General features: G+C 64.2%; 60 protein-coding genes and 5 pseudogenes (2 of these 65 only partly in view). 16 read left to right on the plus strand and 49 right to left on the minus strand.

From position 1 onward, the window contains the following. Positions 1-266 carry the 5' end (the start) of an IS21 family transposase gene (gene istA, locus JOF57_RS23040; RefSeq protein WP_209915645.1) on the minus strand. It extends 1,276 nt beyond the left edge of the window, so 266 of the gene's 1,542 nt are visible here — the first part of the coding sequence; its start codon is at positions 264-266; its stop codon lies beyond the left edge, outside the window. A gap of 428 nt (positions 267-694) precedes the next feature. Here istA and JOF57_RS23045 point away from each other — a divergent pair, with 428 nt between their 5' ends. Beyond that, positions 695-1,300: a TetR/AcrR family transcriptional regulator gene (locus JOF57_RS23045; protein WP_307870084.1), complete on the plus strand. Its 606-nt coding sequence runs from the start codon at positions 695-697 to the stop codon at positions 1,298-1,300. Positions 1,301-1,326: 26 nt separating this feature from the next. Next, positions 1,327-2,538: an acyl-CoA dehydrogenase family protein gene (locus tag JOF57_RS23050; protein ID WP_209920440.1), complete on the plus strand. Its 1,212-nt coding sequence runs from the start codon at positions 1,327-1,329 to the stop codon at positions 2,536-2,538. A 9-nt stretch (positions 2,539-2,547) separates the two neighbouring features. Here JOF57_RS23050 and JOF57_RS23055 read toward each other — a convergent pair whose 3' ends face one another. The 3 genes from JOF57_RS23055 to JOF57_RS23065 are packed head-to-tail and all read right to left on the minus strand — an operon-like array spanning position 2,548 to position 4,815. Further along, positions 2,548-2,814, minus strand: coding sequence for a YdeI/OmpD-associated family protein (locus JOF57_RS23055; protein WP_209920442.1), 267 nt, complete (start codon positions 2,812-2,814; stop codon positions 2,548-2,550). 17 nt (positions 2,815-2,831) lie between these two features. Then, a complete protein-coding gene (locus JOF57_RS23060; protein ID WP_307870085.1) occupies positions 2,832-4,574 on the minus strand; it encodes a zinc ribbon domain-containing protein in 1,743 nt (580 codons plus the stop codon). Between the two features lie 4 nt (positions 4,575-4,578). Continuing rightward, positions 4,579-4,815 carry a recombinase family protein gene (locus JOF57_RS23065; RefSeq protein WP_307870086.1) on the minus strand — a complete coding sequence of 79 codons (237 nt, stop codon included), beginning with the start codon at positions 4,813-4,815 and terminating at the stop codon, positions 4,579-4,581. Between the two features lie 153 nt (positions 4,816-4,968). Between JOF57_RS23065 and JOF57_RS23070 the strand changes: the two genes are divergently transcribed. Beyond that, a complete protein-coding gene (locus JOF57_RS23070) occupies positions 4,969-5,637 on the plus strand; it encodes an SDR family oxidoreductase (RefSeq protein ID WP_209920449.1) in 669 nt (222 codons plus the stop codon). Positions 5,638-5,701: 64 nt separating this feature from the next. Here JOF57_RS23070 and JOF57_RS23075 read toward each other — a convergent pair whose 3' ends face one another. Next, entirely contained in the window at positions 5,702-6,406 is a 705-nt protein-coding gene (locus JOF57_RS23075) for a MerR family transcriptional regulator (protein ID WP_234938222.1), read from the minus strand. A 74-nt stretch (positions 6,407-6,480) separates the two neighbouring features. Here JOF57_RS23075 and JOF57_RS23080 point away from each other — a divergent pair, with 74 nt between their 5' ends. Together JOF57_RS23080 and JOF57_RS23085 are read left to right on the plus strand one after the other, a co-directional pair. Continuing rightward, positions 6,481-6,969, plus strand: a complete 489-nt coding sequence (locus tag JOF57_RS23080) for a DUF6194 family protein (RefSeq protein ID WP_234938223.1) — start codon at positions 6,481-6,483, stop codon at positions 6,967-6,969. Between the two features lie 60 nt (positions 6,970-7,029). After that, complete coding sequence (locus JOF57_RS23085; protein ID WP_209920454.1) at positions 7,030-7,581, plus strand: VOC family protein; 552 nt, start codon at positions 7,030-7,032, stop codon at positions 7,579-7,581. Positions 7,582-7,584: 3 nt separating this feature from the next. Here the strand turns inward: JOF57_RS23085 and JOF57_RS23090 are convergent, their stop codons facing one another. Continuing rightward, positions 7,585-8,748, minus strand: a complete 1,164-nt coding sequence (locus tag JOF57_RS23090) for an aromatic ring-hydroxylating oxygenase subunit alpha (protein WP_209920457.1) — start codon at positions 8,746-8,748, stop codon at positions 7,585-7,587. 69 nt (positions 8,749-8,817) lie between these two features. On the opposite strand from JOF57_RS23090, the gene JOF57_RS23095 reads away from it, so the two are divergent. Both JOF57_RS23095 and thiD read left to right on the plus strand, forming a co-directional pair. Next, positions 8,818-9,438 (plus strand): TetR/AcrR family transcriptional regulator, encoded by a 621-nt coding sequence (locus JOF57_RS23095; RefSeq protein WP_209920462.1) that lies wholly within the window; start codon positions 8,818-8,820, stop codon positions 9,436-9,438. Between the two features lie 609 nt (positions 9,439-10,047). Further along, complete coding sequence (thiD, locus tag JOF57_RS23100) at positions 10,048-10,845, plus strand: bifunctional hydroxymethylpyrimidine kinase/phosphomethylpyrimidine kinase (RefSeq protein WP_209920465.1); 798 nt, start codon at positions 10,048-10,050, stop codon at positions 10,843-10,845. 3 nt (positions 10,846-10,848) lie between these two features. Here thiD and JOF57_RS23105 read toward each other — a convergent pair whose 3' ends face one another. Beyond that, positions 10,849-11,331 (minus strand): VOC family protein, encoded by a 483-nt coding sequence (locus tag JOF57_RS23105; protein WP_209920468.1) that lies wholly within the window; start codon positions 11,329-11,331, stop codon positions 10,849-10,851. Between the two features lie 79 nt (positions 11,332-11,410). Between JOF57_RS23105 and JOF57_RS23110 the strand changes: the two genes are divergently transcribed. After that, a complete protein-coding gene (locus JOF57_RS23110; RefSeq protein WP_209920470.1) occupies positions 11,411-12,190 on the plus strand; it encodes an SDR family NAD(P)-dependent oxidoreductase in 780 nt (259 codons plus the stop codon). An 85-nt stretch (positions 12,191-12,275) separates the two neighbouring features. Further along, on the plus strand, positions 12,276-12,902 hold the full coding sequence (locus tag JOF57_RS23115; RefSeq protein ID WP_209920473.1) for a hypothetical protein: 627 nt from the start codon (positions 12,276-12,278) through the stop codon (positions 12,900-12,902). Between the two features lie 12 nt (positions 12,903-12,914). On the opposite strand, the gene JOF57_RS23120 is transcribed toward JOF57_RS23115, so the two are convergent. From JOF57_RS23120 to JOF57_RS23160, 9 genes and pseudogenes are all read right to left on the minus strand, one after another. Further along, the gene (locus JOF57_RS23120) at positions 12,915-13,892 is read right to left on the minus strand and encodes a glycoside hydrolase family 6 protein (protein WP_209920476.1); all 978 of its coding nucleotides are present in this window, start codon (positions 13,890-13,892) and stop codon (positions 12,915-12,917) included. Positions 13,893-13,896: 4 nt separating this feature from the next. Beyond that, entirely contained in the window at positions 13,897-15,159 is a 1,263-nt protein-coding gene (locus JOF57_RS23125; RefSeq protein WP_209920479.1) for a sulfotransferase family protein, read from the minus strand. Next, entirely contained in the window at positions 15,156-16,250 is a 1,095-nt protein-coding gene (locus JOF57_RS23130; protein ID WP_307870087.1) for a hypothetical protein, read from the minus strand. Before JOF57_RS23130 ends, JOF57_RS23125 begins: the two co-directional genes overlap by 4 nt. Positions 16,251-16,309: 59 nt before the next feature. Then, a complete protein-coding gene (locus JOF57_RS23135) occupies positions 16,310-16,558 on the minus strand; it encodes a hypothetical protein (RefSeq protein WP_209920486.1) in 249 nt (82 codons plus the stop codon). Between the two features lie 86 nt (positions 16,559-16,644). After that, a pseudogene (locus tag JOF57_RS23140) lies at positions 16,645-17,626 on the minus strand (lipase family protein); the annotation flags it as partial. Between the two features lie 44 nt (positions 17,627-17,670). After that, a pseudogene (tnpB, locus tag JOF57_RS23145) lies at positions 17,671-18,870 on the minus strand (IS607 family element RNA-guided endonuclease TnpB); the annotation flags it as partial. A 33-nt stretch (positions 18,871-18,903) separates the two neighbouring features. Continuing rightward, a protein-coding gene (locus JOF57_RS23150) for an IS3 family transposase (RefSeq protein WP_110777903.1) occupies positions 18,904-20,066 on the minus strand; the annotation gives its coding sequence in 2 pieces (ribosomal slippage) (positions 18,904-19,779 and positions 19,782-20,066; 1,161 coding nt in all). A 69-nt stretch (positions 20,067-20,135) separates the two neighbouring features. Continuing rightward, a pseudogene (locus tag JOF57_RS23155) lies at positions 20,136-20,318 on the minus strand (helix-turn-helix domain-containing protein); the annotation flags it as partial. 26 nt (positions 20,319-20,344) lie between these two features. Next, positions 20,345-20,527: pseudogene (locus tag JOF57_RS23160) on the minus strand (IS607 family transposase); the annotation flags it as partial. 151 nt (positions 20,528-20,678) lie between these two features. Between JOF57_RS23160 and JOF57_RS23165 the strand changes: the two are divergent. The 3 genes from JOF57_RS23165 to JOF57_RS23175 are packed head-to-tail and all read left to right on the plus strand — an operon-like array spanning position 20,679 to position 21,958. Continuing rightward, positions 20,679-21,302, plus strand: coding sequence for a DsbA family protein (locus JOF57_RS23165; RefSeq protein ID WP_234938847.1), 624 nt, complete (start codon positions 20,679-20,681; stop codon positions 21,300-21,302). A gap of 45 nt (positions 21,303-21,347) precedes the next feature. Further along, positions 21,348-21,578, plus strand: coding sequence for a type II toxin-antitoxin system Phd/YefM family antitoxin (locus JOF57_RS23170; RefSeq protein WP_209920493.1), 231 nt, complete (start codon positions 21,348-21,350; stop codon positions 21,576-21,578). Then, positions 21,575-21,958 (plus strand): type II toxin-antitoxin system VapC family toxin, encoded by a 384-nt coding sequence (locus tag JOF57_RS23175; RefSeq protein WP_209920496.1) that lies wholly within the window; start codon positions 21,575-21,577, stop codon positions 21,956-21,958. The genes JOF57_RS23170 and JOF57_RS23175 overlap by 4 nt, the downstream gene beginning before the upstream one ends. Before the next feature lie 14 nt (positions 21,959-21,972). On the opposite strand, the gene JOF57_RS23180 is transcribed toward JOF57_RS23175, so the two are convergent. From JOF57_RS23180 to JOF57_RS23195, 4 genes are read right to left on the minus strand one after another with little or no spacing between them, the layout of a single operon-like run. After that, positions 21,973-22,911: a M56 family metallopeptidase gene (locus tag JOF57_RS23180; RefSeq protein WP_209920499.1), complete on the minus strand. Its 939-nt coding sequence runs from the start codon at positions 22,909-22,911 to the stop codon at positions 21,973-21,975. Then, on the minus strand, positions 22,908-23,282 hold the full coding sequence (locus JOF57_RS23185) for a BlaI/MecI/CopY family transcriptional regulator (protein ID WP_209920501.1): 375 nt from the start codon (positions 23,280-23,282) through the stop codon (positions 22,908-22,910). Before JOF57_RS23185 ends, JOF57_RS23180 begins: the two co-directional genes overlap by 4 nt. A 57-nt stretch (positions 23,283-23,339) precedes the next feature. Continuing rightward, positions 23,340-24,170, minus strand: a complete 831-nt coding sequence (locus tag JOF57_RS23190) for a cytochrome c biogenesis CcdA family protein (RefSeq protein WP_209920503.1) — start codon at positions 24,168-24,170, stop codon at positions 23,340-23,342. Then, positions 24,167-24,907, minus strand: a complete 741-nt coding sequence (locus JOF57_RS23195; protein ID WP_307870088.1) for a DsbA family protein — start codon at positions 24,905-24,907, stop codon at positions 24,167-24,169. Before JOF57_RS23195 ends, JOF57_RS23190 begins: the two co-directional genes overlap by 4 nt. Positions 24,908-25,107: 200 nt before the next feature. Between JOF57_RS23195 and JOF57_RS23200 the strand changes: the two are divergent. Further along, positions 25,108-25,929, plus strand: a pseudogene (locus JOF57_RS23200) (L,D-transpeptidase); the annotation flags it as partial. Here JOF57_RS23200 and JOF57_RS23205 read toward each other — a convergent pair. Further along, positions 25,921-27,525, minus strand: a complete 1,605-nt coding sequence (locus JOF57_RS23205) for an FAD-binding protein (protein ID WP_209920510.1) — start codon at positions 27,523-27,525, stop codon at positions 25,921-25,923. The pseudogene JOF57_RS23200 and the gene JOF57_RS23205 sit on opposite strands and share 9 nt — an antisense overlap. 194 nt (positions 27,526-27,719) lie before the next feature. Here JOF57_RS23205 and JOF57_RS23210 point away from each other — a divergent pair, with 194 nt between their 5' ends. After that, positions 27,720-29,153, plus strand: a complete 1,434-nt coding sequence (locus JOF57_RS23210; RefSeq protein WP_209920513.1) for a glyceraldehyde-3-phosphate dehydrogenase — start codon at positions 27,720-27,722, stop codon at positions 29,151-29,153. 234 nt (positions 29,154-29,387) lie between these two features. Here JOF57_RS23210 and JOF57_RS23215 read toward each other — a convergent pair whose 3' ends face one another. Beyond that, the gene (locus JOF57_RS23215; RefSeq protein WP_209920516.1) at positions 29,388-29,684 is read right to left on the minus strand and encodes a DUF732 domain-containing protein; all 297 of its coding nucleotides are present in this window, start codon (positions 29,682-29,684) and stop codon (positions 29,388-29,390) included. A 57-nt stretch (positions 29,685-29,741) separates the two neighbouring features. Beyond that, positions 29,742-31,571 carry a flavin-containing monooxygenase gene (locus JOF57_RS23220; protein WP_209920519.1) on the minus strand — a complete coding sequence of 610 codons (1,830 nt, stop codon included), beginning with the start codon at positions 31,569-31,571 and terminating at the stop codon, positions 29,742-29,744. Between the two features lie 326 nt (positions 31,572-31,897). Here JOF57_RS23220 and JOF57_RS23225 point away from each other — a divergent pair, with 326 nt between their 5' ends. Then, the gene (locus JOF57_RS23225; protein ID WP_209920522.1) at positions 31,898-32,554 is read left to right on the plus strand and encodes a TetR/AcrR family transcriptional regulator; all 657 of its coding nucleotides are present in this window, start codon (positions 31,898-31,900) and stop codon (positions 32,552-32,554) included. Positions 32,555-32,565: 11 nt separating this feature from the next. On the opposite strand, the gene JOF57_RS23230 is transcribed toward JOF57_RS23225, so the two are convergent. The 14 genes from JOF57_RS23230 to JOF57_RS23295 form a co-directional block, all read right to left on the minus strand. After that, a complete protein-coding gene (locus JOF57_RS23230; protein WP_209920525.1) occupies positions 32,566-33,126 on the minus strand; it encodes a hypothetical protein in 561 nt (186 codons plus the stop codon). Further along, a complete protein-coding gene (locus JOF57_RS23235; protein WP_234938226.1) occupies positions 33,123-33,521 on the minus strand; it encodes a hypothetical protein in 399 nt (132 codons plus the stop codon). Before JOF57_RS23235 ends, JOF57_RS23230 begins: the two co-directional genes overlap by 4 nt. 54 nt (positions 33,522-33,575) lie before the next feature. Next, on the minus strand, positions 33,576-34,073 hold the full coding sequence (locus JOF57_RS23240; RefSeq protein ID WP_234938227.1) for a hypothetical protein: 498 nt from the start codon (positions 34,071-34,073) through the stop codon (positions 33,576-33,578). Positions 34,074-34,101: 28 nt separating this feature from the next. Continuing rightward, positions 34,102-34,710: a hypothetical protein gene (locus JOF57_RS23245; protein ID WP_407666645.1), complete on the minus strand. Its 609-nt coding sequence runs from the start codon at positions 34,708-34,710 to the stop codon at positions 34,102-34,104. A gap of 15 nt (positions 34,711-34,725) precedes the next feature. Further along, on the minus strand, positions 34,726-35,358 hold the full coding sequence (locus tag JOF57_RS23250) for a hypothetical protein (protein ID WP_209920528.1): 633 nt from the start codon (positions 35,356-35,358) through the stop codon (positions 34,726-34,728). A gap of 18 nt (positions 35,359-35,376) precedes the next feature. Continuing rightward, positions 35,377-36,315, minus strand: a complete 939-nt coding sequence (locus JOF57_RS23255; protein WP_407666596.1) for an MlaD family protein — start codon at positions 36,313-36,315, stop codon at positions 35,377-35,379. A gap of 11 nt (positions 36,316-36,326) precedes the next feature. Continuing rightward, positions 36,327-37,322 (minus strand): MlaD family protein, encoded by a 996-nt coding sequence (locus JOF57_RS23260; protein WP_209920533.1) that lies wholly within the window; start codon positions 37,320-37,322, stop codon positions 36,327-36,329. Next, positions 37,319-38,428 (minus strand): MlaD family protein, encoded by a 1,110-nt coding sequence (locus JOF57_RS23265; RefSeq protein WP_209920535.1) that lies wholly within the window; start codon positions 38,426-38,428, stop codon positions 37,319-37,321. Before JOF57_RS23265 ends, JOF57_RS23260 begins: the two co-directional genes overlap by 4 nt. Next, positions 38,428-39,387 (minus strand): MlaD family protein, encoded by a 960-nt coding sequence (locus tag JOF57_RS23270; protein ID WP_209920538.1) that lies wholly within the window; start codon positions 39,385-39,387, stop codon positions 38,428-38,430. Before JOF57_RS23270 ends, JOF57_RS23265 begins: the two co-directional genes overlap by 1 nt. After that, positions 39,384-40,436: an MlaD family protein gene (locus JOF57_RS23275; RefSeq protein WP_209920541.1), complete on the minus strand. Its 1,053-nt coding sequence runs from the start codon at positions 40,434-40,436 to the stop codon at positions 39,384-39,386. The genes JOF57_RS23270 and JOF57_RS23275 overlap by 4 nt, the downstream gene beginning before the upstream one ends. After that, positions 40,437-41,507 (minus strand): MlaD family protein, encoded by a 1,071-nt coding sequence (locus JOF57_RS23280; protein WP_407666646.1) that lies wholly within the window; start codon positions 41,505-41,507, stop codon positions 40,437-40,439. 6 nt (positions 41,508-41,513) lie between these two features. After that, the gene (locus JOF57_RS23285; protein WP_209920543.1) at positions 41,514-42,380 is read right to left on the minus strand and encodes an MlaE family ABC transporter permease; all 867 of its coding nucleotides are present in this window, start codon (positions 42,378-42,380) and stop codon (positions 41,514-41,516) included. Further along, positions 42,380-43,237 carry an MlaE family ABC transporter permease gene (locus JOF57_RS23290; protein ID WP_234938230.1) on the minus strand — a complete coding sequence of 286 codons (858 nt, stop codon included), beginning with the start codon at positions 43,235-43,237 and terminating at the stop codon, positions 42,380-42,382. The genes JOF57_RS23285 and JOF57_RS23290 overlap by 1 nt, the downstream gene beginning before the upstream one ends. Before the next feature lie 184 nt (positions 43,238-43,421). Continuing rightward, positions 43,422-44,909 (minus strand): flavin-containing monooxygenase, encoded by a 1,488-nt coding sequence (locus JOF57_RS23295; RefSeq protein ID WP_209920546.1) that lies wholly within the window; start codon positions 44,907-44,909, stop codon positions 43,422-43,424. 141 nt (positions 44,910-45,050) lie between these two features. On the opposite strand from JOF57_RS23295, the gene JOF57_RS23300 reads away from it, so the two are divergent. Beyond that, positions 45,051-45,932: an alpha/beta hydrolase gene (locus JOF57_RS23300; RefSeq protein ID WP_209920549.1), complete on the plus strand. Its 882-nt coding sequence runs from the start codon at positions 45,051-45,053 to the stop codon at positions 45,930-45,932. Positions 45,933-46,030: 98 nt separating this feature from the next. Here JOF57_RS23300 and JOF57_RS23305 read toward each other — a convergent pair whose 3' ends face one another. From JOF57_RS23305 to JOF57_RS23360, 12 genes are all read right to left on the minus strand, one after another. Then, entirely contained in the window at positions 46,031-46,474 is a 444-nt protein-coding gene (locus JOF57_RS23305) for a hypothetical protein (protein ID WP_209920552.1), read from the minus strand. Between the two features lie 32 nt (positions 46,475-46,506). Beyond that, the gene (locus tag JOF57_RS23310; protein ID WP_209920556.1) at positions 46,507-47,307 is read right to left on the minus strand and encodes an enoyl-CoA hydratase/isomerase family protein; all 801 of its coding nucleotides are present in this window, start codon (positions 47,305-47,307) and stop codon (positions 46,507-46,509) included. 57 nt (positions 47,308-47,364) lie between these two features. After that, on the minus strand, positions 47,365-48,522 hold the full coding sequence (locus JOF57_RS23315; protein WP_209920557.1) for an acyl-CoA dehydrogenase family protein: 1,158 nt from the start codon (positions 48,520-48,522) through the stop codon (positions 47,365-47,367). A 358-nt stretch (positions 48,523-48,880) separates the two neighbouring features. Further along, positions 48,881-49,528, minus strand: a complete 648-nt coding sequence (locus JOF57_RS23320; RefSeq protein ID WP_209920560.1) for a zf-HC2 domain-containing protein — start codon at positions 49,526-49,528, stop codon at positions 48,881-48,883. Next, positions 49,525-50,070, minus strand: coding sequence for a sigma-70 family RNA polymerase sigma factor (locus tag JOF57_RS23325; RefSeq protein WP_307870089.1), 546 nt, complete (start codon positions 50,068-50,070; stop codon positions 49,525-49,527). Before JOF57_RS23325 ends, JOF57_RS23320 begins: the two co-directional genes overlap by 4 nt. 3 nt (positions 50,071-50,073) lie before the next feature. Further along, on the minus strand, positions 50,074-50,526 hold the full coding sequence (locus JOF57_RS23330; protein WP_209920566.1) for a COG4315 family predicted lipoprotein: 453 nt from the start codon (positions 50,524-50,526) through the stop codon (positions 50,074-50,076). Between the two features lie 19 nt (positions 50,527-50,545). Next, entirely contained in the window at positions 50,546-51,118 is a 573-nt protein-coding gene (locus JOF57_RS23335) for a cytochrome b (RefSeq protein WP_209920569.1), read from the minus strand. Further along, positions 51,115-52,215: a catalase family peroxidase gene (locus tag JOF57_RS23340; RefSeq protein WP_209920572.1), complete on the minus strand. Its 1,101-nt coding sequence runs from the start codon at positions 52,213-52,215 to the stop codon at positions 51,115-51,117. The genes JOF57_RS23335 and JOF57_RS23340 overlap by 4 nt, the downstream gene beginning before the upstream one ends. Before the next feature lie 141 nt (positions 52,216-52,356). Then, the gene (locus JOF57_RS23345) at positions 52,357-53,214 is read right to left on the minus strand and encodes a formate/nitrite transporter family protein (protein WP_209920575.1); all 858 of its coding nucleotides are present in this window, start codon (positions 53,212-53,214) and stop codon (positions 52,357-52,359) included. A 274-nt stretch (positions 53,215-53,488) separates the two neighbouring features. Beyond that, positions 53,489-54,343, minus strand: a complete 855-nt coding sequence (locus JOF57_RS23350) for an SDR family NAD(P)-dependent oxidoreductase (protein WP_209920578.1) — start codon at positions 54,341-54,343, stop codon at positions 53,489-53,491. 33 nt (positions 54,344-54,376) lie between these two features. Then, entirely contained in the window at positions 54,377-54,565 is a 189-nt protein-coding gene (locus tag JOF57_RS23355) for a ferredoxin (protein ID WP_209920581.1), read from the minus strand. Further along, positions 54,562-55,658: the 3' portion of a cytochrome P450 gene (locus JOF57_RS23360; protein WP_209920584.1), read on the minus strand. The gene runs 241 nt beyond the window's last position; the window shows 1,097 of its 1,338 coding nt (coding positions 242-1,338); the start codon falls outside the window, past its right edge; it ends in the stop codon at positions 54,562-54,564. The genes JOF57_RS23355 and JOF57_RS23360 overlap by 4 nt, the downstream gene beginning before the upstream one ends.

The following is a 55,658-nucleotide window of genomic DNA, read 5'->3' on the forward strand; positions in this document are numbered from 1 at the left end:
CAGTCACGGATCCGGTCGCGGTGCACCTCGATCCCGGGCCAGGTCGTGGCCCGCAGGCCGGGGTCGGCGATCTCGGGGAACCACCGGCCGACATGGGCCGCCCACGCCGTCTCGGTGATCGGCACTCCGCCGGGGGTCAGTGACTCCGCGATCGCCGGCGCCAGATACTTTGCGATGGTCTTGCGGTCGATGCCCAAACTCTCCGCGAGCTGGCGCTGGGACCGACCCGCATGCCAATGGGTCAACAACTCGATCAGGTCGAACACGTCGAAACTTCTCCTCGCCATCGGCGCCCTTCCTCACGAGTCGAACCGTGAGTCGAGCGAACCTGCCTACGAGGCCCACGAGCGGCTGCCACACCGCCCGGGTGGCGGAATTACGTGACAGACGGGGTGGGGGAATTCCGTGACGGACGACCCTCAAGCTGGGGGAATTACGTGACCGCTGACACTGGAAGAAGTCGATCAGGCTCGTGCTTTCGGTAGTGACGTAGCGGATGTTGTTCCACCAGGTACCGATCAGCGCGATCACCGCCAGCACGGCGTAGGTGCCGCACAAGATCTTGTCGTTTCGTGTCAGCATTGCCATCGTCACGCCTCCCCGTCACATCGACCCGTACCAGGTGAACGTATCTATCCGGCGGCGTCCTCGGGGCCATTTGTTCGACCAGACGGTGAGTGAGTACTCTCTCACCGTGTCATCCGGACGGGACCGACTGTTAGCGACAGCGCTGAAGCTGTTCGCCGCGAAGGGGTACGCCGCGACCTCGGTGGCCCACATCCAGCAGGCCGCCGGCCTGGCACCGGGGTCAGGAGCGCTCTACAAGCACTTCGGCTCCAAACGGGAACTGCTCGAGTCCGCAGTTGCGCACCGCATCGACGCGATCGTGACCGCGCGTGAGCAGTACGACGCCGGCCATCCCAAGACCACCGAAGAAGCGGTACGCAGCGCGGGGCAATTGATCTGGGCCAACCTGACCGAGAGCGAGGAACTGCTCCGGGTCATGCTGCGGGAACCCGACGAGCTCGGCGAGCTCGACGAGAAGACGTGGCAGGTCATCACCGACAACGCCTATCAACGGTTCGCCGACGAACTGGCCGCCGCCAATCGCAGCGGCCGCTTCCAGATTCCCGACCCCGAGGCCACCGCGGCGGTCGCGATCGCCGGACTGTCCTATGCCGCGACGCTGCAGGCCCTCACCGGGCGCTTGCCGGGCAACGTCGACAACGACCGCTTCTTCGAGGCCTGGGTCACCCAGACCGTCAGCACGATCAAACAACACCGCTCGCAAAATAACTGACCGCCAACATATTTCAGGAGCAAACTGTGACATTCTCCATGCAACTGAGTGACGACGTGATCGAGGTCCGCGACTGGGTGCACCAGTTCGCGGCTGAGGTGGTGCGTCCGGCCGCCGCGGAGTGGGACGAGCGGGAGGAAACCCCGTGGCCGGTGATCCAGGAGGCCGCCAAGGTCGGGCTGTATTCCCCCGAACTGTTCGCCCAGCAGACCACCGAACCCACCGGGCTCGGCATGCTGACCGTGTTCGAGGAACTGTTCTGGGGTGATGCAGGCATCGCGCTGTCGATCCTGGGCACCGGACTGGCCGCAGCAGCGTTGGCGGGCAACGGAACTCCCGAGCAGATCGGCCAGTGGCTGCTCCCCATGTTCGGCACTGCCGACGAGCCCCAACTGGGCGCTTTCTGTTCTTCTGAACCCGACGCCGGTTCCGACGTCGGCGCCATCCGCACCCGTGCCCGCTTCGACGAGGCGACCCGCGAGTGGGTCCTCAACGGCACCAAGACCTGGGCCACCAACGGCGGCATCGCCAACGTCCACATCGTGGTCGCCTCGGTGTACCCCGAACTGGGGTCGCGCGGCCAGGCCACGTTCATCGTCCCGCCGGGCACCCACGGCCTGACGCAGGGACAGAAGTTCAAGAAGCACGGCATCCGCGCCTCGCACACCGCCGAGGTCGTGCTCGACAACGTGCGCCTGTCCGAGGACCTCATCCTCGGCGGGCGCGAGAAGTTCGAGGACCGCATCGCGAGGGTGAAGTCCGGTGCGTCGGCCGGCGGCCAGGCCGCGATGAAGACCTTCGAACGCACGCGCCCCTCGGTCGGCGCCATGGCGGTCGGCGTGGCCCGCGCCGCCTACGAATACGCACTCGACTATGCCTGCCAGCGTGAGCAGTTCGGCCGCAAGATCGGGGAATTCCAGGCCGTCGCGTTCAAGCTCGCCGACATGAAGAGCCGTATCGACGCCGCCCGGTTGCTGGTCTGGCGGGCCGGCTGGATGGCCCGCAACAACCAGGCCTTCGACAACGCCGAGGGCTCCATGGCCAAGCTGGTGGCCAGTGAGACCGCGGTCTACGTGACCGATGAGGCCATCCAGATCCTCGGCGGCAACGGCTACACCCGCGACTACCCGGTTGAGCGGATGCACCGCGACGCCAAGATCTTCACCATCTTCGAGGGCACCAGCGAGATCCAGCGCCTGGTGATCTCCCGGGCGATCACCGGCCTGTCGATCCGGTAGCGGCGGCGGCTACGTGCCGTTGCGCTCGCGGTGCTTGCACCCGGGCCAGCAGCACGGTCGCCGCTGACCTTCCTCCAACTCCTCTTGAGTCCGGCGGATCCGTCGCTCGCGCGTCACCTGCTGCTTGGCGTCCTCGACCCAGCAGATGAACTCGTTGCGCGCGAGCGGCGTGATGTCGCGCCACGCATCCAGCGCGGTGGTGTTGCCGATGAGGGCGTCGCGCAGGTCCGCCGGCAGCTTGTGCACCACTCCACCGGGCACGGATTGGCCAGTCACCAGGCCAGGTTAAGCGTCTATCGGTCGCTGACACTTGCTGACACGTGGGTGTCGCTGGTGTCGGGGAACGGTTGTGCAGAGGTGCTTGCCGCCGGGGCGGGTTGCTGGTCTCTGTCCCACACAGACGCTGTGCGTGCAGGAAGGCTTGGTGGGCGCTGAGCGCGGGCTGGCGCGACCGCGATGCTGTGTCGGGTTCGTTTGTGCCGCCGCTGTTTGGGTGTGGCGGTGGTCTTCTGCCGGGTCTTGCGCACCGGCTGATGTTCTGCGATGGTGACCCGCTTCGGTTTTCCTTTGGGCCGCTTGATCTTTGCCTTGCCGAGTAGGACGCGTTTGGCGATGTTCTGCCCCGCGATCTGATCACGGTTCGCTCGGTGAATCGCGCACGGTTCACAGGTCGCGGTGTGATACCCGCCAGGCCGGGTCAGTTCCTTATCGCAGCTAGGGCAGAGCGCGGAGGTGCCGCGTGGCGGGCACATCACCACTTCCAAGCCAGCCCGGGCGGCGGTATGCTCCAACGCCGAGACTGCGCGTCGTCGGGCGGATTGGGCAGCCCGATTGTTGTTCCCGCGGCCATGGCCGCGGGATTCGAGATCGCGTAGGTCTTCCACGGCGATCACCCCGGCCCCCGATCCGGTAGCCATCGCGGTCATGGTGGCGGCGAAGTCGAACGCCATGTCCCGGTTGATCCGTTGCCGTTTTGCGCCCAATGCCCTTCGGGTGTTGTGCAGGATCGCGATTTTGGCGGTCAAATGCGCGCGCGTGAGTTCAGGCGCGTTGACGGCGAGATTCGTCAGCCGGGCAATCTTGCCGGTCAACGCCTGGCCCTCGGCCTGCAGTCGGGCCAGCTTGATACCCAGACCGCGATCGTCATAGACGTGGGTTGCCGCGTCGGTGACCAACCGTCCGTCGCGGTCGGCGACCATGGTGGCCGCGCCCAGCGAGGCCGGCGACCAGTCGATGCCCAGCGCCGCGGTCGCAGTGACTGTGCCCGGTTCGGGGACGGTTTCGGTGATCGTGAACCGCAACAGCGGTTTGCCGCGCTGCACACACAGCGTGGGCAGGTGCCAGCAGGCGATGTCACGTTCTTTCACATGCGGCGGTATCAAGCACCACAGCCGACACCACGCCCATTCACCACGTCCGGTCGGCGCGGCGCTAGTGGGCAGTTTGATGCGTAGCCACAGCCCGGCTGAATCCGGCGCACCCAGCTCGACCAGTTGGCGGTCGGCGGCCCCCAACCGCGCGATCCGCGCCACCGTGGGCGGTGCCTGGATCTCGGTAATCGACGATACTGTCTGACCGCCAGCGGCACGCAGTTGACGACAGAGGTTGCGCAGAAACGCCGTAGTCACATAGCCGGCCTGGTTCTCACCGAGGAGCTGGCGGTCCAGCCGGCCGTCCTCATCGAGGGCGGCGATCAGCGCATCCCGAAATGCCATGGTCTTGAGCACCGGCACCACGTTCGCTTGTGCCAGCCGCACCACCCGCGACGGTACGTACACCTCATCCGGGGGCGCCGGCACCCAACCCAACCGCGCGGCGACCGCTGCCGCTGTCGACGGCAACCGGCGGCCCCACGTGTCGACCCCGGCATGCAGCGCGGCGAACGCGGCTGGCTGCCAACATGACTGCATCAACTCGGAGCTGAGCTGCTCGATCAAGTCCAGTAGCCAGCCGATCCGGGCATCGACCTCGATCACCTCGCCGGTGGTCTCGTCGACCGCCGCGGTGATCCGCAGTGCCACTGCTGACTGAATCACCACATCACCGGCGCTCTAACCGTTGAGCGCTCGCATCCAGCAGACGTTGTTGGTTCTGCCGGGACCGCAGCTGGTAGAAGCGGCCGGAGAACGACGCCAGCAGCGCCATGAAATCGTCCATCAGCTCCTCCAGCAACGATTTGTCTTCACGCTCATGCAGCGCCTCGACGCTAACCCCACACACTGACAAGTACCGCTCGATCCAGCCCACCATCACGGCTCGGCAACCCAGTTGCGACACGACATTGCCCTTACCGTGACCTTAGAAGGACCTTATTTTTCTTAGAGTTGGTGTACGGTGGGTGCTCAGGGCGGTTGTGGGCACGAGCACACCATTGTGTTATCGCAGGTCAAACCCGGACCTACCGCCTCGGTCGCGACGGAAGGACCCGACATGCAGCCTGCAGCAACCACCCGGATCGCCCTTGTCACCGGCGCATCGCGGGGTATCGGCGCCGACGTCGCACAGCAGCTCGCCGGCCCGGACACCCACGTAGTCGTCAACTACCGCGAGAAGGCCAAGCGCGCCAACACGGTCGTCGACGCCATCCGCCGCGCGGGCGGTCGCGCCTCCACACTGGGTGCCGACATCTCCGACGAGGCTGCCTCCGCCGCCATGATCGAGCGGGTGGGCCGCGAGTTCGGCCGGCTCGACGTCCTGGTGCTCAATGCATCGACCGGGCTGAACCTGGGAACCGATCCCGGCTACGCGATGCGGCTGAACCGCGATGCGCAGCGCCGGCTGGCCACATTGGCGCTGCCGCTGATGCCGGCGGGCGGTCAGATCGTGTTCGTCACGAGCCATCAGGCCCACTTCTTCCCGAACAAGGCCGTGCCGAAGGGCTATGCAGCGATCGCCGCGAGCAAGCGCGCCGGCGAGACCGCGCTCTATGCGATGCGTTCCGAATTCGACCGGCGGGGAATAGATTTCACCGTGGTGTCCGGTGAGGTGATGTCGGATCGCGAGTTGGCGACGACTATCGCCCATGCCGCATCCGCGCCGTACCCCTCCGGGATCGTCTATGCCGGTGGGCATGACTTTCTGTGCCAGATGTCGGCCTGACGTATAGCCGAACCCCGAGACCTACTGGAAGCAACGCCATTTGCCTGGGGTGCGACAACGCCCGCTAGGCGGATTGGATGATCTCAGCCAGTGTCACCGCCGCCCGGATGAGCGAAAGAGTGCGGTCGGTGATGGAGTTCAACCGCGTGTCGAGCGCCTCTAACGAGCGATTCACATCATCGAGCTCCCGGATCGCCGCGACGGCTCGCTGAACATCGGGGATGCGGTAGCCCGCGGCGCGTAGCGCTGCCGTGATGCGCGCCTCGCGGATAGCCTCAACCTGATAGCGCCGGGCCGATCCCGTCCGATTGGCGATCCGCTCCGGCTTCACCAAACCCTCCGTCTCCCAGTAGCGGAGCGTGGAGGCACGAACCCCGAGCGCTCGTGACAGTTCGGTGATCGTCATCGCGTCCGCTGCCGCCGGGGCGGCTTCGATCTTGGCCTCGCCTTGGATGGCCTCCAGCGCTAGGCGCGCTACGAGGGCCTGCTCGCGTTCCTGGTTGATGCGGATGTGCAAGGAGCTCACCAGGGCTACCGCCTCCGCGGGTGGCAAGGTGCGGATTTCGCGCATTGTCCGGCGGGCCTCGACGGGGCCCGCAGCATGGGCCAGATCTCGATACGCGTGTAGCTCACGAATCACCGTCGTGGAGAACTGCCGGTACCCGTTGCCGGCCCGGACCGCTGATGCGACGACGCCGAGACGCTCCAAGTCGCGAATCTGCTGGACCGAGTACCCGGTCTCCGCGGCCACCGCCGAGACAGTCAGCATGTCCGCCGCATAACAGTCACGACCATGCCCTTTTTTACAACCCTCCATAAGCACTTCAACTTCACACTTCAACCATGAGTATGGACCAGCTACTGGAAACGATCCGACGCTTCGACGGGGTCCTTGAACTGGCGCCCATAGCGGGCAGCCCGTTCCCGGAGATCGCGTGGGGCGACCACTTCTTCTACTACGCACCCAACGGCCTAGTGCCACAACGAGAACAGCCCTACGCCACCATCGTCACAAAGAACTATCCCGACGATACTTCCGGCGATCTCGATGCACCTGGCCGATGGCGGCTGAACATTCACGTCGGCCGGGCCACCTACATCGAACTCCTCGGCGCAGATCCTCGGGTCGACGCGACAGCCGGCATCGACTTCACCGCCGTCGACACCGTCCTCCCCCACCCGGTGTATCGCGCACAAGGCTGGATCTCGATCATCAACCCGGGGACGCACACTCAGGCGTTGGCGGCGAGCCTGCTCCGCGAGGCACACGAGGCGGCGAGCAGGCGGGCAATCCGCCGCGCGGCGACCCGGCCCAGCCCGCATCAGAACTGAGTCTTCACAACCCTGTCCATCAGTACTACATTCGGTAGTAGTCAACTCCCAGGGGGCAGGATGAGGTGGCGCGGAGTAAGTCATGTCGAGTTCGCGGTCTTGGACTACGACGAATCGATCGCGTTCTACGACGCGATGCTCGGTTGGCTCGGGTATCACAGCTTCTCGTCGCTGAACATGGAGTACCAGTCGATCTATTACATGACGCGATTCATCAACCCGCACAGCTACATCGGCATCCAACCGGCTCACACCGGGGAGAAACTCACCCACCCCGACCAGGCCGTCGGGATCAACCACATCGCGCTGTGGGCCCGAAACCGGGAGGAAGTGGACCGCTTTCATCGGGACTTCCTGGTCGCGCGGGGTATCCCGGTCACCGACGAGCCCAAGGACTACCCCCAGTACACGCCGGGTTACCACGCGGTGTTCTTCGACGACCCGATCAACGGCATCCACTGGGAGCTGGCCTGGGTGCCGAAAGTCCCCAGCCCGCGCCAGTTGTGGTCGTTCTATCGGACGCTGCGGGCCTTCGGTAAGCAGCGTCCTGATCTGGCGCGCACAGTGCCGGGCATCACCCTGCAGGCGCGGCGGCCGTTGCCGGGCAAGTGACGGCTAGGCCAGCGCCACACCCAACTCCTGGGCGAACACCTTGATCATGTGCTGAACCGCGATTTCGTTGCGGCCGATGATCATATGGTCGTGTTGGCCGTGGCGGACGCCTTGACCGCACTGCGGGAGCATGGCGAAGTCCTCGTCGCGCACCGCGGCGTGAACGCTTTCGTAGATCGCGTCATACCCGGCCCGCATGTCGTCGGTCGTGGCGGGAACCCGCCCCATCCAACTGTGCCGCACGGTGCAGCGGGTGGGTTCCCCCTCGGGCAGCATGTCGATGATCTCCACTCCCACCGGGCTGTTCGCCAGGATGAGGTTGGGATACACCCAGTAGATGACGCCCATGTTGGCCGACGGGTCGAACGAGGCGCTCGGATCATCGGTGAGATTCTTGATCCAGGTGAACGGGAAGCCGATGCGGTGATGCTTGCCGAATTCGTCGTAGATCCCGGTGTTGGGCAACGTGTTCTGCCCGATCAGGCTCTCGCCGTGGACGAACGGAAAGTGATAGCCCTCCGCGAACGCCTCGAGCGCACCCTTCCACGACACCTCCGAGGAGAACTCACGGTCGGTGTGGTAGCCGTAGGAATCGTAATTCCACTGCGCCAGTTCAGGTCCGAGCGCTCCGAGGTGAGCGTCGAGATCGATCGTCGCGTCCGCGGTCAGGACGGCCCAGACGAAGCCGTGACGTTCCTCGGACGGCAGTTCCACCAGGCCGTATTCGGCGGGATTCATCGTGTCGAAGCCGGCCTTGCCCGGCACCATGAACAACTCGCCGGTATTGCGGTATGTCCACGCGTGATACGGGCAGACGAAGCGCGACGCGTTGCCGGAGCCGCAGGCCGGCATGGCGCCGCGGTGGCGGCAGTAGTTGAGGAACACGTGGCTGGCTCCGGTGCGGTCCCGGGTGACCAGCAGGGAATCCCCGAGCACCGAGCGGACGACGAAGTCGTTCTTCGCCGCGATCTGGGCCGAGGGCACAATGGCCAGCGGGACCCGTCGCAGAATCTGGGATTCCTCGATCTCGGTGATCTTTGGATCCCGGTAGTAGTGCAACGGCACCTTCAGCACCCGGTCGGCCATGTCCGTCGTCCCCGCGACGGCATGCCGCAACGCACGGCGGGTCAGTTCCTCATCGGTGCAGCTCACTGGACTGGCGGTCATAATCTGACCATACAATGACTATTGACTGTATTGTCAAGATCGAATCGTCCCCCATGCGACGATCAACGGATGCGCAGGCACGGCTGGTCGGGAGACATTCCCGCCGACGACGACGAAGCCGTCGGCCGCATCATCGACGCGGCACGGGAAGCGATCGATTCCCGCGGCACGGTGAGCGTGTCCGAGGTGGCCCAGGCCCTCGGGATAACGCGGCAAACGGTGTACCGGTACTTCCCCACGCTGGAGAGCCTCATGGTGGCCACCGCCGTGTCCTCGGTGGAGGGCTTCCTCGATCGACTGGCCGCGGAACTCGGCTCGATCAGCAACCCCAGTGAAGCCGTCGTGGAAGGCATTGCCTACACCGCCGAACAGATCCCGCACGACCGCTACCTGAGCCTGGTCCTGCAGCCCGGCAAGGCCAGTGCGTTCACCGCGGGAGTGACGTCTGACCTCGCCATCGAATTCGGTAAGTCGATCCTGCGACGTTTCGACATCGATTGGTCTGCAGCCGGTTTCGACGGCGATGCGCTCGATCAGCTGGTCGAGTTCATGCTGAGGACACTGCAGTCGTTCATCATCGACCCCGGCGGGCCGTCGCGCCGGGACACCGGACTCCGTACGTACCTACGAGACTGGGTGGCGCCGGCGGTGTCGGCGCGCACGACCTACCCGTCGTCGCCGGCCCCGTGATTCGGATTAGTGCAGATCGTGCCCTCGCACGGCACATCTGAGCCATCACCATTCGGGTTGGGCATCACTGCCCCGCCGTTCTCATCCGGGTTGTCACCGGCCCCGTGGTTCGGATTGGTGCAGATGGTGCCCTCGCACGGCACCATCGAACCGTCACCGTTCGGGTTGGGCATCATCTGCTGAGTGGTTTGGCCAGGCCTGGCCGGTGCCGGTGCAGTTTCCGGAGATTTGACCGGACCATGGTGACCGGAAGGCGACTCGGCCGGGACGGTGCTGGTGGTCGGGGCTTTGTCAGTCGTCTCGCTACTGCATGCGGCCGCGCTGCAGACCGCTATCGCGGCAAAGACCGTGACTACACTCTGCACGAACTTCATGGGCCCGACGCTAACAGCAAAGGCAATATCGCACTGGGGATTGCGACCGTTATCCACATTTACGCCAGCGCATATTCGCTGAATATCCCGGCGCCCCTGAACCATTCAGGCGCTGAATCGCTTCACGCACTATGCCGCAATATATTTGGCCCGCCGTTTTCCGTGGCCCAGCCGCACATTCAGCCGCTTCTGGCATTTGCCCGACAGAACACCTGTTGTCGGTAGTCTCATAGTCGTGGTCGACCTCTCGTACGTCATTGCCGGATCAGAAGCCACCGGCGGCGCCGGCCTGCAAGCTGACCTGCGCACTTTTCAGGAGTTCGGCACCTACGGCGTCGGCACGGTGACCTGCATTGTGTCCTTCGACCCCAAAGCGAACTGGGGCCACCGGTTCGTCCCCGTCGACCCACAGGTCATCGCCGATCAGATCGAGGCGGCGACGTCGGCCTATGACCTCGATGTCGTCAAGATCGGCATGCTCGGCACTCCCGCAACCATCGACGTGGTCGCAGAGGCTCTCACCCGCCAACCTTGGCGGCACATCGTCGTCGACCCCGTCCTGATCTGCAAAGGCCAGGAGCCGGGCGCTGCGCTCAATACCGACACCGCACTGCGCAGCCAGATCCTGCCGCTGGCCACCGTGACCACGCCAAACCTGTTCGAGGCCCGCACCCTCGCCGGGATGGACGACATCTCCTCGGTCGACGATCTCGTCGAAGCCGCCCGACGCATTGCCGCTCTCGGACCCGCCTACGTCCTGGTGAAGGGCGGTGTCGAGTTTCCCGGTGACGACGCAGTCGACGTCCTCTTCGACGGTAAGGACGCCGAGATCCTGCGGGCGCCGAAGGTGGGACAGGCCCGGGTGGCCGGTGCGGGATGCACGCTGGCCGCGGCCATCACCGCGGCGCTCGCCAAGGGGGCCGGTGTCCCGGAGGCGGTGCGCCTGGCCAAGGACTTCACCACCGCCGGCATCGTCGATCGGATCGGCGGCAACGCACCCTTTGACACCGTCTGGCAGGGTGCGCGGCGGTGACAGTTACGTCTCTGCCCTGATGTCGGTGCCCCGATGCATCTCGTAGCTGCTGCGGGCACCACCGGGGAACTCGACGAACTCCACCGCGGTGCCGTCGGGATCGTTGACGAAGAACATCCGGACCCGATCGATCGGGAACGGCTCTTGAACAGGCTGGAAGCCCGCATCGATCACGGCGCGGTAGGTGGCGTCGAGATCGGTGACCGACAACGCGATGTTCTGGTTGCCCACGATGCCGCGTTTTGACGATCCGGGTGTGGTCGAGGGGCCGAAGCTGAGCAGTTCCAGCATCATTCCGCCGACCGATCCCCCGACGACACGGCCCTCCTGCTGCCGGGACGAATGAAGGACCGCGTCGAAAGGTTCACCGGAAATGAACTGGTCGAACACCACATCCATGCCCAGCAGGCCGCGGTAGAAGTCCAGTGCCCGGTCCATGTCGGTCACGCCGACGACCAGATGGCAAAAACGTAGATCACTCAACATGGTGTTCCTCGACTTCCTCGTCAGCGCTTGATCATATGAGTTAGCGTGCCAAATCTGGCCGAATCCGAAAGGCAGCTCCATGTCCTCCTACAGCCATCCACACTCACTGGACGGACACGTCGCAATCGTCACCGGAGCCGCCCGCGGGGTGGGCAAAGGCATCGCCACTGCGTTGCTGTCCCGTGGCGCCCGCGTCCTGGTGACCGACATCCTCGATGAGGTATTGGCAAACACCACAGCCGAATTCACCGACGCCGGGTACGAGGTGGCATCGGTGGTGGCCGACCTACGGGAGGCCGACAGCGCACGGCACATCGTCGACGCCGCGCTGGAGACGTTCGGCACGGTGAACGGATTGGTCAACAACGCCGTGGCCAGCGCCGGACCCATACCGTTCGTCGACATCCCCGCACAGGAGTACGAGCGGGTTCACGACACCGGGCCACGGGCGACGTTCCGGCTCATGCAGGCGGTCCACCCGGTCATGGTCAAAGGCGGCGGCGGATCCATCGTCAATCTCGGCTCGGCCGCGGGCACGGTTGGCACCCACTCTTTCGGTGCGTACGCCGGCGCCAAGGAGGCGATTCGCGGCATGTCCAAGGTGGCCGCCCTGGAATGGGGCGTCGACAGGATCCGCGTCAACGTGGTCTGCCCGCTCGCCGAGACGGACGGCTTGAAAGTGTTGCGGGACATGGCGCCCAAACAGTACGAGGCGGTCGTCAGGAGCACCTCGCTCAAACGAATCGGCGACCCCACCGACGACATCGGGGCCGTCGTCGCCTTCCTGATCGGCGACGATTCCACCTATCTCACCGGGCAAACCCTGCTCGTCGACGGCGGGGCCGGTTCCTTCCGCTAGTTGCCGAACCCGGCCAATTCGTGGGGTCACCCTTGTAGCTTCGGAATTGGAGACCGAAAGCACGCGCGAACAAGGAGGAAGACCAATGACGATTCGTTCAGGAAGTGCGTTCTCCCGACGCACGTTCATCCGCGGCGCCGCGGTCACGGTGCCCATCATCGGAGCCGCGATCGCTGCGCCCGTTGCCCTGGCGGCACCGCAGGAGTGCGGTGATCCAGCCGGCAAGGTCGGCAATTGCGCCGCTCAACTGCCGCAGGAATTCACCTCGACCAGCTTCAGCACGACTGCCATCGCCGGCGGCACGAACTACTCAATTCTGTTCAGCACGAACATCAGACGCGGTCCGCTCATCCCGTCGGGCACCACCGGCTATCGCATCAGAAGTGTCAGTGTGTCCGGCACCAAGCTCGACGGGGCGCCGTTCTATCTGACGCCGGGGATCGGTGAGGTCGGCCCACGGTTGCTCAATGCCCTCTCCGGATCATCGCTGGGCTTCGCCCTCGACGTGCCGTGGGACGCGAACCAGCTGGTGCGTTCGTTCCTTTACACCTACGACGTCGAATTCCTCACCGGGCTGACCGTCAACCAGACCTGCCGCTACACGACGACGATGACGCTCGCCGACAACGGGATGACGCTCGGCGGCGTCGGGTCGGTCACCTTCTCCACGCCGACGCTCGCCGAATGCGAAGGGGCTCCACCGCCCCAGTAGGTCGCCGGTCGGTTAGCCGTGTGCCTTACGGACCAGGTCGATGGCGTACTGGTTGACGAAGGTTCCTGCGGATGCCTCGCCGGTGCCACACGCGCCGTCGGACTCACCGGGACGCTTCACCCACAGGAAGGCGTCGACGTTTCCGTTTCCGGTCGCCGTGGTCGGCGCCGCACCGAGGGCCCGGCCACTCGGGTTGCACCAGTACATCTCACCTTCGGCCGGTCCGGCACCGTTGCGCGACGTGTCGATGACGTAGGGCTTGCCACCCGTCATGCCCGAAATCGCGTCGCCATAACCGATTTCCTCTTCGGTGGTGAAGAAGTTGGCGGTGTTGAGGCTGAAACCGCGTGCCTTGGCGACGCCGACCCGGTTGAGCCGGTTGGCCATCTCGTCGGCCGCCGTCCACCGGGAGTGCCCCGCATCGACGTACACCGCGGTGCCCGGATTGCGGGTCAGGGTGTCGACGGCGTAGCTCATCAGGTTGTAGCGTTCCTCGCGCTGATCAGCCGACAGGCAGTCGGCCATGGCGAGTGCGTCGGGTTCGAGGATGACCGCGGCCGGCCCACCGCCGATGGCGGCGGCGACCCCGTCGATCCAGCCCTTGTAGGCACCGGCCGACCCGAATCCACCCGCGGCGTAGCTGCCGCAGTCGCGGTGCGGGATGCCGTACAGCGCCAGGATCGGCATGGTGCCGGCGGCCTGCGCCGTGGCGATGTACTTGGCGTCCACCGAGGGGCTGGAGATGTGGTCCATCCAGTAGGCGGTGGGGGTGTTGGCGATCGCCTGGAGTTCGGGGCTCGGGTCGCTTTTCGCGGCACGCATGGACTTCGACGAGGGGTTGACGTAGAACGAATGGCCCTCGAGCGGGTTCCCGTCGCTGGCCAGACGCACCGTCGGCGCGGGAGCGGTAGCAAGGCCCGCGGCGACCACCGAGGCGACTGTCAGGAAGGGAGCGATCGACCGCGCGACTGCGCAGGCAGCTGAGGACATCACCTCAGGGAACGTAATGGTGCGACGCCGGAAGCGCCAGTCGCTCGGTGTAGAACCGCATGCGTTCGCGCAACTCGGCGGGGTCGATGCCGAACTCGGCGGGCTCGTACCGGTGCTTCCCCTTGCCGTCGCGCGGCTGGGCGCGGTGATGCTCTGCGAGCATTCCGGCGATGTCCGGCGGTTCCATCTGCGCCGCGGCATAGATGCGCTGCACCGTCGCCTCGGGGTCGGCCACCAGGTCGCGGTACTGGACGTCGTGCCAGGTCACGGCCGACGCCGTGGCCCGAGCGTCGAGGGCGCGCCGCAGCCACAGCTCGGTCTGTTCGGTTTGGAACCGGCCCACGTCCACCCCGTCGACGTGGTCACTGTAGGTGGACCGGTACGTCGCGAACAGGCTCGCGCCGGAGGTGACGGTCTCCACGATGTCGCGGTGCAACTGCACGATGCACGCGCCCGGATACGTCGCGATGACGTGGCTGAGCTCAGCGGTGTGTGCCGGTGCTTTCACGACCCAGCGTCGACCATCCCTCGCGTCGAGAATCTGCAGCATCCGCCGATGCTGCGCATACTCGGGCGCCAGATCCTGTCCGGCGAGCCAGGACGCGTAGCTGTCCAGTCGGGTGGTGGCGGCGAAGCCCCAGTTGCGCAGGGTGGTGCCCATCCCGAGCACACACTCCTCGGGCAGGTGCGGCCCGGAATCATGCACGGCCGCCATCGCCGGGTTGAGAACGTGCAGCATGTACTGACCCGCAGCGGCCGCCTCAAGACGACGGTCGCGTTCCTCGCTGTCGAGGTCGCCGGGTAGCCGCCATGGCGCACCGAGTTCGGCGGGCAGCGGTGCCCGCAATCGGGGATCGCGGTCGAGGAGCCGAAACAGGAAGGTCGTCCCGGTGCGCCAGCCGCCGGTGATGATGATCGGCGGCAGCACCGGCCGGTTCTCGGTCTCGGGGTGTTCCTGCAGATACCGCGTCATCATGGCCCGGGCCGCCAGCCGACCTGCCGCTGTTCGTTGGGCTGTCAACGCGCCGAGGGCGTTGAGCCGACCGTCCGCCTCGGCCGATGCCAGGTACTGCGCCAAGCCCGGACGCCACTCGTCGGGGTCGCCCAGAATGGCGGCACCGGCGCCGCGGGTGCCGCGGCCGATGACGATGTCGATGGCGTCGGCACCGAGTTGGTAGCGGTCCGGACGGGCGGTCCGGTCCTGCTCGGCCGCCGCGTAGGCCTTGAGCGCTTCCGGTGTGCGGAGGGGTGCCACCCAGCCGGTCACGAGTGCTCAGCCAGGCCAGTGAGGCGGACGACGCGTGTCGTGGGCAGTGAGGGCTGCTGTTCGGGTTGCAGGAATCGCATGACGATGATGCCGAAGGAGCGGCCCTCGCTGTCGATCCAGTCTCCGGCGGCCGGACCCGGATCGGTGGCCGAGACCACGAATCGGTAGCGTCCGCCGTCGAGCGTCGCGGTGGCACCGGTGTAGGCGACCCGCCGATGCCGGTAGTCGAGTGAGTTCAGAAACCTGCTGTACGCCAAGATGTTCCAGTACCGGCATGCCGCCAGCTCACCGTCGATGAGTAGTGCTTCGTCGCGGCCCAATTGCCAGCCGCCGCGCAGATAGTGGATAGCCGGTTCGGTGTACACCGCTCCACCGGTCATCTCGGTCCAATGGCGCATCTGGTTCGGTTCACCGCGATCAGCCGCCTCGGCAGCAGCCCAGATCCGAGGCAGGTGCGTGATCACCGTCGACGCCTTGGCCAGCTGCTTGCCGAATCGTGCCGGATCGATCGGTGCCGGGGCCACAGGCGGATCCACCGGTTCGATGACACACCGTCCGATCCGATCGGTCTGCGCGTCATCGTGGAAGTGCCGTACCCAGATCACCGTGGCGCGATCGGGCAGTTCCAGCCAATCGCTCGCCTGATGGTCTCCGCCCACGGCCACCTGGTAATCGCCGTTGGCGTCGAACGTGATGGCATCGCTGTCGATCCGGGAGTTGGCCTGGGCCGCGGCACCGCCGGCGTAGACGGTGATCGAAACGTACGACGCGTCACCGCGGTTACCGCGGATCCGGTATCGGCCGTCCGGGCGGACATCAGCGACCCAGTACTGGAAGTCGGGGTTGTCCATCATGAATTTCTGACGCCAGCCGTTGAACGCGACGAACTCAGGTTTGTCCCGATCGACTTCCAAACGGCCCAGCTGATTCGACACGGCCCGCAGCAGCGCGCGGAACCCGTCGGCACGTTCGGATTCCGGTAGTTCCGCGGTATCGACCGCGAGTTGTTCACCGGCCGTGCGCAATCCGTCGACGAATGCAGCCCAGGCCGCGACTTCGGCGCGAGGTTCGCCTGCACTGGGTGCGGCCACGGGCATCCTTCCCCAATCCGGAGGCGGATGCTTCCAGAATTGGATCGTGCTCGTTATGCTCACGGAATGTCAAGGCCGTCTGCCGAATCCTCTTGGTAGAGCCCATCGCCGACCTGAGCCTGCGTCATATTGTCCGCGGCACCGTCGGTGCGATGAGTGGCCTCACGGCCCCGACCGACGGTTCGGACACCGCTGCGACGGCGCGGGTCAAGATGCAGTACGCCACCGTTTTCGGCGCCATCATCTCGCTGTTCATCGAATGGACCGAAGGCAACCTCGGCTCCGACCGCGAGGCATTCGTCGACCACGTGAGCACCATGCTGTTGTCGTCGCCGTTGTTCGACAACGGCGTTCAGGTAGTGCCATCGACCGGCCAGCCCGCCAGAACTCCGCGATCGAACAGGCTGCTGAACGGCTCTTCGTGGACGAGCTTTCTGATGTCCTCGTTGAAGTAGGGCTGCAGATGCCGGAAGGCGAAGTCGACGATCGTCTGCCCCACGCACTGGCGCGACACCGACTCGAGCATGTCCTTGCCGCGTTGGGTGAGCTTCGACTGGATCGCGTCGGCGGCTTCCGGGTAGGCGGCGATGACGCCGTTGAGCGCATAGCCGACGACGCCCACGAGCGCGCTGCCGTCGGCATACGGCAGCAGTTCCTTGAGGTCGGCCGGCGGTGCGCCGGCGTAGGTGCCGACGATATTCAGTTCGGGCGCGTAGGCCGAGGCCAGCTCGGCCGCCGACGCTGTTGCGCCACCGCCCTGCGAGTATCCCCAGAATGCCACGGGCCCATGGGGATCCAGCGAGGTATCGGGTAGCTTCATGGCCGCCCGGCCGGCGTCGAGGACGGCCTGACCTTCGGCCAGACGGTTGACGTAGGTGTGCATCGAGTCCGTGCCGAGGCCTTGATAGTCGGTCATCACGATGGCGAAGCCGCGGGCCACCAAGGTCGCGACGAACGCTTCCTCGTAGTTGACATGATGTCCCAACCACCCGAGTAATGGATGCCCTGGTTGAACTGGCGCGACGGTGCGCACTGGTTGCCCTGCCCCTGGGTACCCGGCGCATAGACGATCAGCGGACGCGGACCCTTTCCGGTCCAGTCGTTGTACGGCTCGAAGTAGGTGCCGGTGACGGCGATCGGATTCCCACGAGAATCGGTGCTGCGGTGCATGATCCGCGTTCCGGTGGCCATGATGGCGCCCAACTGGCCGGACGGCTCGAGTACCAACCGGCTCGGTTCGGTTCGGATCACATCACCGGGCACACCGGCCGGCAACGGGTCCGGTGGGAGGTAGAACTCTTGGTACTGCAAAACTCATCGCCGGTGTCGGCGAAGGCCGACGTGGTAGATGCGACGAGCGACCCGATCATCAGCATGAGGACGACGACAATCCCGTTGCAAGTGAGTGATCTTTAGTTGGTCACGCGACTTGCACCCCGTCTCGGGGTTGTTCGGCAGCCGGGTGGCTGCCTCCCTTCCGCGCTTCACGGCCACCGGCCGGACGAGGTCCGGTCTTACGGTCGGCTCCACGCTTAACGGCGGCCCCAACTGGGCCGACGACGCTAATGGGTTCCTCGTAGCGTGCGAGGTTGACAGCGGCGTTGTCGTCACGCTGATGGGTGACCGAACAACGGTCGCATTGCCAGCGCTCGGCCCAGCCGATGCCCTGCACATGCCGACACAGGTGACAGGTTTTCGACGACGGGAACCAGCGATCAGCAACCACCAGCTGCGATCCGTACCAACCTGTCTTGTAGGACAGGTGCCGGCGCGGTGTGCCCAGGGCGGCATCGGAGAGCCCGCGCCGTCTGGCGCGGGCACCTGGCAACCCTTTTTGCCGCAGCATCCCGGCAGCGTCCAATCCTTCAACCACGATGAGGCCGTGGGTTTTGGCCAACCGTGTTGTCAGGACGTGCAGGTGATGGGTGCGGACATCATTGACCCGGCGATGCAACCGGGACATCTGCGTGGTGCGCTCACGATATTGGCGTGAGCCTTTCGTGCAGCGCGACCGGGCACGGCTGAGGTGGCGTAACTGCTTCAACGCGGCATCAAGCGGGCGTGGATTGGGCACCTGTTCGATCACGGTGCCGCTCCCATTAGCGACTGTGGCGAGCCGCCGCACCCCTACATCCATACCGACCCGTGAATCAGGCAGCCTCACACGGGGCTGCTGCGGACGCGCCACCAGCACCCGCACACTCGCATCCAACCGGGTGCCGTTGCGCCGCACCGAAATCGCCAGAATCCGCGCCCGGCCCTTGGCGATGAGCCGTTCAACACGGCGGGTGTTCTCGTGCGTGCGGACACAGCCGACCACGGGCAGTGTGAGGTGTCGCCGGTCGGGCTCGACGCGCATCGCCCCGGTCGTGAACGTCAGACGGTCGCAGTCGCGGCCCTTTTTCTTGAACCTCGGGAAACCCACGCGCTTGCCGGCACGCGTACCAGCTCGGCTCTGCTGCCAGTTCCAGTACGCCCTGACCGCACCATCGATACCGTCGGCATACGCCTCTTTCGAGCAGTCCGGCCACCACACCGCGCCGGTGTCGAGGTTGACACACACCTCGTTCTTGACGGTGTTCCACCGTTTCCGCAATACCCGCAGCGACGGTTCCTCGGTCGGGTCTGCTGCACGATCAGGTGACAGTTTCGGTCACGCGGCCTGACTGGCCGGTGCGGTCATAATCGCTTCGAATTCGATCGGGGTCAACCGCCCGAGTCCGGCTTGGCGCCGGCGCCGATGGTAGGTCCGTTCGATCCAAGTGACGATCGCGATCCTCAACTCTTCTCGTGTGCTCCACCGGCGGCGATCGAGCACGTTCTTCTGGAGCAGGGCGAAGAAGCTCTCCATGGCCGCATTGTCGCCGGCCGCCCCGACGCGGCCCATCGATCCGACCATCTCGTAGCGGCCGAGGGCGTGCACGAATTTCCTTGACCTGAACTGAGATCCGCGATCGGAATGCAGAATGCAACCGGCCACATCACCGCGGCGTGCCACCGCACTACTGAGCGCTGCGGTGGCCAGCCGGGACTTCATCCGAGAGTCGATCGAGTACCCGACGATGCGGTTGGAGTACACGTCCTTGATCGCACAGAGATAGAGCTTGCCCTCATCGGTGCGATGCTCAGTGATATCTGTGAGCCACAGCTGATTTGAACCACCAGCGGTGAAGTCGCGCTCGACAAGATCATCGTGCACCGGCGGACCCACTTTTCCGTTCTTACCGCGCTTTTTGCCGAAGACGCTCCACCACTTATTGTCCGCGCAGATCCGCCAGGCGGTGCGCTCGGCCATCGGCTCACCGGCATCACGGGCCTCCTCGACCAGGTAGCGGTACCCGAACTCTGGATCCTCGCCGTGGGCGTCGAACAGCGCGTTGGCGCGGTAGGCCTCGACGACCTCCGCGTCGGTGATGGGATTGGCCCGCCAGCGGTAATAGGGCTGGCGGGCGAGCTTGAGTACCCGGCACGTCACCGCCACGGGAATCCCGTCAGCGGCGAGCTCACCTACGAGCGGGTAGAGCCTTTTCCCGGCAGATTGGCCTGCGACAGGTACGCCGCGGCCCGGCGCAAGACCTCATTTTCCTGCTCCAACAACTTAATCCGACGCCGCGCATCCCGTAGCTCACCGGACTCGCCGGTGCTCTTACCAGGCTTGGTGCCCTCGTCGATGTCGGCTTGGCGCATCCACTTGTGCAGGGTCATCGGGTGGACTCCGAAATCGGTGGCGATCTGCTCGATCGTCACACCGTCGTCGCGGTTGCGGGCAACGCGGACGACGTCGTCGCGGAACTCACGGGGATAGGGCCTGGGCACAAGGACATCCTTCCAGCTCGCCCAGCACGGGCAAGCCAACTCAGATGTCACCTATTCGTGCAGCAGACCCGTCTCCACGCCGGTGGCGTGCCAGGCTTCGATATCGGCTTTGAGGGTGGCCACTGTCCAGTTGTATGACTTACGGCGCGCGCCGAAATGCCTTGCCAGCGACTTTGACTGGCCCTCAGTCGGGTCCAACGTGAACCGGAACGCCTGGACCGTCCAGCCTTGCCGAACCTCGAACCTGGGCATCAGGCGGCCTTGGTGTCCTCGTCAGCGGCAGCCGACACCCGTGCATACACCGCGGTCCGCGATCGCATGCCAGCATCCCCAGCCGGTTCGTCGACCAGAATCAATCGACCCACGCGCCGAGCGGATACCGGCAACAACCCCGCGCGAAACCAGCGACACGCAGTCACCCGCGCAACACCGTTACGCTCAGCCCACGCCACCAGCTTCATACACGCGTTCCTACAGCACGCCACCGACAACTACCGACCACTCGGACCGCAACAGCTGGCAGCCTCCGAGAGAATGGAGACCATGAGCCTGCAACCAACGCGTACCGACGCCGTGAACCGGCCGCCCTACCGCGCGCTCCACCTGATCCTGATGGTTGGCCTGCTCGCGGCGGCGCTGGTGTGGGGTCCCGGTACCGGTCGCGCGGACGCGGCCGAGGCTGTGCTTGCCGGGGATGCCCTCTCCATCGGCGACCCCGCGGCGCCCGGTCAGATCGACCTCTACCTGGATCCGCTGTGCCCGTACAGCGGGAAGATGGTGCAAGAGCAAGGTGCCGAGATCGGCCGCCGCGTCGAGGACGGCAAGCTCCACATCAACCTGCGGTTGGTCAATTTCCTCGAAAAGTACTCGGCCAGCGGCACTTACGACAGTCGTGCGATCTATGCGGCGTTCATCGTCGCCGATCACTCACGGTCGAGCGACGTCACCTGGCGGTTCATCGAGCAGATCTTCTCCGCCGACCAACAGCCGGAAGAAGAAGGCGCGGCAGACCTGAGCAACGATCAGCTCGCCGGGCTGGCCGACCGCGCCGGCGCGCCGCCGTCGGCCCAGGACATGATCAAGCTGGGGCTTCCGATCCCCTTTGACGGCCACGCCATCGGCGCGAACAACCTTCCGCTGCTGCGCGGTTTCCCAGAGCCCGGGGTGCCCCTGGTGGCCATCGACGGCAAGGCCGTCGACGGAAACTCCGACTGGCTCGCGCAGCTGCCACACTGACCGGCACGCCTAGTCCAACTAGACTAAGTCCAGTATTGTGATTACATGTCGACCGTCAATATCCACGATGCGAAGACGCACCTGTCGCAACTGCTCGCCCGGGTCGAAAGCGGTGAGAGGATCACGATCGCGAGGGCAGGCAGGCCTGTTGCCGACCTCGTTCCTCACACCCGTGTTGACATCGTGTTCGGCGGTCTGACGGGTCGAGTCGGTTACGACACCGAGCATTTCGACGACGCCGATAGCAATCTCAACGCCCTGTTCGGAATCGAATGAGCGGGCTGCTGCTGGATACCCACGTCCTGCTCTGGCTACTCGAAGACAACCCGCGGCTGGGAACCACCGCACGCGAACGCATCACCGAAAGCGCCACAGTGTTCGTCTCCGCGGCCAGCACCTGGGAGCTCGCCATCAAGGCGGCGATCGGCAAGCTCACTCTGCCTGGCGACTTCGACGAAGCGATCGGGCGTTCCGGCGTGCAGGATTTGCCCATCACGCGTCGCCACACTCTGGCCTCGGATATCACGGCGCTGCCGCACAAGGATCCCTTGGACGCGATCCTGGTCGCCCAGTCCACCGTGGAACGGCTCACCCTGCTCACCGCGGACGCGAAACTGCTCACCTCGGTGCCCGACGCGGTGGACGCCAGAATCTGAGCTGACTTGCACGTCTACTGCTGCAGCGTGCACAACGTCAGCGCGAAGGCCGGTGCCACCGCAATCGCGACGACGATGAGCGACATCGCGACAGAGTGTGGGCGCCACCAACTCTCCTGTTGTGGATGCATGAGTCGGGTAACCCGGTCGGTCACTGCCGTCCCGGCCGCGGCCAGCACGCCGTCGGGCACGCGGTGCCGGGTACTCAACGCGACGAGGCTCGCCAACAGCGGCTCACGACCGTACCTGCGCGTGGCCGCGTCGTCGGCGCACATCTCCAACAACGCCGGTACCGACTGCGCCGCTGCCCGCATCAGGGGTAACCGCGGCAGTGCCGCGGCGAGAGTGTTGAGCATCGCGATGACGTGATGGTGGCGGCCCCGCAGGTGCGCCCGCTCGTGGGCCAGAACCGCGGCGAGCGCGGGTGGCTTCAACAGTTCCAGAGCAGCCGTCGTGACGACAATGGCGCTGCGCCGGCCGCCGGACACGCAGTAGGCGGTCGGTTGGTCAGCCGTGATGGCGACGACGCCGTCGTGACCGGTGGGCCTGCCGATGATCCGGACCGCCTCTGTGTGCCGGCGATTGGCGCGGCGCGTCCGACACAATGCGACGATCACCCGGCGCGTGGTGTTGGTCGCCACTGCGGCAGTGGCTGCGAGCAGGGCGACGACCAAGACCGTCGCCACGGTGGGCGGCAACGTCACCGCGCTGGCGATCCCCAGTGTTTCGACGCAGAACGTCGGTGCGCTGCGGACGATCAGGCTGTGGGCGGCACCCGCAATCAGGATCACCAGCGCCGCGACCCAGGCGAAGGACGCGGTTGCGACGACCACCAACCAGCCTGCCACCGACAGTCTGGGATGAATGCGAGCCGAGATCGGGCCGGTGAACAGTACCGGCGCCAGCCAGCTCAAAGCCATCGCGTAGCCGAGGAGAAACGTGACCGCGTTCATCGCGGCTGCTCCTCGGTGAACCGCTTGAGGGCCTGTCGAAGCTCCTTGGAGTCGTCGTCGACGATCTGCTCGAGGAAGAAGTTGAGGATCAGCTCGCTGTCGCCACCGGATTCGAACACCGTGCGCATCAGCTGCGCAGAGTGCTCCTCACGGGTCATCACCGGCCGATAGCTGTACGCCAGACCGACCTTCTCCCGTTCCAGCCAGCCTTTTCGGAACAGATTGTCCATCGTCGACATGACCGTGGTGTAGGCAATCTGACGCTTGGTGACGAGCTCGTCGTGCACGCTGCGCACCGTCGAGGGCTCCGCGCGTGACCACAGCACTTCCATCACCACAGCTTCGAGATCGCCAAATCCTTTTATGCCCATATCCGTTACCGCCCGCGTGGGTGCGCCGTCACCGTTTCGTTGTCTCGCACGTCAAACCTATGTAGCGCGATAGTAGCTTCTCCGCCACAACCGAATTGACCTCCACACGAGGAGTGCGACCACGACGCCCAGAATCAGCCAAGGATCACTCACGCCCGACGCCAGTCGCCCCAGCCAGACTTGCAGGTCGTACTGCGCATCGACGGACAGCGGGCCGCCGAGATCCGTCGTGCCGTCGGTGAACAGGAACAGCCCACCGAGCGCGATGAAGACCACCCCGGTGAGCAACGAGGTGGTGTGGGTCTCCAGCGGCCCCAGGCGCACCGGGCGCCCCCGCAACCAGGTGCGTTCAGACAGGTTGAAGCGGTCCCACAGCCAGGCGATCAAAAACAACGGCGCCGCCATGCCGAGGGCGTAGACCGCCATCAGTAGCGCTCCGTAGGCCGGGTCGGCACCCATCGCCGACATGGTCAGGACCGCGCCCAACAGCGGACCTGCGCAGAAGCCGGCCAGTCCGTACACAGCACCCAATGCGAGCACCGAGACGGTACCGGAGATGTCGATCCGGGCCGTCATCCGTTGCATAGCGGACAGACCGAACCCCTTGCCCAACAACGTCATCAAGCCGAACCCGATCAATACCAGGCCACCGACCATCGTGACTTCACTGCGATAGCGCGTGACGACGCTACCCAGCGCCCCGACACCGGCACCCAACGGCACCAGCACGACACAGAGACCCACCCAGAACGCCAGTGTGCGCCGGACCAACAGGCGGGTCCGGTCAAAGGCGTAGGCGAAAAACGACGGCAGGAGCAGGGCTGAACACGGGCTGAGCAGCGAAGCCAAACCGCCGAGGAAGGCGCCGAGCAGACCGATGCCGTTCATCGACCGGCCAGCGCCCCGTCGATGGCGCGCACGAAATCTTCCGTGGGCTGCGCGCCGAGCATGGGCACGTCGTTGAGCAGAAACGCCGGAGTGCTGGGGACGCCAATCCCGGCGCCCTGCGCCAGATCAGCATTGATGGCGGCGTCGAAGGTGTCTCCCCGCATTTCGGCGGTAAATCTGTCGATGTCGGGGACACCGGCCTGCCGGGCGAAACCGATCAGATCCTCATCCGTCAGGTCCGCCTTCGACCGCTCCGGTGCGGCCGCGTAGACGGCTCGGTTGAACTCCCAGAACCTGCCCTGCGCGGCTGCCGCGCGTCCGGCGCGTGCTGCTGCCATCGATCGCGGACCGAAGATCGCATAGTCACGCCACTCGATGCGCAGTTGGCCGGCGTCGACGTAGCGCTTGATGAGTTCCGGTTCGGTGTCCCGGCTGAACTTGGCGCAGAACGGGCAGCGGTAGTCGGAGAACACCACCAACGCCACGGGCGCGTCGGGATCCCCCAAAGCCAGCGGGTCACCGGGCCGGCGGCGCTCCACCTGAGAATGACTCCCGCCGGCGCCTCCGGTGGCTGCGCCGGGTGCCTGCGCCGTCGCCGACGGCCCTGTGGCGGGCGCGGCCGAGGCGGCGTCGGTGTCGGGACGGATCAGCAGGTAGGCGATCAGAACGGCGCCGACGACAATCAGGCCTCCAATGAAGATCAGGTCCTTCTTGGCACTTTCTCGCCGTCCACTCACCGCGTACCTCCATGCTAGCCTCGCCTACGTAGCTACGCCGTAGCTACGTATTCCGTTTTAGCACACCGCGCCGCCGGGACGCGGCCGACGAGATTGGAGGCGCCGGGATGTCGGTGGGTTCACCGCGGAGGCGGCCAGTGCCAATCCTGTCGCTGGTCTTCATCGCCACCATCAGCGCGGCTGTCTGGCTGGCCGAGCCGACGTCGATGATCACCAAACTCACCGCCGGTGAGCAGACGCAGGTCAAGTTCACCGCGACGTCGGGCGCCGCGTTGGTCGACGGTGGGACGTACGGCGTCGGCACCGTCATCGTGGCCAACTTCGACGGACCGGTCACCGACCGCGCGGCCGCAGAACGGCGGCTGTCGGTCAAAACCACTCCGCCCGTTGATGGTTCCTGGTACTGGATGGACAACCGGCACGCCCACTGGCGGCCGCAAAGCTACTACCGTCCCGGCACCGAGGTTGTTGCAGCCGCCGGCGACCAAGCAGCCCGGCAGGTTTCCTTCCGGATCGGAGAGTCGCACGTATCCATCGCCGACGATGCCACCAAGCAGATCCGCGTTTACCGCAATGACGAGCTGGTCCGCACGATCCCGACCTCTATGGGCATGGGCGGATCAGAAACCGTTGCCGGCAAGACTATTTCGTTCTGGACGCAGCCCGGTGTCTATACGGTGATGGACAAGGCCAGCACCGTGGTCATGGATTCCTCCACCTACGGACTGCCCGTGGACTCACGCCTGGGCTACAAGCTGACCGTCAGCAATGCGGTACGGCTCACCAACAACGGGATCTACGTCCACCAACTCGACAGCACGATCTGGGCGCAAGGCAAGACCAACACTTCGCACGGATGCCTGAACGTCAACGCCGACAACGGGCGCTGGTTCTACGAATTCTCCCAACCCGGAGACGTATTCGAAGTGCACAACACCGGCGGCGAGCCACTGCCCATCTGGCAGAACGGCGACTGGGGTGTGCCGTGGGACACGTGGCTCGGAGGCAGCGCGCTACGGTGACGGCGCGGGTTGCATCGCGACGGCATGCTCTGCGGCGCGACGGCCGGAGAAGACGCAGTCGGCGATCGACAATCCACTGACGTAGGAGTTGACGCACAGTCCGATCGCCGTGCGTCCGGCCGCATAGAGACCCGGAATCGACTCGCCTGCAGGCGTTGTCACCGCACCGGTGAGTTCATCGACGATCAGCCCGCCGAGGGTGAACATCGGGCACGGGTTGAGCAGGCTGGGTTTGATCGATATCGAGATCAGTGAGAACGGTCCCTGTTCAACAGGATTGACGAACTCGGCAGGCTTGCCCATCGGATCGGGCAGCCCGGCCGCGGCGGCGTCGTTGTGGTCCGCGACGGTGGTCAGCAATCCCGCCGGGTCGACGCCGGCCTTGGCAGCCACCTCTTCCAGGGTTTCCGCCACGACCCGGTCGGTGCGCAGCATGGCTTCCATCTGCAGGCGTTGGAACCAGATGGCCTGCTCGGGAAGCTGGGCTCGGGCCTGTTTGAGCAGCCGATGATCGGCCAGGATCCAGCCGCGGCCGTCGTGGTCGGCAACCATGGCGTGGCCGACCGCGGCGCCATAGCGGGTCTCGTCGATGAATCGTTGTCCGTGTTCGTCGACCACGAGTGCACCCAGGAACGCGCTGGGCGGCGTGATGAAGCGCCACGCCGATACGTTGTCGAGGCGATCGACCGCGGCGCCGACCTCGGCAGCCAGAGCGATTCCACTGCCGTCATCTCCGGTGGTGCCCAGTTGAAGCCCCTCGCGGTATGCCGGTGCGTGCTCGGCGATCAGCTCTCGATTGGCGATGTATCCGCCCGCGCTGAGAATGACCGCCTGGCGTGCATGGATGTCGACGGTCCGGGCATACCGAGTTTCCAAGCGGTTCAACCGCTTTTCCATCGCGGATCGCAGCGGCGGGTAGTAGATACCCGGTTTCACCGCCAGCTCGGCGTACGCGCGGTAGCGCCGCCGAACCCACGCCGGTGCGTGGGCGAGTGTGCTCGTGCGCACGCCGACCACCCGGCCGCTGGGATCGGTCAGCAGCGCGACGGCGCGGGTGAGGAACTGTGTGCGCACGCCGAGGCGAGCCGCCGATTCCGCGAGGGGCTGATAGATCTTCTTGCCCGAAGCCCCCGGCCCTTTGGCCCGGTGACCGCGCTGCGCCGGCGGCGTGATCGCGCGGAAACGCCCGGAGTTCTCGCTACCCGAGTAGTAGAGGTAGTACTTGTTGTTCGGGTAGGACGTCTTGTACGGGCACACCGACCCCTCGAACGGGACTCCGTGTTCGGTGAGCCAGTCGATCATCGCGGGGCTGGTGTCGACGAAGCGTCGCAGCGTCTCGGGACGCACGGCGTCGCCGATCTCGGCCTGCAGGTAGGCGTACATCGCGTCGGCGTCGTCCTCGACTCCGGCCTGGCGCTGAACCCAGGTGCCACCGCCTGCGTAGATGATCCCGCCGGACACCTGCGTCGCGCCGCCGCCGTTGAATCGGTCGATGGCCAGCACATCAGCGCCCCTGGCCCGCGCCTCCAGAGCAGCGCAAACGCCTGCGGCTCCGTATCCGACCACGACGACATCGGCTGTCTGCACCTCTGACATAGCTCTCCCCGAAAGTCATCGACCACCGAACTAAATGTCTAGTTTGTACTCCACAACCACCCTTTACCCCTGTGACCTGGGCCACTGCCAGCCACACTGCCGAACCACGCCGCATTGTGAGATCGGGCAATCGCTACGATACGAAGCGGTACTCATCCGAGGGGCCAGCCCATACGACCCACAGGACGATTGATTTGAACTCGCCAGAACTCGCCCATTGGAATGCTCAGGAAGCACTCGCCGAGGCGATGATCCCGATCATCGGCGCCCTGTACCGGGCGAAGGGCGTGACGGTCCTGCTGCACAGCCGGTCGCTGGTGAACAAATCCGTCATCAGCATCCTGCGCACCCACCGGTTCGCGCGACAGGTCGGCGGTGACGAGCTGTCGGTCGAAGAGACCTTCCCCTTCCTGCAGGCGCTGGCCAACCTGGACCTGGGCCCGTCGAAGATCGACCTCGGTCTGCTGATCATGGCCTACCGCGCCAGCGATGCCGGACTGTCCGTACCCGAGTTCACCGCACAGGCGCTCAGCGCCGTGACCGGGGAAAACAAGAGCGCACCGCAGGGCCCGCGGGACGTGGTGCTCTACGGGTTCGGCCGCATCGGACGGCTCGTCGCACGCCTGCTCATCGAGAAGGCCGGCTCCGGGAACGGCCTGAACCTGCGCGCTGTGGTGATCCGCAGCAACGGGGCCGGCGACCTGGCCAAGCGGGCGTCGCTGCTGCGCCGCGACTCGGTCCACGGCCAGTTCAACGGCACGATCAAGGTCGATACCGAAACCAACAGCCTGATCGCCAACGGCAACGTCATCAAGTTCATCCACAGCGACGACCCGGCGAACGTCGATTACACCGAGTACGGCATCGACAACGCGATCCTGATCGACAACACCGGCAAGTGGCGTGACCGCGACGGTCTGGCCAACCACCTGCGCCCCGGGATCGCGAAGGTTCTACTGACCGCACCGGGCAAGGGCGACGTGCCGAACATCGTGCACGGGGTCAACCACCTCGCACTCGATCTCGATCAGCAGATCTTCTCGTGTGCGTCGTGCACGACCAACGCGATCGTGCCGCCACTCAAGGCGATGGACGACGAGTACGGCATCGCACGCTGCCACGTCGAGACCGTGCACTCGTTCACCAACGACCAGAACCTGCTGGACAACTATCACCACGCCGACCGCCGCGGCCGGTCCGCGCCGTTCAACCTGGTCCTCACCGAAACCGGTGCGGCCTCCGCAGTCTCCAAGGCCATGCCGGACCTGAAGGCCAAGATCAGCGGCAGCTCGATCCGCGTCCCCACGCCCGATGTTTCGGTGGCGATCCTGAACATGCAGCTGCATCGCCCGACCACCAAAGAAGAGACCCTGGAGTACCTGCGCCAGGCGTCCCTGTCGGGACCGTTGAGCCGCAACCTCGACTACACCGCGGCAACAGACGCCGTGTCGAGCGACTTCATCGGCTCCCGTGCGGCGAGCATCATCGATGCGAACGCGACGATCGTCGACGAAGACAACGTCATCCTCTATGTCTGGTACGACAACGAGTTCGGCTACTCATCCCAGGTGGTGCGCACCGTGCAGTACCTGTCGGGAATCGAGTACCCGACGTACCCGCAGATCTGATCTGGGAGTAGTCGGGGATCGACGGCACGGTGATCCGGTCCCGGCACCTGGTGTACGCAACCAATCGTCTTCGCGCTCGAGCGGTTGCGCGATCTCGTCGTTGAAGTACTGCCCGACGGTGGGCCGCTGGGGGTCCACCCGACGGATCAATTCGGATTCGTACCAGCCCAGGGTCAGCCCGTGTGCTCGCCGACGTTGTCAGGCTCGCGATGTGATCCTAGGCATGCAATTCACTCAATGAAGCGTGTCTGGGCAGAGTTCAGCTTGTGCGGTCGCGATCATCTGCGGCATTCCGACCTTCGGGAAGTAGCGGGCTTTTTCTTTGTCGTCGGGCCTGACCCCGCGGCGGAGGTTGTCGCAGATGAGGTGCCCGTCCTGGAGCAAGGCCCCAGGCGGCAGTGGTATGCGGACTCCACTTTCACGCAGCTTGGCCAGGTAGTTGTAGTCCTCGGCGGTCAGGTATCCGTTGAAAACCCAACCGTTTTCATCGGCTTGTGCCGGCGCCGCCCAGGAAAGGCACGCGATCCCCACGGCTGCCGCAACGACGCATCCTGACCATGTTCTACACCGCATCGCCTTTCCCTTCCCTCAGCGCAATGTCAGCCCCTCGAAGGTTCCCGCGGATCTCCATTGCTTCTCCAATTTGAAGAACGCCATGGAACCCGCCGGGTAGCCGACGTCCAACCGGTCCTTGCGAGTAGGTTCTCTGCCTTCGTTGTTGTAGTAGCCCGGCGTGCAGTCCTGCGTACCGACCGGTCGGCCGTTTGCCAGGAGCATCTCCACCCATTGGTCCTCCCCGCTCGCCGTCACCTCTACCTCGGCGTTGCCATTCTCGGTCGCGTGCTTCACAAGCCGAGCAATTGTCTTGGCCTGCTCCACATAGTTGTGCGGGACATTCGCCCCCATGAAGGCCCCCTGAAACATCTGCAGGAGAAACATGTTCGGGAATCCGTGGACGTGCATGCCATGCAGCGTGCGCATTCCGTCGGCCCAGTGATCGGAAAGCAGCCGTCCATCGCGGCCGACCGGGTCGTAACCGAGCCGGTCAATGTGCTTGCCGCCCAGGAACTCGAAGCCGGTTGCGTAGACGATCACGTCGACGTCGTATTGCTTGCCATTGACCACCACGCCCGATTCGGTGATCCGCTCGACACCCTTACCCTCGGTGTCGATCAGGTGCACGTTCGGGCGGTTGAAAGCCTGGAGGTACTCATCGTGGAAGCACGGTCGCTTACACATCCGCCGGTACCAGGCCTTGAGTTTCTCTGCGGTTTCCGGATCGGAGACCACGTCGTCGACCCGGGCGCGGATCCTTTCCATCGTCGCGTTGTCGGTGCCCTCCAGCGCCAACATGATGTTCTCGAGTGTGCGTTCCTGCATGGGGACGGCGTGAATGGCTGCTTTCATCTCTTGAGCCAGCTCGGTCCAACCGTCTTGCACCAAGTCCACGGGATCGGAGTCCGCATCCATCTCATCGGGCTCGCTCAACACGCCGTCCCAGATGGTGGTGAAGTTCTCCATCCAGCGTTGCTGCCACCCGGGTCCGGTTTCCTCGACCATCTGCTCGAACCACTGTGGGTCGATCGGGTGGTTCTTGCGTTCGGCCACGGCCGAAGGTGTGCGCTGAAAGACGAACAGTTCCTTGCAGTCTTTGGCCAGTTGGGGGACGCACTGTACGGCGGTCGCGCCGGTGCCTATTACGGCCACGCGCTTGTCGGCCAGTTTCTCCAGCGGTGCACCCGAAGCGTCACCGCCGGAGTAGCTGTAATCCCACCGACTGGTGTGAAACGAGTGACCCTGGAATGTTTCGATGCCGGGAATGCCGGGGAGTTGCGCAACAGACAACGGGCCGGTTCCCATGGCGATGAACTGTGCGGTGAAGCTGTCGCCACGGTTGGTGCTGACCAGCCAACGTGATTGAGCCTCTTGCCATTCGAGATCGGTGATCTCGGTGTGGAACAAGACGTCCGAGTAGAGGCCGTAGAGTTTGCCGATCCGCTGAGCCTGCGCGTAGATCTCCGGGCCGTGCGCATACTTCTCGGTGGGAACATGGCCGGTCTCTTCAAGCAGCGGCATGTACACCATCGACGCCGTGTCACACTGCGCACCGGGATAGCGGTTCCAGTACCAGACGCCACCGAAATCCCCTGCCTTATCGAGGATCCGGACACTGTCGATGCCTGCCTCTTTGAGACGGGCGCCGGTCAGCAGACCGGAGAAGCCACCGCCGATGACCGCAACCGTCACGTGATCGGTTTTCGGCTCCCGCGCCTCGACAGGCAGGAATGGATCCTCGCTCTGCCCGGGCAAGTCGGCCAGGCGGACATACTGGCCGGTGCCGTCCGATCGGAGCCGCTTGTCACGCTCCTGCGCGTACTTCTGACGAAGCGCGTCGGTGTCGATCTGGCTGCTTGCCATCGATGTTCCCCAATCCTTGCGTGGACAGATCACAGGTGGTGATCGCGTGGCACCACACCTGAAGTAGGTGCTTACTTAGTGTTGAATGTAACCGTGCCGCGTGGATGTGTCAACGGTCACGTCCACCCCGACATCGGGAATGCGCGCCGGCCGCAGTGGGCCGTCATCGAATCGTGGTGTCAACGCCGAAAGCTGCCGAAAGGCTTCGCAGTCAGCCCATTTGTCAAACGAATCTCCGCGGGAATCATCCGAGCGCAACGGGGTTTTCGTGAGCGTCAAACCCTATACTGGACAAGTGAAGTATCTACTTACCAGGCTGCAGTTCGATGGCGGCTAAATCGGCTCGCGACCGCGCCCCCCACACGAACCCACAGCCCCGGCTCTCCGCAGACGAGCGCAGGGAACAGATCATCGACGCTGCGCGTCGCGTCTTCGAGCAGACCGGGTTCGAGGGTGCCCGCACGCGAGATCTAGCGGCCGCGGCCGGCGTCAACGAGGCGTTGCTCTACCGCCATTTCGGGTCCAAAGAGGACCTGTTCGAAGCCGCGGTGGCGACTCCGCTCGAAGAAGCCGTCAGCAAGGTCGTCGAGTTCTCGGGCTCCCCTCCAAAAGATTTCGACGCAACCGGCACGGTGATGTACGACCGCACCTACCAGTTCATTTACGACCTTCTCGGTGTCATGGACGAAATCGGACCACTCCTGGGAGTGATGCTGTTCGGGCAGGCCGACCGGGCCGCAGAGTATTTCCGCGATCGTATCGACCCCTCGCTGAGCGAAGTCGAGCGTGTCGTCGAAGCCAACCTTTCGGCATGGCAGCACACGGAATTCGATGTCGGATTGTTGGTGCGGTTGACGGTCGGAATGGCGTGGTTCATCGGTACCGCAGACCGGCTGTGTGAGCGCAAGCGTGATCGAGCCGAGACGGCAGCGGCAATCACCTCGATGCTCATCCATGGTTTGGGAAACCCGCCGAGTAGCTGAACCTCCAGCTTTTACCAGTCCGGAAGACACGATCCATAGGCATTGCAGACTTGAGATCGCCTGTCGTTCCAGGCTTTGAACCAGGTGCCTTGCGGCGTAATAAAGAATTTGTTCGCACCGTGTTCGCAGTAGATGTTGCCATCCGGTGTCGTCGCACACGTCGTTGACTCGTAGGTCACGTAACTCCGGGGAGGCAGCGGGCGCACCGCTTGCCCAGCGGGGAACTGAATGGCGGCCGTCCAGCCGTGGTGCACGGCGCGATTTCCGTTGTACCAAGCGATGTGGTTGTCACCGGGGGGTGCACCAGGGATATCGCCGGTGCAACCAAAGCTTCCCCAAACCCAAATGCCGCAGTTGAGTCCCGAAGGTGCCACGAACCAGACACCCGGACGGTCGGGCAGGAAGAACTGGTCGGGCTCCAGCCGGTCGTACCACGCAGTGACGTCGCCCATATCTGGAAAAGGGCTGGGCGGCGGTGCTGCCTGCACTGGTACCGCCCCGGCAATCATCACCCCCAACACACCCGCGATCGACGCCAACCACCGACGGGCCGGGAATCTCACCGCGGTCATGATTGAAATCCCGTGCTGCCGTAGCATGCCGCGTTGCCGACATCGAGCGTGTTCTGGCATCTGAGCGTGTCTCCGATGTAGATCCGGACCGTCACCCACTTGCCCGTCTGCCACACCGGGGCAGCGATACTGCTTCGCCAGTCGGCGCGCACCTCGGCGCCGTCGGTGGACAGGCTGCGCGGGTTGGCGATGGCCACCGTGGTTCGCCAGGGCAGCGGCACATTCTCCAGAAGTCGACGCGCGGCACCATCGAAATACTCGATATTGCTTGCAGCGGAGACGGTGTCGGAGACCACCTCATATGTCACGCTCTCCTCGGCGTGGGCAACGGGGAGCGGCGTCACGACAGCGGCGGCGCCGACCAGCGCGGCCATGAGCATTGAGCGACGAGTCATTTGTTCTCCCAGAATTGTCAAACCAGAGCCGGATACTGCCGAGCCGATGAATGGCTACGGCGTTGCCAACACGACCGCCGCCAGGTCGTATCCCGTGCGTAGATTTCGCCGCATGTCCACACCGAAATCCGTGAACGAACAATCGGAGATCTTGTTTGCGGCGTAACCCTGCAGCAGCGCCGCCTTTATCGCGAGCGCCTGGTCCTTCTTGGCGCCCTGAAGGAGAAACGCCTTGGTACCGCTGTAGCCGAGATTCTTCAGCCCGGGCAACGGGTCGGGGATCGAACCGGGTGTCGTGTCTTTATTCTGCACTCGGGTTGCGGTGTGGCTGAGATAGTCGTCGGTCATTTGATTGAAGACCCCTGCCGCCTGCTCAACGGTGTGGTGATACTGCAGCGGCCCACATGAGGTCTCGCTGCGGGCCGACACAATTGCCTCCCTGAGCTCAGCCGCCGGGTCCGCGGCGGCCGGTGGTGCGAGCACGACCCCTGCCACAAAACCCGTCACAACCAACAAACCGTGCGCCCGCAAGCGGATTGATCGTGTTGACACGTACTTCTCCTCCGGTGCCCAATTCCCTCTAGTCGCACACATGTGAACGACCGATGCTGCTACCCCAGCGTTTGACCCGTTGAATCGAGGGGCCGGTGAACCAGTCCGGCTGGTGAGCTTTGATACCGGCACTGACGTTCGAAAGGTGCTGCCACAGTAGGTAGAAGCTCTCACCCTCGTAGATCGGAAAGTGGACATCGCCCACGTAGTTGCGGCTCTGTGTCAGTGCCTGGGCACGCGGGGCCAGAAAGTCCACCGACTGGTCGATGTTGGCGGTGACGATGTCGACCTGCCGCTGGATATCACCGATGCTGTAATCCCAGTCGCTCCCCGCGCCGCTGATGACGCCGGGCCCATTGGGAGTGATCCGATTGAACTGGACCCTGTCGATCTGGTTTCGCAGCGTCTTGTATTGGGCGTTGTACCACTGGCACATCTCCCGTTCGGCGGCGATATCCGCCTCGGTGACGCTCCCCCGGGTCTGGTCATACGGGAACGGGAACTTCGGCTGCCAGCCCGAAGGCGTCGGGGTGATCACCGGTAGCGGCTGGATGAGCTCGCCGTCAGGAGCGGGGTCAGCCGCCGACACCGGCCCGGTCGCGATCGCCGCTGCGATCATGAACGCGGCCGATACGATCCGGGACGCCCTCATCTACTTGGGTTCCAACGCAGAGCCGATCCCGCCGACATCGGTGATCTGCCAGTTCTGATTGCTGTCGATCGTGACGCTGTAGGTCGCCGTCGACTGCAGCGGTTCGGGGCCTTGGACGGTCTTGGTGAGAACGCTGACGAAGCAGTCGACGACGAAGACACCGCCGTTATCCGAACGGACCTTGGCGGCCAGCGGACGTGCCGTCGAGTTCCATTGCAGTGGAACAAGAATCTGCTCCATCTCCTGACCTGCCTTGGTCAGCTTCGCGGTCAGTTCCGGGCTGGTGCCCGCGACAAGTTTCTCCCTCCACGGGTTGAGATCCTGGGACTTGATCTGCGCCGCGTTGACCGCATAGTCGAGAGCGACGTTCTCGGCGCGCGCATAATCCTGGGATCGGTGGTCCTGGGCGTCGAGCTTGTGTTGGGCCCCGATGTACAGCCACCCCAGCACCGCTACGCCACCGGAAAGAGCGGCGATCACCAAACCGAGGGCAAGGCTCCGCACGGAGACGGACAGTCGCCGTTGCGGTTTCGAACCGCCCGGGCTATCCGCAATTTCCGCCTTCTCAGAGCCGGTGTCCGCGGAGTCGTCCACATCCGGTTCTTCGACGTCGGGTTTCTCCACTGTCGTCATCGCATCTTCTCCTCATCCTTAGTTGCCCGGAACCTGGACATGCAGAGTGACGGCACCGTCCTCTGGCACACTGGCCATGACATTGGCCAGCATCTGGCCGGTGTCGAAGTTCATCAACGAGCCCGCAATCCCCTTGACGTGCGGCAGGAAATTGTCGCCGATCACGCCGAAGTCACCGCCGTTGTCGTCCAACAGTTTCTGAATCCGTGCGAGGAACGCGTTGAACTTGATCAGCGGTTGGGGTGCACCGATGGCAATCAGCGGCGGAAATGTGCTGAAGAGCTCGCGAAGCTTCGGGCTGTAGTCATTGAGCTGAAAGCTCAGATTGGCCAGCGCTGGGCCGACCCAGCCGGCGTTGGCCAGCAGCGTCTGGAAATTGTCGAGCAATTCACTGCCACGGCCGTTCATGTCTGCCGCCGTGTTTCGCAACAGCCTGCTGGTACGTGACAGGTTGGGCAGCACCGAGTTGGCGTCCGGCAGTGCAGTGTCGAACTCTGCGACGATGCGTTCGAGTGCGGCGGGATCCAGCTGGTCGAGAACCCGTACCACGCTCGTCGCCAGTTCCGATATCGACGCGGGCTGGGTTACCGCCTCTGCTGCAATGTGCTGTCCGTTGCGCAACATCGCCCCGCCCGTGACGCGCGGAACCAAGCTGATGTAGGACTCACCGAGCGCAGACAGATTCTCCAAGCGGATGTCGCTGTCGACCGGTACCTGGAACTTGTCGCCGATGTAGAAGTCAACGGTGGCCCCGTCCACGGACGAGGTGATGTGGCTGACCCTACCGATCGGCACGCCCCGCAATAGGACCTTCGACCCGACGGCCAGTCCATTCACATCCGCCACCGCCATCGAGAGATCGGTGCGGTCCGACGGCTGGCCGACTCGCACGCCCAGCGCGCCGATCTGGCTGATGCCGAATGCGACCATCACTCCGAAAGCCAGGAATGACACCATATCTCGCACTCTCATGGCGCCGCCCCGATGATCCGTAGCACGTCTTGCACATTGCCGGACAGTTCGCGTCCGTCAGGCCCGACGATTGAAGTGATGTTCATCGCCGGATACCTGTCCTGCGGGAGGAAGTCTTCGTAGAACAGCCGCCGCCACGCCGGCAATTCCGCCTCGAACGCGTGTTTGTCGCGCTGCATCGCACCCGTGGCGTCGGCGGCCGATTCCAGCAGCGGCAGCAGCCAGTAACCGTTCGCGTAGATGCTGCCGACCGACGGCAGCAGCTTGCCGACATATCCGGCGTTGGTGGTCAACCGGTCGAAGCCCGTCATCCCCCGCTCCGAATACCAGTCCTGGAATGTAGGGATCCGGTTGTACAGAACCTCAGCCGTTCCGGACGCCCCGTCGAGCAACTGGTCGACCGTCTCGATACCGTTCGACAGGTCAGAGAGGTCGGTGGATACCCGCGAGGCGATTTCACGGGCGGTATCTCCTTGCGGCGTCACGCGATTGAGCCCGATGATGGTGTTTTGCACGCGCTGAATGGATCCGCTGGTGACGAAGGTCGCCAAGCTGGCGATGGTGTCTTCGACTTGTGGCGGCGAGTCCGTCTGTGCCAGTGGAATCTTGGCCCCCCTGCTGAGCGCAGGGGCGGCCGGCTGCTGGGGTTGGGGCCGTGCGAGCGCGACGTAGATATCGCCCAGCACCGTCGCTTGCTGCAGTGACGCGTGGATGTCGCCCGGCACCACGACGCTGGAATCGATGCGTGCGGTGACGTCGACATGATCGCTGCGCAGCGCCATGTCGGTGACGACCCCGACTGTCGCGCCGTCCATCACCACTTTGGCGCGGTGCGGCAGATTCAACACGCTGGCGAACTCCATGACGACGTCGTTGCCGCCGCTATAAGAGTTTCCGGGTTGAGGCAGATCATTGACGTTGATTGCGGCACACGACGACACGGAAGCCGCGATCGCAGCGCATATAGCGGCCAGTCGAATCCGATGGTTCATCGGCGCTCCGCCTCGGTGAGTACGTATTGCAGCAGCGCAACATCGACCGCATAGGGCTGGCCCTGCACGTTGGCACAACTGCCGGGCACTGATGCGTTCATGATGTTGCACATCGCGACGCCGTCCGGAGTGTGCACCCGGTACAGCGGCGGGCGGTAGCGCAGGCTGGTGATGGGCCGATTATTGAGGTGGTTGGCCAGCGTATTGATCCACCACGGAACAGGATTCAGCAGATTCGCGGTTCGGGGTGCGTGCTCGCCCAGCTTGCGCACTGCGACTCCCGTCGCGTCGAGGGCGAACTGAGTCTCCTGCCCCAGATTGACTTCCAAATCCTCGACCAGTGGGGTCACCCAGGTGACGCCTTCCACGATCCGTCTGCCGCCTTCGGATGCCTCGTCAACGTACGGCATGGTCTGCACCGCGTCGTTCATGATCTCCTTCAGCGGTCCCCTGAGGTCCTTGATCACGGAGGTCAGGTGCGCAAGGTTCGTGATGATCGACCCGATGTCACTGATCGCCTGATCCGGGTTGTCCAATACCGCCGAGGTGGTGGTCAGCAGCGCATTGGCACCGGTCCCGTTACCGTGTATCGCTTGATCGACCCCGCGCACGACGTCACCGATGTTCTTCGAGCCCTGCGGGTTGATCGTGTTGACGAAAGTGGTTGCCGAGCCGATCACTTCGGACAGGCTCTTCGGCGTGGCGGACCGGCTCAGCGGAATGCATTCGCCGGACCGGAGCTGTGCTCCGGCGTCATAGTTGCCGACGAGTTCCAGCGAGCGGTCGGCCAGGATCGACGTCGACCGGATGATCGCCTTGACGTCCTCGGGGAGCTCACGGTGCTCGGTCACGGTGAAATCGACTCGGACGTCGAGAGTTTCGGGGGTGATCGTCTTCACTTCGCCGATCTGATAACCCATTTGGGTGACCGGGTTGCCGACATACAGGCCGACGCTGTCGGGCAGGATCACGCAGTAGTCGGTGCGCTGACTCCGGTTCTTGTTCTCTGGCTGAGTAGCGCATGACCCACCGAGGACCATCACCGATACGGCCGCGACGGCGATGGCGGCAGTCCGGCGGACCCGATGCAGACCCGAGGTGGCCATCAGCACGAACCTCCGGGCACCGGCATGCACATGTCGGTAGCGAGCAACTCCGGCGGCGCCGTCTCGGCGTCGAGGACCCGTTCGATCTTCCTGCGGATCAGTTGGAGCCCACGAACGACGGCGCCGTTGCGTTCGACCCAATACCGCGCGGTTTCCTGGTAGTGACGCACCTTTTCGAGAAACTCGTCCCGATGGTTCTGGTACATCATGCCGACCGGTGCCAGTGCATCGAACACGTCGGCTATTCCCTTGAGGGAGTTGCCGAAACGCTCACCGTAGATGACAAGAGTCTGTTCGACGATCGAAGCTTTGCGGACGAGTTCTCGCAGGCCATCACTGAACTTGCTCAGCGCCTGGATGTACTCGTCGGACATGTTGAGGATCGCCGATACCTGGCCGCGCTGTTTGTCCACTGTGGCCATGATGCTGTTGCCGGCGTCGATCATCGCCGAAAGTGCATTGATGTTGTCGCCGGTGAGCGCATTCTGCACCTGGTTCAGCGACTGGTTGATCGGATCGGCGTCGATGTTTTCGGTGATCTTCCGCGAATCGGCCAGGGTTTGCATCAGGTTGTAAGGCATCGTCACGCGCTCCAAAGGAACCGGCTTGTCCCCCAACGGCGCATCGCCCAACGACACCAGGTCGACGTAGTAGCCGCCGACGACGGTGAGCATGCGGACCTGAATCTGTGACCGGTCTCCGACGAATGCGTCGCGGTCGACCTGCGCACGCACTCGAACCTGGTTCTTCTCCAGCGCGAGATCTTTCACCTTGCCCACGGTGATACCCGAGATTCGTACCTGATCACCGGAACGGATCGACGCGGAATCCTCGGTGTAGAACGTGACCAGCTTCTCCCCCGGCGGACTGATGTACAGCATCGCCACGACCAATGCCACGACCGTTGCGAAGGCCATTGCACCGATGCCCCACACCGTCGGGTTTCTCAGTAGTTTCATCTCTTGCACAAGACCACCTTTTGGCCGTTCACCAGGACGTCCATCGGTGCCGGTAGCTCGAAGCGACCACGAGTGCACGGCAATGGAGCATCGTCCTGCGGTTCCGGGATGTTCTCCCACACCGAGGGCACCAGTTTGAACGCGTCGACGTAGTTGTCGAGGTTGCTGAATGCACGATCCAACGCAAGTTCGACTTCACTGGGTTCACCGCTTGCGGGGTTCTGCTCGAGTCGCCACCGAGAAGCGGCATTGAACACCGGCGGAAATCCCAGATTGCTCATCAATCGGACTACGGTGTCGGTGAACTCGGGTCCGTATAGTTCGGATTTCCGGAATTCATCGATCGCATTCAGCGCGCCGTCCAACGGCCGGTTTATCCAGTCCAGAATCTGTACCAGTTCTTTTGAATTTCCCCCGATGCCGTCAGCCACAGCTGACAGATTCCGCATGAGGGTGGCAATGACCTGCTGACGGTCGGCCACGAATCTGGTCAGCTTGTGGATGCTGTCCAGCATCGGAGCCAGACCATCCCCATCACCGGACAGGTAGGAGACCGCATTACTGGTGAAGGTATTGATCTCGTCGGGACTGAGCGTCGCGATCACCGGTTGCAATCCGTTGAACAGTGCCGTGATGTCGAATGACGGCTGGGTCATCTCGGTGGGTACCCGCGTCACGAGGTCCGCTGCCGAATACCCCTCCGCCGGATTTGCCACGTCGACATACCGCAATCCGGTGAGGGCCTGGTATTTGATCGCGAGCCGACTGCCGGAGACGACCCCGTACCGCTTGTCCAGGGTGAAGTCGACGGCAGCAAAGCTGTGGCCGTCGCGGCGCTCCAGCCGAACGGATTGCACCTTGCCCACCCGGACTCCACGAACCCGCACGTCGGCGTCCTTGTGCAGGCCGGACACGTCGGTGAACTCGGCGATGTATGAAAGCTCCGGCGCGGCGACCGGTTGCCGAATCACGTTGGCCAGCAAGATGAACAGGATGACCGCGATGACTGCGCCGACGACGAGTCGCCACAATGCCCCGAGTGTCGTCATTCAGGATCCTCCCGGTGCCGTCGTCGAGGTCGCCCTGAGTGCGCCGAGCGGAGCGGCCACGCCCGGAAGACTGTCCAACACGATCCGGACTTGAAGGGCCCGCTGCTCGGGGGTGCCGCCGTAGAGCCGCTCAAACCGGGTACGCAGTTCCGTCAGCGTCTGAGCGAAACCTTCGGGCCTGATCAACGGGGGCACCACATCGGTGAGGGCCTTGACCGTGTCCGTGACCGGGAGCAGTTCGCGGATGTGGCTGGATTCCAGCTTGCCGATGTCGGCGAAGAGCCCGCCCGACGCCAACTCAAGGGTCGGCAGGAACAAATTGTTCCATTCCTCGTCGGTGTAGTCCGCGTGGGTTCGCCGTTCCCAGTTGGCATCGTCGTGCAGGAAGCTGTTGCCGGCGTTCATCATTGAGTCGACGGTCGACGGGAACACGACGCTCACCCCGGTGGCGTTGGCGAGCAGCCGTTCGGTGCTGACCGTTTGCACCTGGGCGACCGAGTTGGCGGCGATCAACGCGGTTTCGATCAGCGGGTTCAGCGCGTCGGTGTAGCGGGTGGCCCGCTCGACCACTGAAACGAGTTGCGGTGTCAGTACCCCCGTGGACACCTCGCCGAGACGAGACAGCAACGCCTGGAGCGTGAAGTTGCCCTGCGGCACCGTGGTGATCTGCATCCCGTCGCGCAGCGCCTCACCGCCGGTACCGGCCAGCAGGTTCACGCCGGTGACACCGAAGTAGTTGATGGGCCGGAAATCCACTCCCACCGTGTCGGTCAATCCCGCCACCGGGGTCACCTGCAGATCCGCGGTGAGCCGGAGTCCTCCACCCGTCAGGCTGGTGACCTCGGTGACCTCCCCGATGGCAACCCCGTGCATGACCACCGCAGTACCTTGGCCGACGCCCTGTCCCACATACGGCGTATCGATCGTCACCGACATCGTGCCGGCCGGCCGGCCGGCGAAGGGATTGTTGGTCACCAGGAACCCCGCCACAGCTGCACACATCACCGTTGCGAGGCTGACGATTCGCAAAGTGCGCCGTTCTCTTTCGGCCGGCCCATGTATCAACACAATGTCCGCCTACCCTGTGAACACGAATTCGGGCCGGATGCCCCACAGCATCACGGTGGTGGCCAAGTCCAGGACCATGATCGCGACCAGGCTGGCGCGCACGGCTCGCCCCGAGGCCAGGCCGACGCCGACTGGTCCACCGCTGGCGAAATATCCGTAGTAGCAATGAATTACCGTCGCAGCCACGCAGTACACCGACACCTTGATCACTGAGTACGCGAGATCCTGTGGGGTGAGGAATTCGACGAAGTAGTGGTTGTAGGTGCCGCCGGGCACGCCGTGGAATACCCGGATCACCGTGTTCATGACGAAGAAGGTGAGCACCAGCGTCACGAGATATCCCGGGATCACACAGATCAACCCACCGATCAGCCGGGTGCCGACCACGTAGGGGATCGGCCGCAGCCCCATCGCTTCGACTGCATCGATCTCGTCGGAGATCCGCATCGAGCCGATCTCGGCGGTCATTCGGCACCCGATCTGGCAGGCGAAGGCGATGCCGCCGACCAGGGGGCCGATCACCCGAACCGCACCTACGCCGGCAACTATCCCGGACAGGGAACCGAAGCCGATGATGTTCAGGACGGCGAATGCCTCCACCGCCAGCGAGGCACCCACTGCCACGCCGAGGACCAGCAGAATGCTGATCACGCCGCCGTCGACGATGAGCGAACCCCGTCCCCAGGCCAGGCTGTTCATCTGCTGCAGCGTTTCCCGGCGGTACCTCCGCAGAGTGATCGGCAGCATGAGAAGCGTCTGGGCGATGAAGACAACCCACCGCCCGGGCTCGAGCAGTACGTCGTCGATCCGCCCGACAGCGCGTTTCGTGAATCGAGTGCTGAAGTATTTCGACGGTGCTGCAGCGACGGACGACATCACGCCACCTCCATGGGAAAGAACATGGTCTGCACCTGTGTGATCGCGAGGTTGGCGAAGACGATGCACACGACGTTGAGCACCACCGACGAGTTCACTGCGTCGGCGACACCGCGCGGACCGCCCTTGGCCTCCATCCCGCGCAGCGACGACACGATTGACACGATCGCGGCGAACACCACGGTTTTTCCGATGGCGAACCAGATGTCGCCCACCTTCGCGAAGGTGCCGAAGGACTGCCAGAAACTTCCCGGCGACATCCCGCTGGCCGTCACCGCCAGGACGAATGCCGCGGCGGTTCCCGCCGCGATGATGTAGATGCACAGCATCGGGGAGAGCAGAAGCAACCCGAGGAACCGCGGCACCACCAGGCGACGCACCGGGTCGACGCCCATCACCCGCATCGCTTCGAGTTCCTCACGGACCGCGCGGGCCCCGAAATCCGACGCGATGGCCGCCGCCGCAGCCCCGCCCATCAGCAACCCGGCGGTGATCGGCGCGCCCTGCCGGACGACGCCGACGCCGCTGGCCGCACCGAGAAGGGAGGTCGCCCCGACCTGATTGACCAGTCCGGACGTCACGAGCGTGACCATGGCACCGAACGGAATAGCCATCAGCAGCCCGGGTATCGCCGTCACCTTGAGCAGCGTCCAGGCCTGCAGGAGGAGCTCACGGACGGGCAGTCGCAAGGCGATGGCGTCAATGACGCTGTAACGCAACACATCCACGAGGAGTTGAACGGCGCGACCGGTGGTGGCCGCACTGCGCACCGGGATACTGCCGATCCGCGACACGGATCGGCGCGTCCCGAGGAACGCCTTGGTCGAGGTTGCCCGCAACACTGCGGTCGTGCTCAACGGTCACTCCCTTGCCGGCTTGTGCGTCCAGCGGACCGCTGGTCCGCATCCGGCGGGGCGCCGATGAGTGGCATGTGACACGTTCCCCTCCCAGATGTGATGCACGCAACGAAACGGTACAGTAACCACTTACTTTGTCAATCTGTTGAATGGCAGCTTCGGAGTATCGGCGAAGGTGCCGCTGTCAGCGCTGCTCGACGGGTTCGTAGGACTCGGCATCGAACTTGCTGAGCCGCCTGGTCAGCGAGTACATCGTCCCCGGCCAGGGCAGCGACACCCGACGATGACTGTCGGCGAGGTAGTAGCTGTCACAGCCCCCGAGCGCGAAGGTGGATTTGCTCAGCACCTTGTCCGCCTCGGCCACGAACTCCTGCTGTGCCGCTGCGGTCACCTCGAGTGCGGCGACACCGAGGCGATTGGTCTCGCGGATGGCGCCGACGAGGTATTTGGACTGCGCTTCGGCCATCGTGAAACCGGACAACGTGCCCACGTTGGGCCCAAACATCAGGAACGCGTTGGGAAACCCGCTGATCGTGGTGCCCATGTGCGCCTTGGGATCACCCTTCCACACTTCGGCGAGCGTCTCGCCGGACCGACCACGGATACGTTCGGCAACGGGATGGTGCTGCATGGTCTGAAATCCGGTGCCGTAAATGACTGTGTCGGCCGGGATTTCACGCCCATCCGCGGTAACGACGGAATTCTCGCGCAACTCGACAGCCGGAGAGGTCACCAGTTCGATGTTGGGCTGAGCCAGCGCTCGGTAATAGTCGTTGGAGAAACCGAGCCTCTTGCAGGTAGGCAGATACTGCGGGGTCAGCGCCTTACGCGTCGCGCTGTCCTTGATCCACCAGCGGATGTGCAGTCGGCCGACGCGGCCCAGCACGCCGGCGAACCGCTGCGAATTAATCGCACCAGTGGTGAAGGTGTCCAAGATGAGCCAGGTCAGCCAGCGGATCACCTTCATCACCAGGGGCCGCCGCGCCAGCATCCGCTTTGACTTCTCGGAGATGGCCCAGTCGGGCTTGGGGAGCACCCAGGACGGGGTGCGTTGCAGGAGTGTGAGCTTGCCGACCCTTGGCTGCACCGCCGGAACGAACTGGATAGCCGAGGCTCCGGTACCGATCGCGACGACCGCCCGTCCGGCGAGGTCGATGTCGGCGGGCCACCGCGAGGAATGAAAAGCTTCGCCCTGGAACATGTCTCGGCCCGGAAGGTCGGGAATGATCGGCTCGTGCAGCGGGCCGGCGGCAATCACGAAGAACCGCGCCTGAAACACCTCACGGTTGGTCACGACATGCCAGCGCCGGTCATGGGTGTCCCACCGCGCACTGAGCACCTCGGTCCCGAGGCGCACCTTGTCGCGCACTCCGAACTCGTCGGCCACGTCACCGACGTACGCCTCGAGCTCCGCCTGGGTGCCGTACACGCGCGACCAATCCGGTTTGGGCGCATACGAATAGCTGTACACGTGGGACGGAATATCGACAGCACACCCTGGATACGTGTTGTGATGCCACGTGCCGCCGACGCCGTCGGAGCGCTCGACGATGACGACGTCGCCGATGCCTGCGTTCCCAAGCTCGATGGCAGCGGCAACACCACACAGCCCGCCCCCGAGGATGAGCACCTCGACCGTTTCCACGTCGTGCACCTGGTCCTTACCCGCCACCTGCTCACCCCTGCCTTGCCTTGTGTGATCCAGGTAACTACGCTAGCAAGTGCTTACTTCATAAGCAAGCACTTACTTCATGGAGGTGGGATTTGTGAGAGTTCCGGCGAACATTCTTCGGGTCGGGTCGGGTTGCGTGCGATGCGTCCGGTCATGACCTCGGGCCGCCTTTCCCTGGCCGGTAAGCGCCGCATCGTCGAGATGATCGCCGGCGCGTCGAAGGTTCCTGCGGGGGTGGTCGTCGAATCGGCGGCAATCGCCGGGGTACCGGTCCAACGAGTCACACCGCCGAATGCGCGTCTGGACAGCACAATTCTCTTGCTGCACGGCGGTGGATACGCCTCGGGAAGCGCACAGGGCTATCGAGGTCTGGCGGGCGAGCTGGCGACTGCGGCCAACATCCAAATCATCGTCGCCGACTACCGGTTGGCACCCGAGCATCCGTTCCCCGCCGCATTGGACGACGCGTTCGCCGTCTATCGCGCGCTGTCGGAAAGGGTGTCCACGATCGCCATCGCCGGCGACTCGGCCGGCGGTGGGCTGACCCTCGCGTTGGCCCAGCGCATCCGGGATGCGTCGTTGCCGGCACCAGCCGCGCTCGGATTGATCTGCCCGTGGCTGGATCTCGCTCTCGACGCGGATGCCCTGCGCCCACCCCGGAAAGATCCGCTCATCGTCCCCGAGTTGATAGCCGAATGGTGCACGTTCTACGTGGGAAACCGCGATGCACGCGAGCCCGGCATCTCGCCCATCTACGGCAACGTCGCGTCGCTGCCACCGATTGTCATGCACTCCGCCGGCGACGATCCGCTCGCCCTCGACGCGGACAAGCTCGAACGCGAACTGGTAGCGCAGTCAAGCGGCTTGTTAATCCATCGGCGATACAACAACCTCTGGCACGATTTTCACCTGCAGGTGGGATTCCTCGCTGAGGCCGATCATGCCGTAGCACTATTTGGCGAACAACTCGCCGAACTCGTTGCGGCCCAACATCTGCCAGCCGAGAGGCAGCCGCGACAGTGACCGCCCAGCGGTAGATGCCCGGATGCCCGGCTGTGCGCGACGCAATGTCGCAAACAGCCGGGCAATTCGACGATCAGCGGAAGCGTCTGTCCCGCAACCTAAGCCGAAACCTGATGGATTGAGTGAATCGTGCCGGGCTGCGCGGCCCGCCTGGCGTGGTCTGAGCGCTGCCACACGTCCCAATTACCGAGCGGGATCTCGTGGATATGGATCCGTACCCGGCCGGCATCCCGAGTACCACCATCAGCGGCCAAGATTGCTTTGGTGGCGGCCGTGACGAAGTCGGTTTTCTGCTTGGTGCCCAACGACCCTGCAGCCGTGGCCACCGACAACAGGTAAGTCGCCTCAGCCGCGGGCTGGATGCCCTCGTGCATCGCAGACGCCGGGAGTTCAACGATCTGCAAAGCGGGACCAAAGTCCAGCGAATTGCGTTTCGGCCGATCGTCCCAGTGCTCGAGCAGGGGCCCCAACAGCGATACCAACTCCGCGCGGGCCTCTGCGGACAAGGCCCCCTCGCGGCAGGTCAATTCAAGCAACGGCATATGTCTTTCTCCAACCATGGTGTTGTAGCGGTTTATGTTGCGGTGTAGTGCGTGCCGTGTCGTGGCCCGTCGACCAGGAAGTTGGCGACAGCGGATTTGAGATCGTTTGTCTCAAAGAGGGATCCAGACACGGCGGGGGTGAGCTCGTCGGCCAGGGCGACGCTTCCGGTGCGCCACGCGGCGATCAATCTCTTGGTCGCCGCATGCGCCAAGGTTGGACCGTCGGCGAGCCGATGCGCCAGGGTGGTCGCGGCCTCGTCAATGTTGTCGCAGACGGTATTGACCACGCCCCAAGCAGCCATCGTTGCAGCGTCGTACGTTGCCCCGGTCATGATCAGTTCGCGAGCGCGTCCCGATCCGGCCCGTTCAGCCAAGCGCTGCGGGCCTCCCATCGATGGGGTGAGTCCGACAGTTCTCTCGATGAGACCGAACTGAGCGTCGGGGGTGGCCAGAATGAGGTCGCTTGCCAGGGCGATCTCAAACGCCGCCGTCAAGGTGAGCCCATTGGCGGCGAAAATCACCGGACACGGCAACTGTTCAATCGGCTGGATCAGGTCGTCGAGCAACCCCTGCCACATCGCTGCGGCCTGGTGCGAGTCCAGGCCGGAGAACAGGTTGACATCGACCCCCGCCGAGGTCATGCGCCCCTCGGCGCGGATAACCAGAGCGCGAGGGCAGTCGGCGCTGATGCCGGCCACCTGCGTCCGCAGCGATTCCATCATCGCCTGATCGAACAGATTGAGCGGCGGATGGTCGATGGTCAGCACCGCGATCTGCGCCCCGTTCGGGGTGTGGGACCGTTGCAGGATAGTCCGAGAAGATCCGTTACTCATCCCTGAATTCCTCTCAATGTGATGTGCGGGCGGCTTTGCTTCTGTTGCCCAACCGGCTCAGAGTCCCATCGATTTGGCAATGATGGTTTTCATCACTTCGCTCGTGCCGCCGTAGATTCGATTCACACGGTTGTCTGTGTAGAGCCGAGCGATCGGGTATTCGTTCATATAGCCGTAGCCGCCGTGCAACTGGAGGCACTTGTCGATCACCACGGATGCTGTCTCGGTGCAGAACAGCTTGACCGAGGCGGCCTCGGCGGGCGAGAACATTCCGTCGTCAATTGCCTCGATGGCGCGGTCGATGACTGCTTCCATGGCATCAACGTGTGCTTTGCACGTGGCAAGTTCGAATTTGGTGTTCTGGAATTTGGCGACAGGTGTACCGAAAACCTGGCGCTCCAACGTGTAGTTCTGGGCCAGGTCGACGGCTGTTCGAGCTTGGGCAAAAGCGCCGACGGCGATGCCCAGGCGCTCGCGCGGGAGATTATGTCCCAGGTACATGAATCCACGATCCTGCTCCCCCAGGAGGTCTTCGACCGGGACAGCTACGTCCACGAAGGACAGCTCCGCGGTGTCGGAAGTGCGCAGTCCGATCTTGTCGAGCTTTCGGCCCACCGTGTATCCGGGCAGGGTGGTGTCCACCACGAGAAGCGAGATACCGTGGCGCCGATCATTTTCCGTTGCCGGGGAGGTGCGTGCACAGACGATGACACGGTCGGCCTGCACTCCACCCGTGATGAAGGTCTTGGCCCCGTTGAGGATGTAGTGACTGCCGTCGTCTGACAGGCGGGCGGTGGTCTTCATGCCCGCCAGATCTGAACCAGCGCCCGGTTCGGTCATCGCGATGGCGAACATCGTTTCGCCCGTGATGAACCCGGGAAACCAGCGGCGCTTCTGCTCTTCGGTGGCGTACGCCTTCAAGTAGGGCAGGCACAGTTCGACATGGACGCTGCCGCCACCGATCGCAGTGCCGGCGCCGATGACTTCCTCGGCCAGGATGGCCGTGTACTTGAATGTCTCCAGACCTGCGCCGCCGTATTCCTCGGGCACCTCGATTCCGAAGTAGCCCAGTTCCCCGAGCTTGCGGAACAGCTCACGGGGCACCAAGCCGTCTTCGAACCACTGCTCGGAATGCGGCAGCATCTCCTTCTCGATGAAGGCCCGCAGCGTCTTGCGGAAGGCTTCATGGTCCTCGTCATAGATAGTCCGGAGCACGACAGATTCCTTTCAATTCTTGGCCCGCGAGTTGTATGGCATCGCCACTGCGCGCCTCGGGTACTTCTACGTTCAGCAAAATCTTCGAATCGCGGCCGCGGCCGGTGACCACTGCCGGGTGTTGCAGAACCTCGCCGAGCACAAGATAGTAAATGTTTACTTCATTGTCGAGAGGTGGCGCCTGCGACAAGCCTCGCGGTCAGGGCCGTTGAGCCGTGTGCACTGAGGTCATCGGCTCGCGGGCGCACGTCATCGACGCAAACGAGGCTGACGTGGACTCATCCTGAATCGATGTTTCATACGGCTGTCCCACGTCGTCGAGCAGTGCTGCAACTCGACGATGTGATTGTCGAGCTGTTCAGCGTTCCACGCTGGCCAGCACCGTGTTGTTGGCGTCGACGATGTTCAGCTTTCGTAGCTTCGGCATCGGAATCGACGTCGCCCCTTGCACAACCCCTGCCCCGGTCGGCATTGCCGCCCAGGTGGCGGCCGGCTGCATCTGTCCGCTGTCGTCCATCGTCCGCAGCGTGAATACGCCGTCGGTCGGCAACTGTTTCAGATCCAGCACGATGGCGGTCCCCCACGGCTTCGGCGTCAGGGTCACCGACCCGGAGGCGCCTGCGGCGGCGACCGAATGCATCGCGAAGGTGCCGGTCCCCGGAGGGGGCGTATCGCCGCGCGGGATGACCAACACCAGTGCGACGGCGCCGAGTACCGCGGCGCACGCAGCCAGCGCCACCCGGCGGCTGGTGCGACGCTTGGTTGCCACACGTCGCGCAGCGAGCATGTCGTGCAGGGCCGCTTCCGACTCGCCACGGTCGGCGGGGTCGGTGTCCAGATCTGCGGGGTCGATTTTGCTCAGGAGTGCCGGAAGGGGAGCGAAATCGGAGACTTGAGCGCGGCATTGCGCGCATTCTCTGAGGTGTGCCTCGAACCGTCCGCGCTCCTCGGCGTCGAGGCCGCCGAGAATGTAGGCGCCCAGCAGGATATGAGGTTCGTCGATCACAGCAGCCCCATCTCGTCGAACACCGCCCGCAGCGCGCGCACTGCGTAGTAACTGCGTGACTTCACGGTACCCACAGCAACATTGAGCCTATCCGCCGCTTCAGCAAGAGTGAGGTCGTCGAAGTACAGCGCCTTGACGACGTCGCGATGTTCGGGGGACAACCGTTGCAGGGATTCACCGATGACGATCCGCTCCAAGGACTTGTTGACGGCATCAGCGCTGGGCACTGCCATATCGGTGTCCACGAGCACCTCGCCTCGCCGTGACCTTCGCCGCCATTGATCGACGATGACATTGCGGGCGACTGTGAACAGGAACGATCTGGGATTGCCGTCAGTGTCGATCTGGTCGATGTTCTTCCAGGCCCGCGCGAACGTCTCCTGAACGACGTCCTCACGGTGCTGTACGTCGACGACGTGGCCCGCGACGAACCGCCGGACGGCATCGCCGTGAACGGTGTACAGCGTGGTCAAGAGCTGGTCGTCAGCCGCACGACCAAGCTGTGCGGCTGGCGACCGGCGACGTCGGGGACGGTTCAACACGGCTCAGTACCGCGGAACCCCGTCAGATTGCATAACCCCCCACTTGGAGTTGCCCAATTCCTTACCCACGCCGTTGTGCTGCCCGACAGTCGTGTCCTGGACGAACGTGTAGAGCGGGTGCGAATTCAAGGTCAACTGGCGGGTGCCATCGGGACGTAGATACACACCCAATACTCCATCAACGCCGGCCGCTTGCGCCGGCAGGGGGTCGGCGGCGAGGACGGCCGGCCACTTCTTCAGGCAACCCTCGCCGCATCCACTGCTGGCGGGAGTATCGCCTTCGAATGCATAGACCGTCATTCCCTGCGCGTCGACGATGATCTCGCCCAGATCCGATGTCTGCGTCGCAGTGACGGGCGCCGGTGTGACGGGCTCCTCGGCGTGTGCGTAACCCGCCGTGCCGAGTCCGACCACCATGCCGGCGGAAAACAGCCCCGCACCAACAGTTTTTCTCATCCGATTGATATCCACGGGCTTACGTACGCCGAGGGAGCTCAAGAAGTTCATCGCCCCCGAAAGTCATTCGGCGCAGCATGCCATCGCGCAGTGTCAGCGTGTGCAAGAGCACCGCTGACACGTGCGCGGCGATCATCACGACCAGGGCGTACGCAACGACCGAGTGGCCGTTGCGAAGCAGGCCGAACAGCTCAGCGTCCATCGGGGCGATCGGTGGCAGCCGTACGCCGCCCAACACGACGGGGACTCCACTCGCCGACAGCATTGCCCACCCCAGCAGCGGCTGCACCAGCAGCAGCACGTACATGCCGAGCTCCGAGCCGATGACGGCGATGCGCTCGACCCGTCCGACCGTGGCAGGCAGGGCGGGCCCGCGATCAGTGAGCCTGTTGATCAGACGGACCACGAATACCAGGAACACCAGGGCACCGAGAGCTTTGTGCACGCTGAGGAGCACCGCGTAGTCGGCCAGGGAGTTCGCCAGGAGGAATCCGACGACCAGTGTGCTGAACACGAGCACTGCGGCCAACCAGTGCAGAACGCGGGTGCTGACGGCGTAGCGGGAGCCGGATCGGGTAACCGACGCGATCATTGCGCCACCTCCCCGTCTTCGACCTGCGGCGCGGCTCCCGTAACGCCGGCGCGTCGGCGGAACGATGCCGCATACACCGCCGAGCGTGCGGGCAGCAGCGGGTCGTCCGAGGGCTCGATCCCGTCCGGCAGCACCATGGGGTCGAAGTTGACATCGCGGGCGTTCCCAGCCGATTCCGTCGCGACGGAGTCGAGCACCACGGTCCCGGTGTCGATCGTGCGCCGATCGGCCGGCCACGCGATGGTGGCATCGCGCACGTCGTCCTCCGGCTCGCCGATCGTCACGAGTAACCGCCAGCGCAGGGGCCCGGTGCGGATATCGCGAATAACGCTGTCGAACAACCTGTTCGGATTGCTCGACGATTTGTCGGGTGGCTTCACTTCCCGCATCGGGCTCAGTGACCATCGCACGGGTGCGCGGTCGCCATCCGCGTTCACAAAGTAGAAGGTGTTGAGCCCCCGGAAGGTGCTGTCGGCAAAACCCGAGGTGGGGGGTTGCTGCTTGATCGTCGACATCGCCCTGGCGGTTTCGGGGTGGGCGGTCAAGAAACGGGCCATGGCGGCGGGATCCGCCTTCCCGGTATCAGGCACCGGTTTGGAGGCGAGCAAGCGGTCATAGAAACCCTGCACCGAATTGTCCTGGAATACCGGCAGGTTCAGCATTGCGGTCCGCCATTGCCGGCCACCGGGATATCCGATCGCCAACCCCAGGCCGCGTGGGGCAGCGGTGGTATCGGACACCGTGGGGTTGCCTCCCGGCACCGAGAACCGGCCGACCAACGGAGTGCGGCCGGCCCGGAAAACAGCGGCCTTGGTCACTTCCTCACCGGCACCGTTGCTGTCGAAGAAACCGCTGACCGCAATGCCTTTCGCATGGTTCAGCCGATAGCCCCGATGAACCCCGGCGACCTCATGGAACGCGTCGACGAACGCCTGAGGGGTCAGCCTGCTCCGCGATCCGAGCGGACCGCGTGCGTAGAGCACCGCACCCAGGTCGGCGGCCAGGAAACCGCCGACGGCCGCGATACCGAGGACAACGCTGCGTCGAGTGACCACACCGCTACGCCGTGACGAGTGAACGACCGATCTGCGAACCATGAGCGACCTACCTATGCATGTTGGGCCAGTACCCGGAGGTATACGCCCAACGGGGACCAAAGGTTCACCGCCATCGATGGCAGGGTCGCAGGTTGCGGTCCGGGACAGCACGGGCCGACACGGTTTCACATACGATGCCTGTCACGCAGTGGGCGACGCAGTTGCTTTGACCGCCCTTTTCCTAGCGGCCGGCACCGTACGCTTGGGCGCGGTCCGCAGATGCGTCGCATACATCGCGAGCCCGGTGAAGGCCAAGCCCCCGACCAGATTTCCGGCCACCGTGGGGATTTCGTTCCACACCAGATAGTCCAGCAAGGTGAAGTTGCCGCCCAGCAACAGGCCTGACGGAAACAAGAACATGTTGACCACCGAGTGTTCGAAGGTCATCGCGAAGAACAGCATGACCGGCATCCACATGGCGATCACTTTTCCGGTGACATCCTTGGCGAGCAGCGCACCGACCACCCCGGTCGACACCATCCAGTTACACAGCACACCGCGTACAAACAAGGTCAGCATTCCGGGCAGTCCATGTTCGGCGTAACCGAGTGTGCGGCCCTCGCCAATGTGGCCGATGGCTTGACCGACTTCGTTCGGAGCGGTGGAAAAACCGTAGGTGAAGACGATAGCCATCAATACCGCGACGGTGAATGCACCGGCAAAATTGCCCACGAACACCAGACCCCAGTTGCGCAGCACCCCAACAAGAGTCACTCCGGGGCGCCGGTCGATCCAGGCCAGCGGAGCCAGGACGAACACACCCGTCAGCAAGTCGTAGCCGAGCAGGTACAACATGCAGAACCCGACGGGAAACAGCAATGCACCGATGATCGCATGGCCGGTTTGCACGGTCATCGTGACCGCGAAGACAGCCGCCAACGCAAGGATCGCGCCGGCCATATAGGCGCGAATCAGGGTGTCTCGCGTGGACATGAAGATCTTGGACTCCCCGGCATCGACCATCGCAGTGATCAACTCCGGGGGCTTGACGTAGGTCATCGGACTCCTCGCAACACGGTCAGGAACACCGGAACGCTAGGACCGCAATATTTCCCACCTGTGTCGCCAAGCCACGGCCAGTGTTAGCTTCCGATCACGCGCCTGTGGGCATCGCTGTGAGAACCAGCCGTTCCTCACACGCACCCCGGATTCAGACCGGGTGAATCCGGGGTTCCCGAGATGCAGAAGCACGCCATGGCGGCCTTTCGACAACCCCTACGGCCGTCGTGGCGACCCCTTCGAAGAAGTCGTGTCGTACATAGTTTTCCGGGACTCATCGCACCAGCGTGGCGCCGCCGTCCAAGCGGATCTGCTGCCCGGTCATGAACCGTGACTCGTCGGCCAGTAGATACAGGGCCGCATAGCCGGTTTCCCATGCGCTGGCCCGGCCCATCTTCAGTTTCACCACGTCGGCGTAGGCCTCGTCGACCTCATCGGGTTCGAATCCAAACAGCGACTGGGAATCTGTGTTGCCCAGCGTCGAGTCGATCGGGCCGAGCATCAGAGTGTTGGCACGAACACCGGCGCCGGCGTATTGGGCCGCGGTCAGTTCGCTGATGTAGTTCAGGCCGCACTTGCCCAGGGCGTAAGGCATGATCCCGATGTTGAGCCCGATTTCGTTCTTGATGCTAGCGATCGACGAAAAGTTGACGATGCTGCCGGTGGAACCGCCATCGTTCTTCTCCATGCATTGGGCCGCAAAGAGGTTGCAGTAGTAGCAGCCCAACATGTTCACGTTGATGCCATGGTTGAAGTCGTCGGCGCTCATCGAGTTGTTCACCCGGTCGAACGGCGGGTTGATCGCCACGCTGTAGACCATCCCGTCGACGCGACCACTGTTCTGCATCACGGTGTCGAAGATGCGTTGACAATCATCTTTTTCGGCCACATCGGCTTGAAGGGCATACGCCTTGCCGTTCTCTGCGGTGATCAGGTCCACCGTCTCCCGTGCGGCGGCGAGGTTGCGGTCCACTACCACCACCTCAGCGCCGTGGCGTGCCGCCACGACGGACGTGGCCCGGCCGTTGCCGATCTTGGGGCCGGGCATCTGCCCGCCGCCCACGACGACCACCACCTTGCCTGACAGGTCGAATGCGGTGCGGTCGCGACGATCGAAATCTATTGACATGATTGCTCTTTCCTTGAGTGGGACGCCAAACGGTCAGGGAAGGCGGATTGCCTGCTCCGGGCAGCCGTCGATCGCTTCGGCGACGGCACCTTCGAGCGCTGGAGGGATGTCGGTGACGATGGCCTCTGCGTAGCCTCCGTCGGTCAGGGTGAACACCTGCGGGCACAGCGCCGCGCATACTCCGTGTCCGCGGCACAGCTCGTCGTCGACCACAACCCTCATCGGGATGCCGTTTCCGTGTCTGCGGCAGGGGTCAGGTTGAGGTGCAGATCGGTGAGACCCCGCAGGATGTAGGTCGGCACGTAGTCGTAGCGCCGTGCGTCGGCGGCTCCGTGCCGGACCTCGTCTATCTCGATCGCACTGGTGCTCGCGAGTAGCCGCTGGATGACCACCTTCGCCTCGGCTCGGGCCAGTGGCGCGCCGATACAGCTGTGGACACCGCGTCCGAAGGCAATGTGCCGCCGGGCATTGTGCCGGTCCAGGTCGAAGACGTCGGGGTTGTCGAACTGGCGTGGATCACGGTTCGCCGCACCGTAATGCACCATCACCACAGTGCCCGCGGGAATCGCGACACCGCCGACCGTCGTCGTTGCGCGGGCGAGCCGGAAGTCACCTCGGATCGGACTCTCGAAGCGCAGCGCCTCCTCGATGAAATTCGAGACCTGGTCGGGGGTACGGCGCAGCCGCTCTTGGAGTTCGGGATCCTCAGCCAGAATCTTCAATGCCGAGGACAGCAACCGGACCGTGGTTTCCTGACCCGCCGAGAAGAGATTGGCTGCCACCCGCACCACATCGATGACCTCCGGGGTCGATCCATCCGGGAAGGTGGCCTGCGCCATCTCGGTCATGACATCACCACGGGGTTCGCGGCGCCGCTCCGAGATGTAGTCGGTGAACCGGGTGTAGAGGAACTCCAGCGGTGCATGCTGCATCACGGCGTCATCCGTACTGCCCAGCGAGTTATCCCCGGCCAGCCTTTCGGTGAGCTCGGGACGGTCCGCCTCGGGCACGCCGAGGAGATCCGCAATGACCAGCAGCGCGAAGGGATTCGCGACGGCGCGGATGAACTCGCCGCCACCATCAGCCACATAGGGTTCGAGCACCTGATCGGCAAGGCGCCACATGAACGCCTCGTTCTCCTTCAACCGTTTAGGGGTGATCAGTCGGCTGAGCAGCGAGCGGTGCGCGGTGTGCGTCGGCGGGTCGAACGACGGGAGTTGGTCGCTGAACGGCAACTCATCGCGGTGTGCCTCGATGAGCGCCCGCACCTCAGATTCGTCGAGCCCCTCCAGAGGCACCGGGAAACCTGGGGTCG

This window comes from Mycolicibacterium lutetiense (assembly GCF_017876775.1).
Taxonomy (GTDB): Bacteria; Actinomycetota; Actinomycetes; order Mycobacteriales; family Mycobacteriaceae; genus Mycobacterium; species Mycobacterium lutetiense.

Excerpts from the sequence above, each read along its gene's own strand:
- JOF57_RS23255 (WP_407666596.1), bottom strand. The coding sequence starts at position 36,315 with ATGGTGTCATTCCTGGCTTTCGGAGTGATGGTCGCATTCGGCATCAGC.
- JOF57_RS23120 (WP_209920476.1), bottom strand. The coding sequence starts at position 13,892 with ATGTCCTCAGCTGCCTGCGCAGTCGCGCGGTCGATCGCTCCCTTCCTG.
- JOF57_RS23350 (WP_209920578.1), bottom strand. The coding sequence starts at position 54,343 with ATGTCAATAGATTTCGATCGTCGCGACCGCACCGCATTCGACCTGTCA.
- JOF57_RS23080 (WP_234938223.1), top strand. The coding sequence starts at position 6,481 with ATGAGTATGGACCAGCTACTGGAAACGATCCGACGCTTCGACGGGGTC.
- JOF57_RS23310 (WP_209920556.1), bottom strand. The coding sequence starts at position 47,307 with ATGAGTAACGGATCTTCTCGGACTATCCTGCAACGGTCCCACACCCCG.
- JOF57_RS23205 (WP_209920510.1), bottom strand. The coding sequence starts at position 27,525 with ATGTCAGAGGTGCAGACAGCCGATGTCGTCGTGGTCGGATACGGAGCC.
- JOF57_RS23340 (WP_209920572.1), bottom strand. The coding sequence starts at position 52,215 with ATGGTTCGCAGATCGGTCGTTCACTCGTCACGGCGTAGCGGTGTGGTC.
- JOF57_RS23180 (WP_209920499.1), bottom strand. The coding sequence starts at position 22,911 with ATGAACGCGGTCACGTTTCTCCTCGGCTACGCGATGGCTTTGAGCTGG.
- JOF57_RS23300 (WP_209920549.1), top strand. The coding sequence starts at position 45,051 with ATGCGTCCGGTCATGACCTCGGGCCGCCTTTCCCTGGCCGGTAAGCGC.
- JOF57_RS23115 (WP_209920473.1), top strand. The coding sequence starts at position 12,276 with ATGACGATTCGTTCAGGAAGTGCGTTCTCCCGACGCACGTTCATCCGC.
- JOF57_RS23345 (WP_209920575.1), bottom strand. The coding sequence starts at position 53,214 with ATGACCTACGTCAAGCCCCCGGAGTTGATCACTGCGATGGTCGATGCC.
- JOF57_RS23235 (WP_234938226.1), bottom strand. The coding sequence starts at position 33,521 with ATGACTCGTCGCTCAATGCTCATGGCCGCGCTGGTCGGCGCCGCCGCT.
- JOF57_RS23110 (WP_209920470.1), top strand. The coding sequence starts at position 11,411 with ATGTCCTCCTACAGCCATCCACACTCACTGGACGGACACGTCGCAATC.
- JOF57_RS23190 (WP_209920503.1), bottom strand. The coding sequence starts at position 24,170 with ATGAACGGCATCGGTCTGCTCGGCGCCTTCCTCGGCGGTTTGGCTTCG.
- JOF57_RS23185 (WP_209920501.1), bottom strand. The coding sequence starts at position 23,282 with ATGGGCATAAAAGGATTTGGCGATCTCGAAGCTGTGGTGATGGAAGTG.
- JOF57_RS23270 (WP_209920538.1), bottom strand. The coding sequence starts at position 39,387 with ATGAAACTACTGAGAAACCCGACGGTGTGGGGCATCGGTGCAATGGCC.
- JOF57_RS23260 (WP_209920533.1), bottom strand. The coding sequence starts at position 37,322 with ATGAACCATCGGATTCGACTGGCCGCTATATGCGCTGCGATCGCGGCT.
- JOF57_RS23335 (WP_209920569.1), bottom strand. The coding sequence starts at position 51,118 with ATGATCGCGTCGGTTACCCGATCCGGCTCCCGCTACGCCGTCAGCACC.
- JOF57_RS23230 (WP_209920525.1), bottom strand. The coding sequence starts at position 33,126 with ATGACCGCGGTGAGATTCCCGGCCCGTCGGTGGTTGGCGTCGATCGCG.
- JOF57_RS23070 (WP_209920449.1), top strand. The coding sequence starts at position 4,969 with ATGCAGCCTGCAGCAACCACCCGGATCGCCCTTGTCACCGGCGCATCG.
- JOF57_RS23075 (WP_234938222.1), bottom strand. The coding sequence starts at position 6,406 with ATGCTGACTGTCTCGGCGGTGGCCGCGGAGACCGGGTACTCGGTCCAG.
- JOF57_RS23355 (WP_209920581.1), bottom strand. The coding sequence starts at position 54,565 with ATGAGGGTTGTGGTCGACGACGAGCTGTGCCGCGGACACGGAGTATGC.
- JOF57_RS23165 (WP_234938847.1), top strand. The coding sequence starts at position 20,679 with ATGGTTGGCCTGCTCGCGGCGGCGCTGGTGTGGGGTCCCGGTACCGGT.
- JOF57_RS23085 (WP_209920454.1), top strand. The coding sequence starts at position 7,030 with ATGAGGTGGCGCGGAGTAAGTCATGTCGAGTTCGCGGTCTTGGACTAC.
- JOF57_RS23170 (WP_209920493.1), top strand. The coding sequence starts at position 21,348 with ATGTCGACCGTCAATATCCACGATGCGAAGACGCACCTGTCGCAACTG.
- JOF57_RS23095 (WP_209920462.1), top strand. The coding sequence starts at position 8,818 with ATGCGCAGGCACGGCTGGTCGGGAGACATTCCCGCCGACGACGACGAA.
- JOF57_RS23330 (WP_209920566.1), bottom strand. The coding sequence starts at position 50,526 with ATGAGAAAAACTGTTGGTGCGGGGCTGTTTTCCGCCGGCATGGTGGTC.
- JOF57_RS23220 (WP_209920519.1), bottom strand. The coding sequence starts at position 31,571 with ATGGCAAGCAGCCAGATCGACACCGACGCGCTTCGTCAGAAGTACGCG.
- JOF57_RS23250 (WP_209920528.1), bottom strand. The coding sequence starts at position 35,358 with ATGACGACAGTGGAGAAACCCGACGTCGAAGAACCGGATGTGGACGAC.
- JOF57_RS23285 (WP_209920543.1), bottom strand. The coding sequence starts at position 42,380 with ATGTCGTCCGTCGCTGCAGCACCGTCGAAATACTTCAGCACTCGATTC.
- JOF57_RS23275 (WP_209920541.1), bottom strand. The coding sequence starts at position 40,436 with ATGACGACACTCGGGGCATTGTGGCGACTCGTCGTCGGCGCAGTCATC.
- JOF57_RS23105 (WP_209920468.1), bottom strand. The coding sequence starts at position 11,331 with ATGTTGAGTGATCTACGTTTTTGCCATCTGGTCGTCGGCGTGACCGAC.
- JOF57_RS23305 (WP_209920552.1), bottom strand. The coding sequence starts at position 46,474 with ATGCCGTTGCTTGAATTGACCTGCCGCGAGGGGGCCTTGTCCGCAGAG.
- JOF57_RS23225 (WP_209920522.1), top strand. The coding sequence starts at position 31,898 with ATGGCGGCTAAATCGGCTCGCGACCGCGCCCCCCACACGAACCCACAG.
- JOF57_RS23175 (WP_209920496.1), top strand. The coding sequence starts at position 21,575 with ATGAGCGGGCTGCTGCTGGATACCCACGTCCTGCTCTGGCTACTCGAA.
- JOF57_RS23265 (WP_209920535.1), bottom strand. The coding sequence starts at position 38,428 with ATGGCCACCTCGGGTCTGCATCGGGTCCGCCGGACTGCCGCCATCGCC.
- JOF57_RS23090 (WP_209920457.1), bottom strand. The coding sequence starts at position 8,748 with ATGACCGCCAGTCCAGTGAGCTGCACCGATGAGGAACTGACCCGCCGT.